This is a genomic window from Oceanobacter kriegii DSM 6294, from assembly GCF_000422845.1.
In the GTDB taxonomy this organism is placed as follows: domain Bacteria; phylum Pseudomonadota; class Gammaproteobacteria; order Pseudomonadales; family Oceanobacteraceae; genus Oceanobacter; species Oceanobacter kriegii.
In genome coordinates this window covers 114,009-168,663 of the sequence record NZ_AUGV01000016.1, presented here as the reverse complement: position 1 = coordinate 168,663, position 54,655 = coordinate 114,009, and the positions used below count along the sequence as shown (strand labels likewise).

General features: G+C 54.5%; 48 protein-coding genes and 1 riboswitch (1 of these 49 running past the window's edge). Of the genes, 35 read left to right on the top strand and 13 right to left on the bottom strand.

The genetic code is table 11. The annotated features are described in order from the left end of the window. Window positions 1–197 precede the first annotated feature (197 nt). Window positions 198–1,178, top strand: a complete 981-nt coding sequence (locus G516_RS0109475) for an IS110 family RNA-guided transposase (RefSeq protein WP_028293452.1) — start codon at window positions 198–200, stop codon at window positions 1,176–1,178. Window positions 1,179–1,670: 492 nt separating this feature from the next. Here G516_RS0109475 and G516_RS0109470 read toward each other — a convergent pair whose 3' ends face one another. Together G516_RS0109470 and G516_RS0109465 are read right to left on the bottom strand one after the other, a co-directional pair. Next, a complete protein-coding gene (locus G516_RS0109470) occupies window positions 1,671–3,065 on the bottom strand; it encodes an AmpG family muropeptide MFS transporter (RefSeq protein WP_322785989.1) in 1,395 nt (464 codons plus the stop codon). Continuing rightward, window positions 3,065–3,550, bottom strand: a complete 486-nt coding sequence (locus tag G516_RS0109465) for a YajQ family cyclic di-GMP-binding protein (protein ID WP_028293450.1) — start codon at window positions 3,548–3,550, stop codon at window positions 3,065–3,067. The genes G516_RS0109470 and G516_RS0109465 overlap by 1 nt, the downstream gene beginning before the upstream one ends. A 322-nt stretch (window positions 3,551–3,872) precedes the next feature. Here G516_RS0109465 and G516_RS25165 point away from each other — a divergent pair, with 322 nt between their 5' ends. From G516_RS25165 to yacG, 13 genes are all read left to right on the top strand, one after another. Beyond that, window positions 3,873–4,001: a hypothetical protein gene (locus G516_RS25165; RefSeq protein ID WP_281168017.1), complete on the top strand. Its 129-nt coding sequence runs from the start codon at window positions 3,873–3,875 to the stop codon at window positions 3,999–4,001. A gap of 21 nt (window positions 4,002–4,022) precedes the next feature. Further along, window positions 4,023–5,186 (top strand): RodZ family helix-turn-helix domain-containing protein, encoded by a 1,164-nt coding sequence (locus G516_RS0109450; protein ID WP_028293448.1) that lies wholly within the window; start codon window positions 4,023–4,025, stop codon window positions 5,184–5,186. A 56-nt stretch (window positions 5,187–5,242) separates the two neighbouring features. Continuing rightward, entirely contained in the window at window positions 5,243–6,301 is a 1,059-nt protein-coding gene (locus G516_RS23875) for a ketopantoate reductase family protein (RefSeq protein ID WP_028293447.1), read from the top strand. 170 nt (window positions 6,302–6,471) lie between these two features. Continuing rightward, window positions 6,472–8,568, top strand: coding sequence for a sensor histidine kinase (locus G516_RS23870; RefSeq protein ID WP_169449515.1), 2,097 nt, complete (start codon window positions 6,472–6,474; stop codon window positions 8,566–8,568). A 446-nt stretch (window positions 8,569–9,014) separates the two neighbouring features. Continuing rightward, window positions 9,015–9,262: riboswitch (cobalamin riboswitch) on the top strand. 115 nt (window positions 9,263–9,377) lie between these two features. Then, a complete protein-coding gene (locus G516_RS0109435) occupies window positions 9,378–11,549 on the top strand; it encodes a TonB-dependent receptor plug domain-containing protein (protein ID WP_156879003.1) in 2,172 nt (723 codons plus the stop codon). 15 nt (window positions 11,550–11,564) lie between these two features. Continuing rightward, a complete protein-coding gene (locus G516_RS0109430; protein ID WP_028293444.1) occupies window positions 11,565–12,836 on the top strand; it encodes a hypothetical protein in 1,272 nt (423 codons plus the stop codon). 717 nt (window positions 12,837–13,553) lie between these two features. Continuing rightward, on the top strand, window positions 13,554–14,027 hold the full coding sequence (locus G516_RS25050) for a pilin (protein ID WP_051219180.1): 474 nt from the start codon (window positions 13,554–13,556) through the stop codon (window positions 14,025–14,027). Window positions 14,028–14,109: 82 nt separating this feature from the next. Next, window positions 14,110–14,562 carry a pilin gene (locus G516_RS0109420; protein WP_028293443.1) on the top strand — a complete coding sequence of 151 codons (453 nt, stop codon included), beginning with the start codon at window positions 14,110–14,112 and terminating at the stop codon, window positions 14,560–14,562. A gap of 52 nt (window positions 14,563–14,614) precedes the next feature. Continuing rightward, window positions 14,615–16,312, top strand: a complete 1,698-nt coding sequence (pilB, locus tag G516_RS0109415) for a type IV-A pilus assembly ATPase PilB (protein WP_028293442.1) — start codon at window positions 14,615–14,617, stop codon at window positions 16,310–16,312. A 106-nt stretch (window positions 16,313–16,418) separates the two neighbouring features. Next, on the top strand, window positions 16,419–17,651 hold the full coding sequence (locus tag G516_RS0109405) for a type II secretion system F family protein (RefSeq protein WP_028293441.1): 1,233 nt from the start codon (window positions 16,419–16,421) through the stop codon (window positions 17,649–17,651). After that, complete coding sequence (locus G516_RS21835; protein WP_084644973.1) at window positions 17,651–18,550, top strand: prepilin peptidase; 900 nt, start codon at window positions 17,651–17,653, stop codon at window positions 18,548–18,550. Before G516_RS0109405 ends, G516_RS21835 begins: the two co-directional genes overlap by 1 nt. Window positions 18,551–18,552: 2 nt before the next feature. Further along, a complete protein-coding gene (coaE, locus tag G516_RS0109395; RefSeq protein ID WP_036535550.1) occupies window positions 18,553–19,155 on the top strand; it encodes a dephospho-CoA kinase in 603 nt (200 codons plus the stop codon). Window positions 19,156–19,209: 54 nt separating this feature from the next. Beyond that, on the top strand, window positions 19,210–19,428 hold the full coding sequence (gene yacG / locus G516_RS0109390) for a DNA gyrase inhibitor YacG (RefSeq protein ID WP_051219178.1): 219 nt from the start codon (window positions 19,210–19,212) through the stop codon (window positions 19,426–19,428). Window positions 19,429–19,503: 75 nt separating this feature from the next. Here yacG and G516_RS23865 read toward each other — a convergent pair whose 3' ends face one another. Further along, window positions 19,504–20,058: a copper chaperone PCu(A)C gene (locus tag G516_RS23865; RefSeq protein ID WP_051219176.1), complete on the bottom strand. Its 555-nt coding sequence runs from the start codon at window positions 20,056–20,058 to the stop codon at window positions 19,504–19,506. Window positions 20,059–20,293: 235 nt separating this feature from the next. On the opposite strand from G516_RS23865, the gene prmA reads away from it, so the two are divergent. The 7 genes from prmA (at window position 20,294) to G516_RS0109350 (ending at window position 30,100) form a co-directional block, all read left to right on the top strand. After that, a complete protein-coding gene (prmA, locus tag G516_RS0109380) occupies window positions 20,294–21,187 on the top strand; it encodes a 50S ribosomal protein L11 methyltransferase (RefSeq protein ID WP_036535545.1) in 894 nt (297 codons plus the stop codon). Window positions 21,188–21,267: 80 nt separating this feature from the next. Continuing rightward, window positions 21,268–22,848, top strand: a complete 1,581-nt coding sequence (locus G516_RS24955) for a DUF3426 domain-containing protein (protein WP_028293437.1) — start codon at window positions 21,268–21,270, stop codon at window positions 22,846–22,848. A 278-nt stretch (window positions 22,849–23,126) separates the two neighbouring features. Continuing rightward, window positions 23,127–24,116 (top strand): tRNA dihydrouridine synthase DusB, encoded by a 990-nt coding sequence (dusB, locus tag G516_RS0109370; protein ID WP_028293436.1) that lies wholly within the window; start codon window positions 23,127–23,129, stop codon window positions 24,114–24,116. After that, window positions 24,113–24,427, top strand: coding sequence for a DNA-binding transcriptional regulator Fis (gene fis, locus G516_RS0109365; RefSeq protein WP_036535542.1), 315 nt, complete (start codon window positions 24,113–24,115; stop codon window positions 24,425–24,427). Before dusB ends, fis begins: the two co-directional genes overlap by 4 nt. An 84-nt stretch (window positions 24,428–24,511) precedes the next feature. Further along, entirely contained in the window at window positions 24,512–26,143 is a 1,632-nt protein-coding gene (gene purH, locus G516_RS0109360) for a bifunctional phosphoribosylaminoimidazolecarboxamide formyltransferase/IMP cyclohydrolase (RefSeq protein WP_028293434.1), read from the top strand. Between the two features lie 87 nt (window positions 26,144–26,230). Further along, window positions 26,231–27,532, top strand: coding sequence for a phosphoribosylamine--glycine ligase (gene purD, locus G516_RS0109355; protein ID WP_028293433.1), 1,302 nt, complete (start codon window positions 26,231–26,233; stop codon window positions 27,530–27,532). Between the two features lie 150 nt (window positions 27,533–27,682). Further along, window positions 27,683–30,100 carry a hybrid sensor histidine kinase/response regulator gene (locus tag G516_RS0109350; RefSeq protein WP_028293432.1) on the top strand — a complete coding sequence of 806 codons (2,418 nt, stop codon included), beginning with the start codon at window positions 27,683–27,685 and terminating at the stop codon, window positions 30,098–30,100. 50 nt (window positions 30,101–30,150) lie between these two features. Here the strand turns inward: G516_RS0109350 and G516_RS0109345 are convergent, their stop codons facing one another. Beyond that, window positions 30,151–31,644: an AAA family ATPase gene (locus tag G516_RS0109345; protein WP_028293431.1), complete on the bottom strand. Its 1,494-nt coding sequence runs from the start codon at window positions 31,642–31,644 to the stop codon at window positions 30,151–30,153. Between the two features lie 146 nt (window positions 31,645–31,790). Here G516_RS0109345 and coq7 point away from each other — a divergent pair, with 146 nt between their 5' ends. Together coq7 and G516_RS0109335 are read left to right on the top strand one after the other, a co-directional pair. Beyond that, entirely contained in the window at window positions 31,791–32,438 is a 648-nt protein-coding gene (gene coq7 / locus G516_RS0109340) for a 2-polyprenyl-3-methyl-6-methoxy-1,4-benzoquinone monooxygenase (RefSeq protein WP_028293430.1), read from the top strand. A gap of 172 nt (window positions 32,439–32,610) precedes the next feature. Beyond that, a complete protein-coding gene (locus G516_RS0109335) occupies window positions 32,611–32,853 on the top strand; it encodes a hypothetical protein (protein WP_028293429.1) in 243 nt (80 codons plus the stop codon). 89 nt (window positions 32,854–32,942) lie between these two features. Here the strand turns inward: G516_RS0109335 and ilvN are convergent, their stop codons facing one another. Then, complete coding sequence (gene ilvN / locus G516_RS0109330; protein ID WP_028293428.1) at window positions 32,943–33,434, bottom strand: acetolactate synthase small subunit; 492 nt, start codon at window positions 33,432–33,434, stop codon at window positions 32,943–32,945. 2 nt (window positions 33,435–33,436) lie between these two features. Beyond that, on the bottom strand, window positions 33,437–35,161 hold the full coding sequence (locus G516_RS0109325; protein ID WP_028293427.1) for an acetolactate synthase 3 large subunit: 1,725 nt from the start codon (window positions 35,159–35,161) through the stop codon (window positions 33,437–33,439). A 466-nt stretch (window positions 35,162–35,627) separates the two neighbouring features. On the opposite strand from G516_RS0109325, the gene G516_RS0109320 reads away from it, so the two are divergent. Continuing rightward, entirely contained in the window at window positions 35,628–36,062 is a 435-nt protein-coding gene (locus G516_RS0109320; protein ID WP_028293426.1) for a DUF4124 domain-containing protein, read from the top strand. Here the strand turns inward: G516_RS0109320 and pgeF are convergent. Both pgeF and rluD read right to left on the bottom strand, forming a co-directional pair. Next, the gene (pgeF, locus tag G516_RS0109315; protein ID WP_028293425.1) at window positions 36,043–36,831 is read right to left on the bottom strand and encodes a peptidoglycan editing factor PgeF; all 789 of its coding nucleotides are present in this window, start codon (window positions 36,829–36,831) and stop codon (window positions 36,043–36,045) included. The genes G516_RS0109320 and pgeF overlap by 20 nt on opposite strands. Before the next feature lie 37 nt (window positions 36,832–36,868). After that, a complete protein-coding gene (rluD, locus tag G516_RS0109310; protein ID WP_028293424.1) occupies window positions 36,869–37,825 on the bottom strand; it encodes a 23S rRNA pseudouridine(1911/1915/1917) synthase RluD in 957 nt (318 codons plus the stop codon). Window positions 37,826–37,960: 135 nt separating this feature from the next. Here rluD and G516_RS21815 point away from each other — a divergent pair, with 135 nt between their 5' ends. Continuing rightward, the gene (locus G516_RS21815; RefSeq protein ID WP_036535539.1) at window positions 37,961–38,800 is read left to right on the top strand and encodes an outer membrane protein assembly factor BamD; all 840 of its coding nucleotides are present in this window, start codon (window positions 37,961–37,963) and stop codon (window positions 38,798–38,800) included. A gap of 112 nt (window positions 38,801–38,912) precedes the next feature. Here G516_RS21815 and G516_RS0109300 read toward each other — a convergent pair whose 3' ends face one another. After that, window positions 38,913–40,544, bottom strand: a complete 1,632-nt coding sequence (locus G516_RS0109300; protein ID WP_028293423.1) for an NAD+ synthase — start codon at window positions 40,542–40,544, stop codon at window positions 38,913–38,915. Window positions 40,545–40,641: 97 nt separating this feature from the next. On the opposite strand from G516_RS0109300, the gene G516_RS0109290 reads away from it, so the two are divergent. From G516_RS0109290 to G516_RS25160, 10 genes are all read left to right on the top strand, one after another. Further along, window positions 40,642–42,183, top strand: coding sequence for a sensor histidine kinase (locus G516_RS0109290; RefSeq protein WP_028293422.1), 1,542 nt, complete (start codon window positions 40,642–40,644; stop codon window positions 42,181–42,183). Then, on the top strand, window positions 42,180–43,553 hold the full coding sequence (locus G516_RS0109285; RefSeq protein ID WP_028293421.1) for a sigma-54-dependent transcriptional regulator: 1,374 nt from the start codon (window positions 42,180–42,182) through the stop codon (window positions 43,551–43,553). The genes G516_RS0109290 and G516_RS0109285 overlap by 4 nt, the downstream gene beginning before the upstream one ends. A 294-nt stretch (window positions 43,554–43,847) precedes the next feature. Next, window positions 43,848–44,438: a GspH/FimT family pseudopilin gene (locus G516_RS0109280; RefSeq protein WP_169449516.1), complete on the top strand. Its 591-nt coding sequence runs from the start codon at window positions 43,848–43,850 to the stop codon at window positions 44,436–44,438. A gap of 116 nt (window positions 44,439–44,554) precedes the next feature. Further along, window positions 44,555–45,121 (top strand): pilus assembly PilX family protein, encoded by a 567-nt coding sequence (locus G516_RS0109275; protein WP_156879002.1) that lies wholly within the window; start codon window positions 44,555–44,557, stop codon window positions 45,119–45,121. 9 nt (window positions 45,122–45,130) lie between these two features. After that, on the top strand, window positions 45,131–45,469 hold the full coding sequence (locus G516_RS0109270) for a hypothetical protein (protein ID WP_028293418.1): 339 nt from the start codon (window positions 45,131–45,133) through the stop codon (window positions 45,467–45,469). An 11-nt stretch (window positions 45,470–45,480) separates the two neighbouring features. Next, window positions 45,481–49,059: a PilC/PilY family type IV pilus protein gene (locus G516_RS0109265; RefSeq protein ID WP_028293417.1), complete on the top strand. Its 3,579-nt coding sequence runs from the start codon at window positions 45,481–45,483 to the stop codon at window positions 49,057–49,059. Beyond that, window positions 49,060–49,551 (top strand): GspH/FimT family pseudopilin, encoded by a 492-nt coding sequence (locus tag G516_RS23855; RefSeq protein WP_051219173.1) that lies wholly within the window; start codon window positions 49,060–49,062, stop codon window positions 49,549–49,551. Window positions 49,552–49,556: 5 nt separating this feature from the next. Further along, window positions 49,557–50,174 (top strand): type IV pilus modification protein PilV, encoded by a 618-nt coding sequence (gene pilV, locus G516_RS23850; protein WP_028293416.1) that lies wholly within the window; start codon window positions 49,557–49,559, stop codon window positions 50,172–50,174. 13 nt (window positions 50,175–50,187) lie between these two features. After that, window positions 50,188–51,105 carry a PilW family protein gene (locus G516_RS0109250; protein ID WP_028293415.1) on the top strand — a complete coding sequence of 306 codons (918 nt, stop codon included), beginning with the start codon at window positions 50,188–50,190 and terminating at the stop codon, window positions 51,103–51,105. A 2-nt stretch (window positions 51,106–51,107) separates the two neighbouring features. Next, complete coding sequence (locus G516_RS25160) at window positions 51,108–51,572, top strand: type IV pilin protein (protein WP_051219171.1); 465 nt, start codon at window positions 51,108–51,110, stop codon at window positions 51,570–51,572. 88 nt (window positions 51,573–51,660) lie between these two features. On the opposite strand, the gene ispH is transcribed toward G516_RS25160, so the two are convergent. The 4 genes in view from ispH to ileS are tightly spaced (at most 29 nt apart) and all read right to left on the bottom strand, a layout consistent with a single transcriptional unit that may run on beyond the window. Continuing rightward, window positions 51,661–52,605, bottom strand: a complete 945-nt coding sequence (gene ispH / locus G516_RS0109240) for a 4-hydroxy-3-methylbut-2-enyl diphosphate reductase (protein WP_028293414.1) — start codon at window positions 52,603–52,605, stop codon at window positions 51,661–51,663. A 1-nt stretch (window position 52,606) separates the two neighbouring features. After that, window positions 52,607–53,062 (bottom strand): FKBP-type peptidyl-prolyl cis-trans isomerase, encoded by a 456-nt coding sequence (gene fkpB, locus G516_RS0109235; protein WP_028293413.1) that lies wholly within the window; start codon window positions 53,060–53,062, stop codon window positions 52,607–52,609. 29 nt (window positions 53,063–53,091) lie between these two features. Continuing rightward, complete coding sequence (lspA, locus tag G516_RS21795) at window positions 53,092–53,637, bottom strand: signal peptidase II (protein ID WP_036535532.1); 546 nt, start codon at window positions 53,635–53,637, stop codon at window positions 53,092–53,094. After that, window positions 53,637–54,655, bottom strand: partial view of an isoleucine--tRNA ligase gene (gene ileS, locus G516_RS0109225; RefSeq protein WP_028293412.1) — the end only. The gene runs 1,888 nt beyond the window's last position; 1,019 of the gene's 2,907 nt are visible here — the last part of the coding sequence; the start codon falls outside the window, past its right edge — the gene reads right to left on this strand; it ends in the stop codon at window positions 53,637–53,639. The genes lspA and ileS overlap by 1 nt, the downstream gene beginning before the upstream one ends.

Genomic DNA, 54,655 nt, shown 5'->3' with positions numbered 1-54,655 from the left:
GCTTATCCGACCTTGTATCTCTCCAGGGATCTTTGGTTAGCTACTAAAGGTTCCACAGAACCCGGTGAAGTTGAATCGGACCTTGGCACTTTGATGCCGCTTTGTAGATTGACTCCCGGGTTCTGATTTCTCTACACATTGAATGGTATCCAAGCGCCTGCTCGACAGTGACGCTGAATGGACAAGGGTAATGAGAGATGCACTACGTCGGTATTGATGTCAGCAAAGCCAAATTGGATTGCACCTGGTTGCGAGATCCCGCGACAGGAAAAATCAAAAGCAAGAAGCACGACAACACCAGCTCAGGTCATAAAGCACTGGTTCAGTGGCTGAGCAAGAATGTCAGCACTGATCCCAACGAAATTTTAGTTGTGATGGAAGCCACCGGCATCTATCACGAAGTCGTGGCCTACGCACTTTTTGAAGCAGGTGTTCGGGTCTGCGTGGCAAATCCCGCCCGCACCAAAGAGTTTGCCAACAGCCTTGGCAACACCCATAAAACCGACGCAAAAGACAGCGTCGTACTAGCGAAGTACGGCTATCTTATTAAGCCTGATCCGTGGCAGCCAGAACCTCCAGAGGCCAGAGAACTCAAGGCTTTGAACGGTCATATTGAAGCTCTGGAGAAAGATATTCAGCGCTCACAAAACCGTCTTGAAAAAGCCGAGTTCAATCGCGCTTCAGAGCGAGTCATCAAGTCACTTCATATCCTGATCGAACAGTTACAGACTGAGAAGAAACGCCTGGAGAGTGATATCGATGACCACATCGATCGCCACCCACAGCTGAAAAAAGACCGGGCTTTGATGGAGAGCATCCCGGGAGTAGGAAAGGTTGTGTCGCGGACCATGCTCAGTGTGATACATGGCCGATCGTTCCAGCAGGCAGGTCAGTTAGCGGCTTATATTGGCTTAATCCCCCGAATCCAGGAGTCTGGAACGTGGAGAGGAAAAAGCCGCTTGAGCAAACAGGGTTCGCCGAAAATACGAGCCAAGTTGTACATGCCAGCGGTGACATCGATCCAGCATAATCCGGACATTAGGGCGCAATACGAACGCTTGCTGAAGAACGGAAAAAGCAAAATGCAGGCAATAGGCGCCGCGATGCGAAAGCTGGTCCAGATTTGTTTTGGTGTTGTGAAACATCAAAGCGAATACCGTCCTCAGGTGGCCATTTAGCCTCTTGAGGACGGTTAGGAGAGATGGTATCTACACCGGATAACTCCGTAGGAGCTGGCTTGCCTGCGATTTGTTGGGCGCGCCACACCCTACATGGCGGTGGGAGGTAGCTTGCTGGCGATGAGTAGTACGAGATGTGGGCCTGATAACGTAGGTCTGATAAAGACGCGAAGCGGCTGCCATCTGACGCGTTTTTGCGATGCCCTTGTCGGATGGCGCAAGCTTATGGATAAATCCGCAGGAGCGGGCTTACCTGCACTTTGTTGGGCGTGCCACACCCTACATGGCCGTGGGAGGTAGCTTGCTTCCGATGAGTAGCATGAGATGTGAGCCGATAACGTAGGTCTGATAAAGACGCGAAGCGGCTGCCATCTGACGCGTTTTTGCGATGCCCTTGTCGGATGGCGCAAGCTTATCCGACCTACACAGGATAAATCCGCAGGAGCGGGCTTACCTGCAATTATCGACAGCAAGCCCGCATATTCCAGCGCCCTACAATCGCCCCATTCGGTGGTAACGCATCAGCACCATCACCAATAAAATAGCGGGTAGGCCCAACACGGCGGCGATGACGAAAAACTCGGTGTAGCCCCAGCCGTCCACAACCCAGCCAGAGAACCCGCTGATAAATTTCCCGGGCAAGGTCATCAACGAGCTGAACAAGGCGTATTGCGTGGCAGTGTAGCTCTTGTTGGCCAAACTCGACAGGTAGGCAATAAACGCGGTACTGGCAATACCACCGCTGAGGTTGTCGGCACTGATCACCAGCACCAGCCAGCTCAGCGGTGGCCTGCTGCCGTCCCAGGTAAGCGCCAGCAGAGCAAACAGTAAGTTAGTACCCGCTACCAATATCGCTCCCAGCAGCAGCGGCCGATACAGTCCCCACTTCACCACCAGCACGCCACAAATGGCGGAGCCCGCCAGAGTCATGATGAGGCCGAACATTTTGGCAATGCGAGCGATGTCCGATTTACTGTAACCCAGGTCCAGATAGAAGGGGTTGGCCATCACGCCCATGGTGATATCGCTGAGGCGGAACACGGCGATAAAACCCAAAATCAACAACGCCAACATGCCGTTGCGTTGGAAGAATTCCAGCAACGGGCAGATAACCGCACCCAGCAGCCAACGCTGCCACGGCGGCCGCTGCGCCAGGTGCATTGGCCGCCCCATAAGCTTATCGATGAGTTCGGCATCTACCCGACCACGCTGCTCGGCGTCGAGGTGTTTGGGTTCATCACTCCAGAGTGTGGCGATAACCCCTACGACCATCAGAAATGCCATGCAGGTGTAGGCGAAGGTCCAGCTGTACCAGTCGGCCAGATAGAGCGCTCCGGCGCTCGAGAACAGCACCGCGACCCGATAACCAAAGATGTAGCTTGCTGACATCGCCCCCTGATAATCGTCTTCGACGATTTCAATACGGTAGGCGTCCAGCGCCACGTCCTGAGTAGAAGACGCAAAGGCAACAATCAGGGCCGCAACGGCAATGCCCCAGAGGTCTTGCTGTGGATCGAGCAAGCCCATCCACAAAAGCCCGGCAAAAATGCCCAGCTGCCCGACTAATATCCAGCTTCGCCTTGGCCCCAGCCAACGGCTTAATACAGGCAGGTTCAGGCGGTCGATTACCGGTGCCCAGAACACTTTGATGGAATAGGTAATGCCAATCCAGGCAAAGAAGCCAATGGTGGTGCGCTCGACTTCTGCGTCCCGTAGCCACGCTGTCAGAGTGGTGAATACCAGCAAGTACGGCAGTCCGGCGCCAAAGCCCAACAGGGCGATGACCATCACGGGTTTGCGGGTGTAAATTTGCCAGGCGTCGCGCAGCCAGTCGCCAAGGGAGTTGGAGGCAGCGCCTTGCTGGCCTGCCTCATTGGGTTGATTCATCAGTCTTTGAAGTTTTTGAAGGCCAACGGCATGGTGATGGATTCGTCATTGCGGAACAGGGACATGACGTTTTGCAGGTCGTCGCGGGACTTGCCCTGAACTCGTACCGTCTCGCCCTGAATAGACGCTTGTACTTTCAGCTTGCTGTCTTTCACCAGCTTGACCATCTTCTTGCCCAGTTCCTTATCAATGCCCTGACGCATGGTAGCCTGAACCTTTACCTGCTTGCCTGCGCCTTTCGGGTCGCTGTATTCCAGACAGGACACTTTGATACTGCGCTTGATCATCGCGCCTTCAAGCATCGGCTTCATTTGTTCGATCTGGAATTCTTCGTTGGCAGTCAGAGTCACGATGAACTCTTTCAGTTCAAAACTGGCGTCGACACCGCGAAAATCGAAGCGAGTGCTGAGCTCGCGGTTGGCTTGGTCAACGGCGTTTTGGGCTTCGTGTTTATCGACTTCGGATACAACGTCAAAAGATGGCATATTTGGCTCCAGATTCGGTATTAGCTCTGTATATAGAGGTCGCCGCAAGCGAACATAAAACGGATGATGTTCAGGCAATAAAACCGGCGGCGTTCTTAAAGATGAAGCCGGACTGTATACCTGTGTACGGCCAGAAAATCAAAAATCGGCTCTGCCGGATGAGTGTTGAGCGCGCCATCACAGTTTTGATGTATTACGCGTTCCGCTAATGCATCCTACGGTTTTGGCTCTGTCTGTGCTGCCAATGCCCAATAAGAGATGTAGGTCTGATAAAGACGCGAAGCGGCTGCCATCTGACACGTCTTCACCACAGCATTGTCGGATGGCGCAAGCTTATCCGACCTACACGGGGCTGGGGCTGCCTGTGGGAGGTAGCTTGCTGACGATGGTCATTATTGCCCGTTATTTGCCAGAAATGATTTATCACAAAATGTCACTGGCATTTGTGTAAGCACTGTCTACTCTGTTTGTTATGAACAGCAAACTTCCGTTACATGGCCCGGGTGTTTACTTACTGACATTCCGAGGCGCTCGCAAGCAAGCCATTTTCCGCTCGGTATTTGAGTTGGAGGCTGCGCCGCGCCTGCTGGCCAACTTGCCTGACTGCAAGCTCATTGCCTGGCTGCTGGATGCCAATAGCATTCGCTGCGTGCTGCGTTGCGCGCAGGATTGGCCTGCGGTGGTGGAAGTTTTGCAGCAACAGTTATCGGAAGCCCACGAAGCGATTTGGGGTCAGAAGCAGCAACTGTTGTCTGAGCAGGTTGATGTACTTGCGATTGATGAATCAGCGTTTTTAATGGACACCGTGTTGCAGCTTCACCGCCTGCCGGTGTTTGAAGGCAAGGTACCCAGCGCTGAGCTGTACCCGTGGAGCAGCGATCGTTGCTACCGAATGCACGAGCCACCGGCATGGCTGGATTGTGAAGCGGTGCTGAACCGCCTGAGCCACAGTCGTCACCGCCGTGAGCAGCATTACATCAATGTGATGGAGCAACCCGCAAAAGCGCACTTAAACCTGAACGACGGCAACCAGCCGATGCATCTTGCGCTGGCTCGTGATCGTTGGATGGAACGCCACGTCGGTAGCCAAGCCACGATTCAAACAGCCTCAACGTCTGATTTGATTCCAACAGAAAAAGCCTGGGCGATAGCCGTCAATATTGTGGCCAGCCGTTTTGGTGTAACGGTCGAAGATATGACCGACAGCAAAAACCGTCGCGTTTACCAGCGCTTGATGCCGTTGGCCGCCTGGCTGCTGAACAAACACCACTATTCATTAAAAACCATTGAAAGCTGTTGCCGTGAAGACGTCGATATCCTTCAGCACTGGGTAGGTCGCGCCAAGGCAGATCATCCAACATCCTTGTGTAAGCAACTGCTGGCCAGTTTTGCCGATGCACTGGAAAACCCGGAGAGTATTTTGCCGGCAGCCCATGTGACTACTTCCGCGGCTCCAGCAATGACGGGGTCAATGGCCACACCGGAAGCTTCCGAACCTTCTAACATCAACACCGATACAAACGCCGAAGCAAACACAGAAACACCGAACACAGTCTCAGAAACCGATCCGACCAGTAACGCTGGCACAGACAGCGAAGCCGATAAACTGCTGAAACTGGTTCAGCCCACCGGCTGAATGCCCCTCCCCATCCGTGCTGTTAATTCCTTCAAGCAGCTCTATAATCAGCCATCATGACAACTTCCATTGCGATTCTCGGTTTGGGTGCCATCGGCACGGTAATGGCTGCACATTGGCGCGGCCTCGAGGTTTATTGCGTTCCCAAACAGGCTGCGAATAGCCATTCTGACGAAGCCCGACAGCCCTGCAACGTTCAGCGACGCTTGCAGCTGTCTGAAGCAACCCGCTCCGCTTTCAGCGATTCTGCGTTTGGCCCTGGCACAAGCTCCCATGCTTCAGAACTAAACCAAGAACCACACTCATCCCCACAATCAGAGCTTGAACTCGAGTTACCCTGCTGGGATGGAAAGCAGCCCATCGACTGGCTGGTTGTAACCACGAAGGCAGCGCATACGCTGACGGCGTTACAGACGCTGCATCAACACTCTGAAGCCCTGAACAAGGTTCAGCGAATTCTGCTGCTGCAAAACGGCATGGGCCAACAGCAGGCGGTACAGCAGTGGTTGCAACAGCAAAACCTGACAATGGAGTTGTGGCTGGGTACGTCAACGGACGGTGCTTTTTTGATGCCTGATAAGGACAATCCAGTCCGAAGCTACTGCTATGCCGGGCTTGGCGAAGTACTGGTTGGCCGAGCCCTGCAAACGCCAGGACAAGAGCTTCTAGCGGTAAATACACCCCTGCCTCCTCACCTTAAATTCGTGCCTGATATCCAGCAGCGGCTGATCAACAAGCTCGCGGTGAACATTGTGATCAACCCGTTGACCGCGCTTTATCAATGCCTTAACGGCGAGTTGGTTAGCAATACGGCCTACCACCAGCACTTTCTCGCTCTGGCGAATGAAGTGCTGGAAGCCAGTAAGCTGCTTGAATGGCAGCTGCCGGACGACTTCGTTCAACGGGTCACGCTTGTTGCGCAAAAAACCGCGGCTAACCGCTCGTCCACCCTGCAAGACATTATCGCCGGCCGCCCCACCGAGCTGGCGTATATTTTGGGCTATCTGCTGATTCAGGTGTCGCAGCTACCAGAGGAACAGCAACCATCCATTCCGGAAACCCGTAAGCTGGCTGAGCAACTGCAAGGCAAGGGACTGACGGTATGGCCTCAATGAATCGTCGCCGCTCTGACTCAACCTCAACGCCCGATACACGCACAGCCCCTTCTGCTTCGCTAGGCCCAAATGACGGGCAAGACGAGCCGATATCGAATAAAACCGGACAGAGCAAAACCGAAAAGAGCGAGACCATCACGCTGTCGCACAGCCTGCCCGCTGCAGACGATTTGCGTTCCGAGATTTTGCCGCGCCGCAAAACCATGATCGCTATTATCGTTGCCGTGGTGATTGTGCTGGCGATGTCGGCGGTGGCGTTCCTGATGACGGCAGACCGGGTCAGCCGCAACCATCTGGAACCCGAGCTCAACCGCCTGCTGCTGAATGCGATGGAAAAAGAGCTGGTCATCTCTCCTCCCGACCTGATGGCCGTGCGGCAGTTAATGGAAGACTTCATCAAGCACCCGCGGATTGCATCTATTCAACTGCACGACAACACCGACCAACTGCTGATCCAGATACCGGCTGTTCAAGGGCCAAACATCGACACTGAACGCCTGCAAATACACCGCCACGCGTTCACCACCATAGGCCACGACTACGAAATTGTTATCGCCAACGCTCGAGCCCTGCCGCTGTATTTTCTGACGGAAACCATCAGCACCCTGCTGATTATTGGCTCGATCAGCTCGCTGCTGATGTTTTTGCTGTATGTGCTGATTCGGCGCTGGCAGCAATACCCGTATCACGACCTGAAAAAACAGCTCGACCGGATTCAGCTGCTGGAGCAAGACGCTTCGTTCCAGTTTCGGGCCGAAGACCCGGACCTGCAGCCACTGGTCGAAAGTCTGAACGAATTTTACTGGCACCTGCACCGACGTAATTTTGACCTTGCCCGCGCTCACCAGCAGGCCGAAAGCGCTCGCCAGCGGGCCACCCTGCTGGCACAGGAAAGCGCTCGCATGAACGACGACCTGGAGAAAGAAATCCGCGTGCGCTCCACCATGGAACGACAGCTGGGCCACACCAAAAGTTTGCTGGATGCCATTCTGAACGCCATTCCCTTTGCACTGTTTTCGGTCGACCAGCACGGCAATCTGTTGCAGTACAACCGCCGTGGCAAAGAATTGCTGAAAACCGCACTGCTGAAATCCGAGCGTCCTGCCGGTGAAGCCGGTCATCCTGGTGTGCAACTGGGTCAGCCACTGAACGGCTTTATTCCCGAACTGGATGACATTATTCGGACGGTGCTGGGCACGATTGCCAGACGAGCCCACATACAGCAAGTTCATGCTCAGCATGAAGATAGCCCTGATGGCTCTTACAACGGCGCTGAAGGCTCATCCAACCCCGCTAATGGCTCTTCGGAGAACAGCTCAGACCACCCAACCGACCGTAAGCCGCTAACCCAGCAGCACCTGACGCTGAACAGCATCGAGCAAGAGTTAAAAACCGAAGTCACCGCCTACGCCCTCGACAACAGTGACGAGGCCGTTGCGGTAATTCGTCTGGAAGACATTCGCCAGCGCCTGAAAATGGAAGAAATGATGGTGCAGTCGGAAAAGATGCTCACCGTCGGCGGACTGGCCGCCGGCATGGCTCATGAAATCAACAACCCCTTGGGTGCTATTTTGCAAAACCTGCAAAATATTCGACGCCGCCTGCTGGGCCAACTGCCCGCCAACAAACGCACGGCGGAATCCCTTGGGCTGGATTTACTGGCGCTGGAGCAGTACCTGCGGCAACGCGATGTGATCCAGATGATGGACCATATAAAAGACGCCGGAGAACGGGCCGCTGCGATTATTGAAAGCATGCTCAATTTCTCCCGCCAGAACGACGCCATGCTGGAAAGCCAAAGCGTCAGCGACCTGATCGACAACGCCATCAACATCGCACGATCCGATCTCAACTTCCGCCACGTTGAACTACAACACAGCCCAATGGACCACCTGCCTGCGGTAAACGCCATTCCCGGCGAAATCGAGCAAGTGTTGGTGAACCTGATCAAAAACGCCTTGCAAGCGCTGTCGCAATACCACACCGACGACGAACCCGACTGGAAACCTGTGATTCGCCTGCACGCCTGGCGCAACGGCGATTTGGTCAGCATCAGCGTTGAAGACAACGGCAGCGGTGTTCCAGCCGACAAAGTTGCCCACGTGTTTGAACCGTTTTTCACCACCAAGGAAGTTGGAGAAGGCACCGGCCTTGGACTATCGGTGTCGTATTTTATCGTCACCAACCATCACAAAGGCCAAATGCTCTACCGCCACGCCGATCCCCACGGCGCACGGTTTATCGTCAAACTACCAATCAGCAAATAAGCTCAGGCCATATTCTGTCAGGCAGATGTAGGTCAGATAAAGACGCGCAGCGGCTGCCATCTGACACGGCCATGTTGAAATTCCCCCCACACATACGTGGGAGGTAGCTTGCTGCCGATGGATTATTCGCGAGCAAGCTCGCTCCCACATTTACCAAATGCCAACGAGCTGTAGCAGCTGGCTTGCCTGCGATTATCCTTCAAGTTCTCGTGGGCGTTCTATATGGCGGTGGGAGGTAGCTTGCTGCCGATGGGCTATTCGCGAGCAAGCTCGCTCCCACATTCGCCATATGTCAACGAGCTGTAGGAGTAGGCTTGCCTGCGATTATCCGGCTTCGCCGGACAGATGGGATATATCCCACCCTACTACATCATCAAACACCGACGCACTGCGGCCATTTCTACCACTCCACCGCCATTTCTTGACCAATTTTCCCCTTCCCTATACTCTTCCGCGCTTGATCAGGTGCCCTTGTACAAAACACAACCAGTTTTTCAGGGTTAAACGGGAAGTTCGGTTCCCTTGGCGACTGCCAGGCATTCCGACGCTGCCCCCGCAACGGTGATCGACCCAAGCAACAACCGCGATGCCAGCCGCATTTGCAGCCACTGCTCTAACCAGCGGGAAGGCGTTGTTGCCGAGCCCTTAGGCTCTGGTCGTCAGCCCGGATACCGGCCTGATTGGAATACTGACGTTGCGGAGGGCGACGGGAAAGTAGTCAAGCCTGCCGGAGCCCGTCTGCGCTCTGGTGCTTCGTCGTTCCTTTCCCACAATCCCGTCCGCAGTAACTCCCTTGCAAGGACATCGGATTGAATTCACCCACGGCCCCAATTTCCCGACGCTCCAGTCTGGTATTTATCATCAAGAATATGCTGGTTTCCGCCTTGTGGGTCATTGGCCTGATGCTGGCGGTACTGCCGCATTCTTCCCGTGGTGAAACTCTGTCGAACAACACCTCAGAGACACAGTCCGGTATCAGCGATAAACAAACCCTTAATGAACAAACCACAGATGAACAAACCACAGATGACCAGATAGTGGTCTACGGCCGCTCCATCACTGAAAGCCAGCAGCTGCGTAGTTTTGATGCCAGCCAACTGGCCGATGGTTACCGCAATCTGGGGGAGTTTCTGGCGTCTTTGAACGGCGTTCAGGTGCAGGCATTGGGCGGCATGGGCGACCCGGTGCTGGTGTCGATCCTGGGGGCAAGCACCAACCAGACCCGCGTGCTGGTAAACGGCGTTCTGCAAAACAGCGGTCAATTTGGCCACTACGATTTGGCGGATATACCGCTAAGCAATATTGAACGCATCGACGTCATCACCAGCGCCAGTGACAGCAGCGACGGCTCTGTGACCAACGATCAAGCCATTGGCGGCACGATTAACATCGTTACCCGCAACGCCGACCAGTCCAGCCAACAGCTGCAACTGGGCGCAGGCAGTTACGGCACCTTGTCGGCCAACCTGAACGTCTCGGCGAATGTACTGGGCACGCCTATCGCGGTGAGCGTCGACCACCAGCAAAGCGATAACAACTATTCCTACGCAGTCCCAAATCCACAAAACTCCAGCCAGCTTTACGTTAAGCAAGACCTCAACAACGCGGCGTTCCGCAAGGACCGCATTGACGTGTCCGCCAGCCTCAACAGCACTCAAATACAAGCCTGGTGGCAAGACCGCGAAAAACAGCTGCCGCAATATGCGCGCAACTCCACACGCAACCGCGCCTTGTTAACCAGCAAACAACATGGCCTGCGTTTGTCTGGCCACTGGGGCAGCGACTGGTACCAAAGCTGGTCGCTGAGCCATTCCCTTGAACGTCAGGCCTACAAAGACCCGTTGGCGATCTTCTCTTACACCACCAACGACGACCACTACCGTTACCAGAACACCGAAGCCTCGCTGAGCAGTCAGTTTGGCGAAGCGGCAACAGGCTGGGAACACTGGTTATTCACTTTACAAGCCCAGGGCAAAGAACAGACCTACGCCAGCCGTTACAGCAGCCCACTCAGCAACAGCGACAACTGCAACGGTTTGGGCAGCCAATGCGATCAGTTTTCCTGGCTGCAAGAATGGCAAGCCGGCGGACAGGTAGAATGGCAGAACAACAATCTGACGCTATCGCTGGCATCGACTCATCACCAACAAACCTCGATGGCCAGAACCCTGCAAGGCACCTCCAGCAGCGACGGCGAATCCACCATCAAATGGCCGTCTACCACCGCATCCATCAAGCAGGCGTTTGTATCGGAACACAGCTTCGGCAGCGTGCATTTGAACTGGAAGCGCGCCCTGCGTATCCCCAGCCTGTATGAGCGCTTCGGCGACCAGGGCATGACCCGTAGCAACGCCGATCTGACCCCGGAGCTGGGCCGCACCCTGACCGCAGGCTTTGATATTGAAGCCGATGTGTTCGCGCAACCGTCGTTGGCTGTCACCGTATTTCGACGCCAATTGGAGAACACCATCGTCGTGGTATATGACCCATCAACCGGGTCTGGTCGTTACGAAAACAGCGCCGATGCCATCATGAAAGGCCTGGAATGGCAGTTGAAAAGCCGTTTTGGTGGCACTCAATCCGCCCTTGGAAGCTGGCAGTTATCGCTGGCTGGCAGCCACTATTCCAGCACCAGTAGCAGCGACACCAAGTCGTACGACAACAAACAACTGCCTTCCATTTACCACCAGCGCTTGCTCAGCAAGCTGCAGTGGCAAAGCGTGAATCAGGCGACCCACATCAGCCTCGAAAACGAACTGGCTGGCGATATTTATCTGGACCGCAGCAATACCGTCAGCGGCGAAGACCGCAACCTCTGGAACCTGAATATCCGCCGTGATACCGGCACGCTGGGCAACTGGGTTAGCCAGTCCAGCGTTGGCCTGCGGGTAAAAAATCTCTTTAACCACGAATTTACCGACTTCAGCAGCAGACCCGCCCCCGCCCGGGAGTGGAATCTGTACCTGACCTGTCATTACTAAACCAAGGAATCCCTCATGTCTTTTGATGCTCTGCTTTCCAAAAAACTGATGCTGGCCAGCGCCGTCGCCAGCTCCATGCTGCTGACTGCCTGTGGTAGTGATGATGATGACAACAAGCGCACTGCGATTACTGGCGAAGCCTTTGCCGCTTTTACGACGGCCTCAGACTACAGCGGCTCTGAACTGGTGTATGGCAACGTTACCGATCTGCGCACATCGACCAACACCGTCCTGAGTACCACTGAAACCAACTTTGGTATCGCTGGCGAAGGTAATCGCTCCAGCTTGTACTACCTCGATCGAACCAATGGTCTGGTAAGTAACTTCGATATCAGTAGCACACCTGGCGGTAGCGACTACGACTGGCAATATTCCGTCAACGAAACCGAGTCAGACAGCACCTCTAATCCATACACAGTGGTACACGAATCCGATGACGCAGCCTGGGTCGTTCGTTACGGCAGCAGCTCCGTTCTGAAGATCAACCCGAATGCCACAACCGCTGAAGAATTCCAGCTGGCAGAAGTTGATCTGTCTGCCTACACCGTAGAAGGCGCAACCTACCCACGCATGTCCGATGCGGTGATCTACAACAACACCCTGTTTGTGGTAATGCAGCGCCTGGACGCCTACTGGGCACCAATGACGGCCTACATCGCCGCCATCGACCTGACCAGCATGGAAGAAATCGATACCGACACCAGCACCGATGGCCTGAACGGCATTGAGTTGAACATCACCAACCCAATGACGCTGGAAATTGAAAACGGCATTCTGTTCGTTTCAGGTCACGGCCCATATGGCAGCAACACGGGTACCGGCGTCGACATGGTAGACGCTACTACCTACGCCGTAACCAATCTGATCAGCGATACAGACAGCAACCTGTCTGAATACAACGCAGAAAGCGAAGCTGGAGTCATTCAATATCACATTGGCGACGTAGAACCGGTGAACGACAACCTGGTGTACTTCACTGTTGCGTTAGAGCAGGGATACGGCACCACTCTCAACAACTACCTGTACCAGATCGACCCAACGTCTGACGACGCAGCCACTCTGGTTGATATCACCGCTGGCCTGAACAGCGACACCACACTGGGCAGCAACGACGAACTGACCCTAACCGACCTGGAAAGCGACAGCGAAGACCGTCTGTGGGTTGGCGTCGCCAACAGCGATAACCCGGGCTTGCTGGTACTGGACACCGACACCAACAGCCAAAACAACGAATACGTAGAGCTGAACCTGCTGCCACGTAAAGTTGTAATCCTCAACGCTGAATAAGCGCTCTGGGCTCTGGCCGAGCCCCTAGCCCTTCCGCGCCATCGTCCGATGGCGCATTCTGATTCTTCCGCTTTTGCACTCCGGCGACGCCGCATGGATGGGGCATGCCCCTTCCCTACATTCCGTTTAAACGCGCAATTCCCCATAGAGGCTGACTTGGCTGTGGGAGGTAGCTTGCTGCCGATACAGCTGTAACCTGCAAAAACCCCATATGGCTTAGCATCCGGGAGTGCGGGCGGCTCGCCCGCAACGAAAAATGACACTCGCTATCTGAGTTTATTCAACCTACACAGAGTGATTCTGTTACCTACGAATACCCGACGTTGCCAGGCAGACCGGAAAAAACTCCAAATCACTTACGATGACACTTTTGGACACCACCACCATCCCTGCCCATAACGGGTGACAAAATTTGTCACTTTGACTCAGTTGCCGTCTAACCCAATCGTTTTGCTCAAGTAATAAACGAATGAATAACGGCGTCAAAATGCCAACGCCGTCACAAATATCGGGCTTTTTCACGATATCAAAAAATTGGCACGACTCTGGCTTATACCAAGCAGAGCAGGCGAATTTGGATTCACCCCCTCAATAGAATCCAAATTCTCATGCCGCTTTAACGGCTTTGTCACCAAGACAAACCACCCTACTGCGCCGACACAAATTAAACGGTAGCCAGCTAACTGGCCGCCAACTTTTAGAGAGTGGAGACTTCCCATGAAATCAGCTCAAAAAGGTTTTACCCTTATTGAATTGATGATCGTAATCGCGATCATCGGTATTCTGGCTTCCGTAGCTATCCCTCAGTACCAGAACTACACCCTGCGTACTGATGCTACCAATACTCTGGCTGCTGCTCGCCCGCTGCAGCTGGCTGTTAGCGAATACGCAGCCCGTTACTCTGCACTGCCTGCCGCTTGTACCAACCTGAACGAATACACCGGCGTATCCTGCACTGCAGCAGACCACGCAACTGGTAACGTAGCGACCATCGCAGTCGCTGACACCACCGCCAACCTGACAATCACCATGACCTCTGGCGCTCCATCTGCAATTGCCAGTACTTCTTACGCACTGGTTCCAGCACTGGCATCCAATGGCGTTATTACCTGGACCTCCTCTAACGACAGTGCCGACATGACTTCAGGCTCAACCGCCATCGACACTACCTACCTGCCTAAAGTACAGTAATTAGAGTGCTTGGCTGAAGCCCGCTAGTTAGCGGGCTTTTTTATTTGTAGTAAGGTATTGCAGTAACTACAGGTAACGAAAGATGAATAACAATATAAAAGGCTTTACCCTCATTGAGCTGATGATTGTCATCGCCATCATCGGTATTTTGGCGAGCGTCGCCATCCCTCAATACAACGAATATATCCTCAGAACGGAAACAACCAATTCCTTGTCTGTTGCAAGACCGCTGCAAAACCATGTCACTGAATACGCCGCCCGTTATTCTGAGCTACCTGCCACCTCATCAGATTTGACAGGCTACTCTGGCGTATCCTCCACTCCCGAGGATTATGCAGCCGATAATGTTGCCAGTATCGCAATTGAAGCCAATGGACAATTACTGATCACATTTGCATCTACAAGCGATGGCGTTCCCGATCCAATCGCTGATAAAACCTATTATTTGGTACCTACCATCGATTCTTCAGGCAGGGTTTCCTGGGCAGCAACTGCTGGTACGCTTGAATTGAGTCACGTTCCAAGGATGCGTTAACGCCGCTTACCGCGTAATATCAAACGATTTTTAGCTCCGGGTTACTTTTGCAATGGCCGTATTAACAGGTATTCCCAAACGTCTTGTCGCTACAGGTATTGACGAACAGATACTGCAATCACTGATTCAGGATGCCAACGAACAACGGATTCCGTTCGTAAAACTTGCCGCGGAATCAGGCAAAGTACCTTCTGCACAAATCGCTTTTGCAGCGTCAGAAGAATTTGGCTTGCCACTGCTGGATCTGAGTGCTTTTGATACCGAAGCCATTCCGGAAGAATTAAACAACATAGAATTAATTGAAAAGCACCGTCTGGTGCCTTTGATGGCTCGCGGTTCCCGCTTGTACGTTGCCCAAGCCGATCCTACCCAGATTCAGCCGCTGGACGATTTTAAATTCAGCACCGGCTTGAACGTCGAGCCCGTCATTGTTGAACACAATAAACTCGAGGCCCTGGTAGAAAAGCTGATTAATGCCCAAGACTCTGGCATGGATGATCTGGGCTCAGAGTTGGACGATGTCGACCTGGAAGACCCGGATGCCGCCGACAAGGAAGCAGAAACAGCGACCAATGCCAACAGCGGCGACGACGCGCCAATCGTGCGTTTTGTGAATAAAATGCTGCTGGATGCCATCAAAATGGGGTCATCGGATATCCATTTTGAGCCGTATGAAAAGCGCTACCGTGTGCGTTACCGTACCGATGGTGTTCTACACGAAGTCGCCAACCCGCCGGCCTCTCTTACCGGTAAAATTGCTGCTCGTTTGAAAGTCATGTCGCAGATGGATATTTCCGAGCGCCGCATCCCTCAGGATGGCCGTATCAAGATGCGGATATCCAAATCCAAGGCCATCGATTTCCGGGTTAACACCCTGCCCACCCTGTTTGGTGAAAAGATCGTACTGCGTATTCTCGATCCGTCTTCAGCACAACTGGGCATTGATATGCTGGGCTACGAGCCTGCCCAGAAAGACCTGTATATGCATGCGCTGTCGAAGCCGCAAGGCATGATCCTGGTAACAGGGCCCACGGGGTCCGGTAAAACCGTGTCCCTGTATACCGGTTTGAATATTCTCAACGAGGAAGGCACCAATATTTCCACCGCCGAAGACCCGGCGGAAATCAACCTGGAAGGCATTAACCAGGTGAACGTTAACGCCAAGGTCGGCCTCGACTTTGCTGCGGCCCTCCGTTCTTTCCTGCGTCAGGACCCGGATGTGATCATGGTGGGTGAGATTCGGGACCTGGAAACCGCCTCCATTGCCATCAAGGCCGCACAAACCGGCCACCTGGTGTTATCCACCCTGCACACCAACAGCGCCCCGGAAACCATTACCCGTTTGGCCAATATGGGCGTACCCGCGTTCAACATTGCCACCTCGGTCTCCTTGATTATTGCCCAGCGACTAGCCCGTCGTTTATGCAAAAGCTGCAAACAACCCGCGGATATCCCGGAAGAAGCCCTGTTGGACCTTGGTTTTACCAAGGACATGTTGGAAACCGCAGAAATTTATCAGCCCGTTGGCTGCGATCAATGTAAGGGCGGTTATAAAGGCCGAGTGGGTATTTACGAGGTGGTCAAAATCACCGATGCCCTCTCACGTATTATCATGCAAGGTGGCAACTCCATTGAAATTGCCGATGTGGCCCGTAACGAAGGCTTTAACGATTTGCGCACTTCGGCGCTCATGAAAGTCGCCCAAGGGGTTACCAGCATAGAAGAAGCGAATCGAGTCACAACGGATTAATCAGAACAGGGTATGATTACCCTCTTCAAAATTTGAAATATCTGACGAATCAACCTCCGCGTGGGCAGCCAGCTCCCCCGGATAAGCGGTAGAGGCAGTTTTCACCATGGCCAAGCAAGCCAAAAGCATTGAATTTACCTGGACCGGCGTAAACAAACGCGGCCAGAAGATGAATGGCACCATGTCTGGCAACAACATGGCCATGGTTAAAGCCCAACTGCGCAAGCAAGGCATTCAGCCTGACAAGGTAAAGCGTGCACCGCAACCTCTGTTTGGTCTTGGTGGTGGTTCCGCCAAAAATAAAAAAATCAAATCGGCCGACATCAGTTTTTTTACCCGCCAGATGGCCACCATGATCAAGGCTGGCGTGCCATTGGTGCAGTCGTTTGAAATTGTTGCCGACGGGGTCGATAACCCGGCCATGAAAGACCTGATTTTTAAACTGCGTGACACCGTCGCCGCAGGTAATGACTTTGCTTCAGCACTGAAAGAGCATCCGGAACACTTTGATGAACTGACCTGTAACCTGGTGGAGTCCGGTGAGCAGTCCGGTGCACTGGAAACCATGCTCGACAAGGTGGCGATTTATAAAGAGAAGTCTGAAGCACTCAGATCCAAAATCAAAAAAGCCATGGGCTACCCAATCACGGTACTTGTGGTTGCAGCTGTCGTAACCGCGATTTTGCTGATCAAGGTGGTTCCCACCTTCGAAGGTATGTTCCAAAGCTTTGGTAAAGAGCTTCCTGCACCGACTCAAATGGTAGTTGATCTATCTGAATTTATGCAGGCTTATTGGTACATAATCTTCGGCATCATTGTAATTGCCGTTATGTCTTTCAAGTATGCCCTGAAGACTTCTCAAAAATTCCGAGACCAAGTCGATCGACTATCCCTGAAACTTCCCGTTATGGGCAATATTCAGAATAAAGCGGCTGTCGCTCGCTTTTCACGAGTTCTTTCCACCACATTTGCCGCTGGTGTGCCCTTGGTAGAAGCTCTTGACTCTGTCGCCGGTGCAGTCGGCAATAAGGTGTACAGGGACGCGGTCCTGGAAATCAAGAACGAGGTATCGACTGGCCAGCAAATGCACTTTGCCATGCGCGCCACCGGCGTATTTCCCAATATGGTGATTCAAATGACCAGTATCGGCGAAGAATCCGGTGCTCTGGATACCATGCTCGATAAAGCTGCCAGTTATTACGAAACCGAAGTAGACGGCGCTGTTGACGGCCTCACTGCCATGATGGAGCCCCTGATCATGGCATTTTTGGGTGTCGTCGTTGGCGGTATGATCATCGCTATGTATTTGCCCATCTTCCAGATGGGAGACGCAATGTAATGCTGGATTTTCTGGCCCCCATTTCAACCCTGACCCAGTGGCTCGGTTCCCACTGGGCCTTGCAGCTGGCTTCCGTTGCTGTTTTGTCTTTACTGGTTGGCAGCTTTTTGAACGTGGTGATTTTGCGTCTGCCAATCATGATGTTTCGCAGCTGGAAGCAGGAATGCGCAGACATAGACAGCCTGCCGAAACACCCTGCGCTAGACGACCTGAGTACCCCCTACAATTTGGTCAAGCCGGATTCTCATTGCCCCAAGTGTCAGGCACCGGTAAAAGCCTGGCAGAATATCCCTCTGCTCAGCTTTCTGATGCTAAAAGGCCAATGCGCTGGCTGCGGCACCCGCATTGGATGGCGCTATCCGGCGGTTGAGCTGGTCACAGCTCTTATGAGTGCCGTGTTGGTGTTTATGTTTCCGTGGGGCTTGCAGCTGGCCGCCATGCTGCTGTTTACCTGGCTGCTGGTGTCGATGTCAGTCATTGATATAGACCATCAGATTTTGCCCGACTCAATGACATTGGGGCTAATGTGGCTAGGGCTGGTTGCCAATAGCTTTGGCTTGTTTACCGATTTGAATTCTGCCGTATGGGGTGCCGTTGCAGGCTATCTGAGCCTGTGGTCGGTGTTCTGGATTTTCAAGCTGGTCACCGGCAAAGAAGGCATGGGCTTTGGCGATTTCAAATTGCTGGCGGCCCTCGGCGCCTGGCTGGGTTTTCAAAAGCTGTTGCTGATTATTTTGTTGTCGTCTGCGGTTGGTGCTGTGGTCGGCATCGCCGGCATCCTGATTCTGGGACGCGATAAAAACCTGCCGATCCCATTTGGCCCTTACCTGGCTGCGGCAGGCTGGATTGCAGCCCTGTGGGGTGACCAGATCATGGCCGCCTATTTGGGTCAGTTCTGACCATGGCAAATTGGGTACTTGGGCTTACTGGCGGTATTGGCTCCGGAAAAACCGCAGCATCGGATTACCTGGCCAGTCTGGGTGTCGTGATTGTTGATGCCGACATCGTCGCCCGTGAAGTGGTTGAACCTGGATCACCGGCATTGACAGCCATTGTCGACTACTTTGGCCCGGAGAGCCTGCTGGAGAATGGCAGCCTGAACCGCCCCTGGCTACGTCAGCAGGTGTTCGATAATGTGGAACAACGCAAAGCGCTGGAAAGCATTACCCATCCCGCCATTCGCCAACGTATTATTGACCAGTTGGAAGCGGCCAAAAGTCCTTATGTGGTGCTGGCGTCTCCCCTGCTATTTGAAACCAACCAACACGCGTTAACCACTCGCACCCTGGTGATTGATGTTCCCGAAGACGTTCAATTGCAACGGGCTGCAAGCCGAGATCAAAACAGCGAAGATCAAATACGTAAAATCATCGCTTCTCAATTGCCCCGCGAGCAACGCTGCGCCAACGCGCATGACGTGATTGAAAACACCGGCACAGTGGCACAATTGCACCAGCGGCTTTTGCCACTCCACCAGTACTACCTTCAACAAGCGGCTGACTGAAACGCCAATCAGCGGTAGGCTTTGTCAGATCAACCGTTAAAGTATCTATTCATCATGACCGATTTATCCAAACCTGCTAACGATGCCGTCACTCTGGTCGATTGCCCAACCTGCCAGAAAAAAGTTGAGTGGAAGTCTGAAAATAAAGACCGCCCCTTTTGCTCGGAACGCTGCAAATTGATCGACCTGGGTGAGTGGGCCAGCGAAGGCCATAAAATCCCCGGTTCATCGATGGAAAACGATGTAATGTCCGGCGATCTTGATAACTTTTAAGACCCCTCTGAAAAACTCAGTGCCCGCTCTGGATGACAGGGCGACACTGAGCCAAGAAGCTGATTTACAGGCCTTTTACATCGCCATCGGCTGATGATGACCTTCTTTGCCCGGCATCACCATGTTGCGCAGATCGACCAGTTTTGCCTGATATGAAAGGCAACCGGATTTGCTGAAACACAGCTCCAGCGGCAACTCGCCACCCACCGTTGCTGGTAACGGCTGCTGCACGTCGAAGATCATCAGGTGCAATCCACCGGGCTGCAGGGTCACCGAACCATTGGCCGGTACCTTGATGCTGTCAACCTGACGCATTTTCATCACTCCGTTTTCATGTTTGTGGGTATGCAGTTCAATGCGCCCTGCCCAGCGGGCGCTGGCCGACGTCAGTGTTTCATCTGAATCGGTGTGATTCTTCAGCACCATAAAAGCCGCGGTCATGGTCTTGCCTGGAATAGGCTGCCGTACCATCGGGCTTTCTGCCGAGATCGCCCGGCCTCCGTGAGACACCACGTCGCCAGCAGGCGCTGTGTTCTGTGCCATCACGCTGGCACTGCCTATGCAGCACAGCCCCAGTGCCAGCGCCTGTAATATGGCCGCCATGGAACCCACCGGTTTCAATCTCATCATCCTGTTTCTCCTTGGTTTCGCCGCTTATTCACCAGCTTCAACCAGCAATACACACGGTTCGTTTTGGCTATTATTAACGGTAATGGCGAAAAAGTGTTCCATTGCGGTCAAGGTCATAGCGGAAATGGGTGCGGCTGGTTGTCGCACTCTCTGTCGGCCACCACAAACTGGACGCTTTCGGGCTTTTTCGGCAAACTCGCCGCCCATCAATCCCTCCAACGTATCAGGCATATCAATGAGTCAATGGGTTCAACTGCGGATCAAGGCACAAGCACACCAGGTCGAAGCGGCCGAAAATGCACTACTGGCACTGGGTGCTGTCTCCGTCACCTTGCAGGATGATGCCGATCAACCCATTCTGGAACCAGAACTGGGCACCACCCCGATTTGGGATAACACCCTGATCATTGGTCTGTTTACCGCCGATACAGACACCGAACAAACCCTTGAGCAATTTCCGCTGATGTTTGCGGTCGAAGGTGGCCAGGGACAGCCGGAACTGAAATGGGAGCAGGTTGAAGACAAGGATTGGGTTCGCGCCTGGATGGACAGCTATAAGCCCATGCAGTTTGGCGAGCGCCTGTGGATTTGCCCAAGCTGGTGCAAGCCACCACAACCCGACGCCACCAATTTGATGCTCGACCCGGGTCTGGCATTTGGCACCGGTACCCACCCAACCACCGCCTTGTGCTTGCAGTACCTGGATCAGGCCGTCGAAGGTGATGAACTGGTTATGGACTACGGCTGTGGCAGCGGCATTCTGGGCATGGCTGCCCTGCTATTGGGTTCCAGCAAAATGATTGGTGTGGATATCGACCCCCAGGCGTTGATCGCCACCCACGACAATGCCGACCGCAACGGTCTCGGCCATGAGCTGTTTGATGTTTACCTGCCCCAGGACACACCTGTGGTAAAAGCCGATTTGACGGTGGCCAATATTCTCGCGGGCCCACTGCAACAATTGGCCCCAACCCTCGCAGAACTGACACGTTCCGGCGGTAAACTGGCGCTTTCCGGTTTGCTGGCACATCAGGCCGACGAAGTAATTGCTACCTATAGCGAATGGTTTGTGATGAATGCCCCCAAGCAAATGGAAGATTGGGTTATGCTATCCGGTATCAGAAAGTAGCGGCTTTGACCCTTCGGGGTTGAACGCTCGCTGCTCACTATCCAAATATTTATTGAATCGGTTGTTTCAGGGGAATTTGCATGGCCACGCACGTTACGCGCTGTCCACATTGCCAAACCAGTTTTCGCGTTCGTGACGAGCACCTTAGCCGCGCTGGCGGCAAGGTTCGTTGCGGCTCTTGTTTGCAGGTGTTCAATTGCACCGAGCATTTGGTCAGCGCAGACAGCCTGACACGCAAAACCACAGCTGAAACCTCCGATGACACCAGTTTTGATATTGCAGGCCAACAAGAGGTGGACGCCAACCAGCTGTTCGACAGCATGTTTGGTGCAGCCGCCGATGATGAGCCAGACAGCAAAGCCGGCCTCAGCGACGAACTCGACCCGGGCGAGTTCATTGCTGACGAGCCAGTTACCCGCGAAGCCTTGCGCAAAAAGGAACAGAAACAGCGCGGTAGCGCTGCGGCCAGCAAACCGTCCATCGACGATGACGATTTTCTGATCCACGACGACATGGATCTGGAAGACGACGAAATTGCTGACGACCCCTACTCCGACAACAACCTGAGAACACCGGATCAATTAAAACGCCCGAAGCCATCTTCCGTGATTGATCTGGAAGATAACCTGATTGATCGCGTGGCAGACGACAGCTCACTGTCGTCCACAATCGTCGATGGCAACGCCTACAGTCTTGATGATATTGAAGACGATCAGGATGAAGACGACGAAGCCTGGGCCAAAGCACTGCTGGATGACGATACACCGGCCCATATTGAAAGAGAGCTTGGGCTGGGGTCAGCGTCAGAGTCGTCTGGTTCAAGCAGTCCGTCGAAATCAGACGGCAGTGCCGCCAGTAACATCAACGCAAGCGACATCAACGCCGGTAACACCAGCAGTCATACAGGCCAGGGGAAGACCGCAGCAAGCTCGACTCTCAACGCTAGGTCTCGCGATACCCAAACCGCAGATGCCGTAACATCCGACTCGCTGGTTGATGAATCGAAAACCCTGCCATTGCATGCCAGATCCAGCCGCATTGATTCCTCTCGTATCAATTTTGAATTGGCTGAAGATCAGCCTGGTGATGAAAAAGAACCCGCCTCTTCGGCTCGTCATCAGGCGTTAACCGGCAACTTGCAGCCAACGCCACTGGCGTTAAAAACCCGCCAACGGGCCGACAAGAACAACACGCTGTTTACTCTGGCAACGGTGGTTTTGTTGGTGCTGTTTGCCGGTCAGGTGTTGTTTTTCAACTTCCAGAACTGGGCCAAAGACCCACAGTGGCGACCGGTGTATCAGGTTGTCTGTCAGGTGTCCGGTTGCGTTCTACCGAGTGTTCAGGACGTCAATGCCATGACCACCCGCAACCTTGTTGTACGCTCTCACCCGGAATTGGCCAATGCTCTGGTGGTGGATGTGTTGCTGGTGAACAACAAAGGGTTCTCGCAACCGTTCCCGGATCTGTCATTGCAGTTTACCGACCTTAACGAAAACACCGTCGCCAGCCGGGTATTCCACCCGGATGAATACCTGTCGGGTGAAGCCGCCGGGCAACAGTTAATGCCCAGCAAGACGCCGATTCACGTTGCTCTGGAAATCATCGATCCCGGTCAGGAAGCGGTCAGCTACGCTGTGAACCTGCTTGCGAATCAGGAATAAAACTACCTCAAGAGCAAACTGCTCCGGCCATTTGGGACCGGAGCAAAAGCCCAACAAGCGCAAAACCACCCCCACAATTTTCTACAGATTCGTATTGACAAAACCGCTGTTTTTCGCAGCGTCAGCGCAATTCCAGCCAACCACAATCCAGCCCCGCTGAAGACCCTTATTGCTGTAAAAAAATTGCCATATAAACCGCTGGTTGGTCTTTATTCAGCCAATCCATACGAGTATTATACCGCGACTTTTTCCGCACACTTTTTGATCAATCTGAATCCATGCCAATAATCGGACCTTACACGCTCAGTAGCCCTGCAGTTCTGGCTCCTATGGCGGGGGTCACTGACCTTCCGTTTCGACGCCTGTGCCGCAAGCTGGGTGCCGGTCTGGTGGTTGGTGAGATGATCGCTGCCAATGCGGACCTGCGAAATACCCGCAAGTCCATGCAGCGCCTGGATCACACAGGCGAACCGGAACCGGTCGCCATTCAGATTGCAGGCAGTGAACCCGAAGCGCTGGCCGAATGCGCGCGCTTTACGGTGGAACAAGGCGCTCACATTGTTGATATCAACATGGGTTGCCCTGCCAAAAAAGTATGCAACAAGGCAGCTGGCTCGGCGTTGATGAAAGACGAAGGGCTGGTGAAAGAAATTCTGCACGCAGTGGTTGAAGCAGTGAATGTACCGGTCACGCTGAAAATGCGTACCGGCTGGGACGTTGAACACAAGAACGCCCCGATCATTGCCGCGCTGGCGCAAGACGCTGGCATTCAATCACTGGCGGTTCATGGCCGAACCCGCGCTTGTGCGTATCGTAATACGGTTGAATACGACACCATCCACACCGTGAAACAGTCGGTATCCATACCGGTGTTTGCCAACGGCGACATTACCACGCCCCAGAAGGCGGTCGAAGTAATGGAATTCACGGGAGCCGACGGTGTACTGATTGGACGGGCAGCCCAGGGCAACCCCTGGATTTTCCGTCAGATCAATGAATTTCTGGCAACAGGCAAGGAACCGGCACAACCGTTACTGGCGGATATTGAAGCCACCCTGTTGCACCACCTGACTGCCTTGTATGACTTCTATGGCGACTACGCTGGATTGCGCATCGCCCGCAAGCACGTTGGCTGGTATCTGGCCACACAGCCGGGAGCAACCGAGTTCCGGCGCCAGTTTAACCAGTTGGAATCGACCGACGAACAAGGAGCATCCGTTCGTCAGTTTTTCCTGAAACTCAGGAATTCGAAGGAAATTGCAGCATGAACACCCAAGCTTACATCAAGAAGGTTGATACAGTGACCGAACCCGCAGAACAGCACATCCCATTGGTAACTCCGGCTGAATCCAGCCAAACCCTGCGTGACAGCGTAGAAAAAGCCCTGCAAAACTACTTTGATCAACTCGACGGCCAGGACGTGGCTGGTATTTACGACATGGTGTTGTCCGAAGTTGAAGTGCCGTTGCTGGAAACCGTAATGAAGTACACCCGCGACAACCAGACCAAAGCGTCCATCGTACTGGGCCTGAACCGTGGCACCCTTCGCAAGAAGCTGAAACAGTACGGCATGCTGTAAGGCAGCAAGCACCCTTTTTAACTCTTTAGCGGCTATTTTGGCCGCTTTTGTTTTTTCTGAATCCGATTCTCAAAAAGGCCCAATATGAGCATCAGCGCTTCTTCCGCTCCCGATCAATCCGTCAAGGCTCCGGTTCGCCGCGCCCTGATCAGTGTTTCCGACAAAACCGGCATCGTTGAATTCGCCCAACAGCTGAACGAGCTGGGCGTAGAGATCCTGTCCACTGGCGGTACCTACAAACTGCTGTGCGACAACAAGATTCCAGCGGTGGAAGTATCTGATTACACCCAGTTCCCGGAAATGATGGATGGTCGCGTCAAGACCCTGCATCCAAAGGTTCACGGTGGCATTCTGGGCCGTCGTGGTCAGGACGACGACGTCATGGCCGAGCACGGCATCAACCCGATCGACATGGTGGTAGTGAACCTGTACCCGTTCGCTGAAACCGTTGCCCGTCCGGATTGCGACCTGCCACTGGCGATTGAAAACATCGACATCGGTGGTCCGACCATGGTGCGCTCGGCGGCCAAGAACCACGCTCATGTTGCCATCGTGGTAAACGCTTCCGACTACGGCTCCCTGATTGAAGAACTGAAAGCCGACAACGGTCTGAGCTACAAGACCCGTTTTGGTCTGATGCTGAAAGCCTTCGAGCACACCGCGGCTTACGACGGCATGATCGCCAACTACCTGGGCACCATCGATCAAACCGCAGACGAACTGAGCACCGACGGCCGTGCGGACTTCCCGCAAACCTTCAACAGCCAGTTCATCAAGGCGCAGGACATGCGTTACGGTGAAAACCCACACCAGAAAGCCGCTTTCTATGTAGAAGCCAGCCCGGCCGAAGCCTCTATTGCCACTGCCAAGCAGCTGCAAGGCAAAGAGCTGTCCTACAACAACGTCGCCGACACCGACGCCGCTCTGGAATGTGTGAAATCCTTCACCAAGCCAGCCTGTGTGATCGTCAAGCACGCCAACCCATGTGGCGTTGCGGTTGTTCCTGAAGAAGACGGTGGCATCCGCAAAGCCTACGACCTGGCCTTCGAAACCGACACCGAATCCGCCTTTGGTGGCATCATCGCCTTCAACCGCGAACTGGATGCAGAAACCGCCAAAGCCATCGTTGATCGTCAGTTTGTTGAAGTGATCATCGCGCCGAAAGTATCCGCTGAAGCCGCTGCGATTGTTGAAGCCAAGAAAAACGTCCGTCTGCTGGAATGTGGCCAGTGGTCAGCCGAACGCGCTGCCGACCTCGACTACAAACGTGTTAACGGCGGCCTGCTGGTTCAGTCCCGTGACAACGGCATGATCACCGTCGATGACCTGAAAGTGGTGACCAAGCGTGCACCTACCGAAGCCGAACTGCACGACCTGATCTTCAGCTGGAAAGTGGCCAAGTTCGTTAAATCCAACGCCATCGTTTACGGTAAAAACCGTCAAACCGTCGGTGTGGGCGCAGGCCAGATGAGCCGCGTGAACTCTGCCCGTATCGCTGGCATCAAGGCGGAACACGCCGGTCTGCAGGTTGAAGGTGCGGTGATGGCATCCGACGCTTTCTTCCCGTTCCGCGACGGCATCGACAACGCAGCCAAAGCCGGTATCAAGGCAATCATCCAGCCTGGCGGCTCCATGCGTGACGAAGAAGTCATCGCTGCTGCCGACGAAGCGGGCATTGCGATGGTATTCACCGGTATGCGTCACTTCCGTCACTAAGCACGACTGGAGTCTGGAGTCTGGAGTCTGGTGCCATGCGCCCGACACCCGACTCCCGACCCTCGACAATTTTCGAGAGAGAAACAAATGAATGTATTGGTAATCGGCAGTGGCGGTCGCGAACATGCGCTGGCCTGGAAAGCCCTGCAATCCCCACTGGTAGAGAAGGTTTTTGTTGCTCCGGGCAACGCCGGTACTGCCCGTGAAGACAACATGGAAAACGTTGCCATCGACGTGATGGATTTCGACGGTCTGCAGAAGTTTGCCGAAGAAAACAGCGTTGGCCTGACCATCGTTGGCCCAGAAGCGCCGCTGGTAGGTGGTGTGGTTAACCAGTTTCAGGCCGCTGGTCTGAAAATCTTTGGTCCATCCGAAGGCGCTGCTCAGCTGGAAGGCTCCAAGGCCTTCACCAAGGACTTCCTGGCACGCCAGCAAATCCCGACCGCTGAGTACCAGAACTTCACCGAGGTTGAGCCAGCACTAGCTTACCTGCGTGAGAAAGGCGCGCCTATCGTGGTGAAAGCCGACGGTCTGGCCGCTGGTAAAGGCGTGATCGTTGCCGAAACACTGGAACAAGCCGAAGAAGCCGTGAAAGACATGCTGTCTGGTAACGCCTTCGGTGATGCTGGCTGTCGCGTAGTGATCGAAGAATTCCTGACCGGTGAAGAAGCCTCTTTCATCGTCATGGTTGACGGTAAAAACGTGCTGACCATGGCCACCAGCCAGGATCACAAGCGCGTTGGCGACGGCGACACCGGCCCGAACACTGGCGGCATGGGCGCTTACTCCCCGGCTCCGGTTGTGACTCAGGAAATCCATGACCGCATCATGGAAGAAGTCATCTACCCAACCGTTAACGGCATGGCTGCTGAAGGCAACGACTACACGGGCTTCCTGTACGCTGGCTTGATGATCGACGCTTCCGGTGCGCCAAAAGTGATCGAATACAACTGTCGTTTCGGTGACCCTGAAACCCAGCCAATCATGATGCGCATGAAATCCGACATGGTTGCTCACTGCCTGGCTGCGCTGGAAGGCAAACTGGACAGCCAAGTGGCTGACTGGGATTCCCGTGCCTCCATGGGCGTGGTACTGGCTGCTGGCGGCTACCCGGCCGACTACCGCAAGGGTGATGTGATCTCCCTGCCAGCTAACGACGGTGACAACCGCAAGGTGTTCCACGCAGGCACCAAGCTGGCCGACAGCACTGACAACAACAGTGACGTACTGACCGCTGGCGGTCGTGTACTGTGTGCCACCGCACTGGGCAACAGCGTTAGCGAAGCTCAGCAAGCGGCCTACGAACTGACTGCCAAAGTCAGCTGGGACGGCATGTTCTACCGCAAGGACATCGGCTACCGCGCCATCGCGCGTGAGCAAAAGTCCTGATCCTGTCCGGATCTGACCGCGCCGGGATAGCTGTCTGACAGACTGTCCCACCGGAGCAACCAGACTTCTGGTATGCTCCGGGGTTCAAACCACCCGGTCAAGATTCACCACTGCTGACCGTTGGACGATGAACAGGGAGAATGTGTAGTCATGGCTGTGTTGATGGGTATGTTGAAGAATGCCTTGAAGCGCCACAGGCAATGGTCGCTGTGCCTGCTACTGAACATCCTGTTCGTCCCCGCCGCACTGGCCATTGGCCCAGTGATGCTGTCCGATGGCAATTACCGCCACAAACTGGGCGAATACATTGCGGTTCTGAAAGTTGCAGCGGACGACGCGCCGGTGAATATTCAGTCCCGGGATGTGCAACTGCGGTTTGAACCCAACCACAGTGACGACCTCCGACTGGGCGACAAAAGCAGTGAATATTGGCTACGCCTGTCGATTCACAACCCGTTCCGGGAAGCTCACTCCGGCGTAGTGACGCTGGAAAATGCCCGCTTGCTCGAAGCGGTGCTATTCGGCAATGTCAGCAACGACCGCCGCTCAAACGATCAGCCGTCCCATTACCAGCACTCACGCAACGGTCACAGCAACGATTCACTGACACTGCTATCCGACCCCAATATCTACGACCGCCAACACGCATTGCTGATTAACGTAGCCGGCCTGACCACCAATACTTACCTGCTGAAAGTCACGCCTTCGGGCTTCCAGAGCAGCAGCATTACCCTCTCGAATTCAGAAGAATTTCGCGCTGAAGAAAAATGGCGTTTTACCCGTAATGGCCTGATCATCGGCTGGCTGCTGGCAACGTCGGCGTATTTTTTGTACCTGTTCTTCAGCCGGGCGTCACGCTTTGCCGGTTTTTCAGCCTTGCACTCGGTCATGGCTGCCGCCTTTGTCGCCAATGAATCCGGAATGCTGGCGCAAATGCTGAGCATGTCGCCGATCACCAAGGAAATGACCTCCGGTTTGCTGGTCGGAATATCCATTGCTTCATTATTCGCCGCCGCCCGTACTCTGGATTGGTCTGGTGAGCGCGCCAACCTGATGCGTCAGGTATTGAGCTGGAGCGCCGCTCTGGTACTGCTGGTCAATCTGGTGTTCTCAATCTTTTGCATGGGAACATCCAACTTCTACCACCTGATTTTCACCCTTGGTTGCCTCTACAGTCTGACCGCGCTGCTGACCTTTGGCAGCACCCGGGAACAACGTCCTCGCTATTGGTTCCTGGCCGGTACCTGCCTGGCATCGTTTGGCATCACCGCCCTGCTACTGACCCAGCTGAACGTTATCGACATGATCAGTTGGAGCTACCTGCTCAGTGTTCTACTGCCCATGATCATTGCCTGCACCCTGGTGCTGGTGAGTTTTGAACTGGACAGCGGCCGCAACCGCCCACTGGAATCCATCAACCGTGGCATCACGGTATCGCCGGCCATGCTGTCGCAAATTGGCCACGAGCTGCGCACCCCGATCAACGGCGTCTTGGGCATGAACGAGCTACTGGCCGATACCCCACTAAGCGAAAGCCAGCGCGACTTCACCGAAACCATTGCTCACGCTGGCCGCGAGATGCTTCACGTTGCCAACGAGATTTCGGTACTGGCGAAGATTCAGGACGATCACCTGGAGCTGGATACCCGCTCCTTCGACCTGGTTAACCTGCTGAACAAATGCCTGTCGCACTTCCAGCTGGAAGCCAACCGCAAGCAAATCGAGCTGGTTGTCGACCACTCCGAAGACCTTCCCGTTCGAGTACTGGGCGACCGCAATCGCCTGCAAACCCTGCTGCATAATCTCTACGCCCACTTGCTGTCCCACGCCGAGCGCGGCGAAGTGCGCACCCATGTCAGCCCTCAAAGCGGCAAATCCGGTGTGATGGAAAGTGTCTCGATCCAGATTCACCTGCACGGCTCGTTCACCAATCGGGATGACCTGCGGGTGATGGTTGATCAACTGGCCCATAACGACAAACCCGCTGAAGGCCAAAGCTGGAATCTGAGCGTCACCCAGCGCCTGTTACGCTACATGAAAGCCAGCATTGAGCTGGAAAGCATTGGCCATCAGGATGCCGCCATGACCCTGTATGTTCCGATGGCAGCCGAAAAGCCCGAGAACATGCCCGCCACTGGCAGTGAAGACAGTCTGATTGGCATGAGCGTCTTGATCGTCGACGACAATGCCTCATTGCGTAAAGTGATCGACAAGCAGATACGACGCTGGGGCATCCGGGTGGATAGCACCCACAGTGGTAAGGAAGCACTGGCGATGATGCGTAATATGGCCGAGTCCGGCCAGCCTTATGATGCTGCCATCGTCGATCAGGACATGCCCGGTATGAACGGACTGGAGCTGATGCAGCGGCTGAATGATGACGACAACATCTCGCCCAAACCGAGTGTGCTGATGCTTACCGGCCTCAGCATCAGTTCGGTACGGGAGAGCGCCCATGCAGTGGGGATTTATCACCTGCTCGGCAAGCCCGCCAGCGGCGAGCGCCTGAAGCGGGCGTTGCTTGAATTGAAATACCGGCCCGACCGGCCATCAAGCCTGTCGGACTAGTTTTCTTTCTAACTGGGCCCAAGAGCTTTTGAACAGTTCTCTACAGCCTATTAATCCGCCAGCACCGCGCGGCCATCGGCCCAGCGGCGCAAGGCATCCAACTGCTCCGCCATGGTGACCGACAGAGGCACGGTGTTACGAATGGCCGCCAGTAAGGACTCGGTATCCAGTGTTAATGCGCCGTCCGTCCCTTCTGAGCCCTTTTGCACACTGCGCTCATACCAGGCTGATACCACCGCTTGCTCGATTTCCGCACCCGAGAACCCTTCACTGGCAATCGCCAACAACGGCATATCGAAGGCATCCGGGTCCTGGCCACGGCGCTTGAGGTGAATGGCAAAAATTTCGCCTCGAACATCCGCCGATGGCAAGTCCACAAAGAAGAGTTCGTCCAAACGGCCCTTACGCATCAGCTCGGGCGGCAGCACATGAATGTTGTTGGCCGTAGCCACCACAAACACCCGCGACTGATGCTCTGCCAGCCAGGTCAGCAAAGCACCCAACACCCGTTGGCTAACGCCACTGTCGTTGCTGTCACCGGACATTGCTTTCTCGATTTCATCAATCCACACCACACACGGCGACATCAGCTCGGCCAGCTGCAATGACTGACGCAAATTACGCTCGGTTTCCCCAAAGAACTTGTTGTACAACGCGCCCATATCCAGCCTTAGCAAGGGCACGCCCCAGCTACCCGCCACCGCCTTGGCCGCCAACGACTTGCCGCCACCCTGAATACCAAACAGCATCATGCCCTTCGGGCGCAGATCGTTATCCGCCGTCAAAAAGCCTTGCTGGCGGCTGTGCAACCATTGCTTCATGGCTGACAAGCCGGCCACGTCCGAGAAGCGGGCGGTGTCGTACTCAAACGACATCACTCCGGCCATGTCCATCAGCTCCAGTTTGGCCTTGCTGATTTCCGGCACATCGTCGCGAGTAATGGCACCGTCGTCGACAATCGCCCCACGAATCAACCGCCTGGCATCCGAAAAGGTCAGCCCCTTGAGGTTGGCCACCAGCTTGTTGAGGGTTTGTTCGTCGGTTTTCACCCGTTTTCCAGAATGAGCCGAATAATGACGGGCTTCTTCCTGCACCAGCGACATCAACTGTTCTTCGTTTGGCATTTGCAGCTGAAAACGCGCCGCCAGGCGCTGTAGCTCGGCGGGTAACTTCAACTGATGGCTGATCAGCACCAGGGTTTTACCACTGCTTTCGGCCTGCAAGGCAATGTCTTTCAGCAACCGGGTAATCTGGGGTTCATCAATGAAAGGATGGAGATCGCAGAACACCCAAATGCCATCCTGACTGTGCTGCTTGATGCTCAGCAGCGCTCGCACCGGGTCTTCACTTTGTTCGACACCATTTTCCTCGCCAAAGCCCAGTCGCCGCAGGCCATCCGTCAGTGTCCACTGCTGAATCGCCTTGCCGCGCTTGATCGCCAGCCGGGTCAGCAAGTCCAGCGCCCGAGGCTCTTCCCAGGTTTCAATCACCAGCAGCGGGGTTTTGCGCTCCAGCATCAACGAAAGATCATGTACGTCTTGCATGTGTTCCCTTCTTTTCGATCCACAACAGCCAGCATCCTAGCATCTGAGTCTGACGGGAATCATGCAAGTCGGCTCAGAAAGCCGTAAACTGTGCCAACTGGTTTTAAGGGCATGTGTTTTGATGGCCCGCGTGTGAGGTAGTGTTTATGAAGCAACGTCGTCGTTATTCCCTGTTTGACCGTCTGATCACCAGTGGTGACCAGGCTCTGCGTACTTTGGTGCCCGGTGCAGCAACCGCCAGCCGTGCCACTCCGGCACGTGAGCGTGACGCCGCTGAAATGACCGATGCCGAAAAGAAACACGCCGCCGGACTGATGCGTATTAACCACACGGGCGAAGTGTGTGCCCAGGCCTTGTACCAGGGGCAAGCCCTGACCGCCAAACTGCCCGATGTGCGCGATGCGATGGAAGAAGCCGCCGAAGAAGAGATCGACCACCTGGTGTGGTGCGAAGACCGCATCAAGGAGCTGGGCGGCCGTACCAGCCTGCTGAATCCGATGTTTTACGGTTTGTCGCTGGGTATTGGCGCTGCAGCTGGCAAAATCAGCGACCGGGTCAGCCTCGGTTTTGTGGCCGCTACCGAAGAGCAAGTGTGCAACCACCTGACTCGTCATCTGAGCGAGCTGCCAGTCCAAGACGACAAGAGCAAGGCCGTGCTGCTGCAAATGCTGGAAGACGAATCCAAACACGCCAGCGCCGCACTGGATGCCGGAGGTCACAAGTTCCCATTCCCGGTGAAGCTGGCCATGACCGGTATTTCCAAGGTGATGACCAAGTCGGTTTATCGCGTTTAACTCGAACTTCTCTTCTTGCGCCAGCACCGCATCTGCCCTGATGCAGTGCAAGGTGTCAGGCTTGTCAGAGCCTTTGGCTATAGAGCGCACAACGTTTAGATAAAATACGACTTTCTCCGGCAGCACCGACAAGACTGGCTTATTTTTATAACAGTTGTTGTCGGAGGCTGTTATGAGATTACCCAACCCTGTTCAATGGTTGCGCCAGGTATTTAACCTGCCGGATACCCCAGACCTGCAATGGATTCGCACTGAAACCCATAAACGCCGGTTGGAACAGGTGAAAACTGGCTGGATCATCGCTGGCCTGCTGATGTTGGGGATGGACAACAACGCCGCCGTCTTTATGTTCGGATTCTTCTGTATTTTCCTGACCTTTGCTTTTCTGGAGCGCGATACCCAGGAAGAGTCCTGACATTCCGGAACCTCGCCCATAAAAAAACCGCGATCCGGTCTCCCGAAACGCGGTTTTTGTTCTGACCGTCAGTGCCCGAAGGCCGTCAATCAGATGCTCAGTACTTTCTCGCCACGAGAAATACCGGAGACACCGGTACGTACGGTTTCCAGTACCTGAGCGGTACCAATCGCCTCAATAAAGGCTTCCAGCTTGTCGGTAGCACCGGTCAGCTGGATGGTGTAAACGCTTGGCGATACATCAACGATCTGGCCACGGAAAATATCCGCAGTACGCTTGATCTCGGCACGCTGGGCACCCACCGCTTTCACCTTGATCAGCATCAGTTCACGTTCGATGTGCTGACCTTCGGACAGGTCTACCAGCTTGACCACTTCAATCAGCTTGTTCAGCTGCTTGGTGATTTGCTCGATCTTGCGATCGTCACCGTGAGTGGTCATGGTCAGACGAGACAGGGTCTCATCCTCGGTTGGTGCCACCGTCAGGGTTTCGATGTTGTAACCACGCTGGGCAAACAGGCCCACTACGCGGGACAAGGCGCCTGGTTCGTTTTCCAACAGGATAGAAATGATATGACGCATGATCAGGTACGCTCCGTCTTGCTCAGCCACATGTCGCGCATGGAGCCCATTGGCACCTGCATTGGGTATACGTGTTCTTCAGGGTCAACAGCAACGTCCAGGAATACCAGACGATCCTTGTATTTCACCAGCGCATCCTCGAGTGCCTGTGGCAGCTCGTCGCGGCTCTTAACCTGAATACCCACATGGCCATAAGCTTCAGCCAGCGCCACAAAGTCCGGCAGCGACTCCATATAGGAGTTGGAGTGACGACCTTCGTAGTTCATGTCCTGCCACTGACGCACCATGCCCAGTGAGCCGTTGTTCAGACACAGAATCTTCACCGGAATGCCGTACTGCAAGCAGGTGGACATTTCCTGAATGTTCATCTGGATCGAGCCTTCACCGGTCACACACACAACGTCGTGGTCCGGGAAGTTCATTTTCACACCCATGGCGGCCGGGAAGCCGAAGCCCATGGTGCCCAGACCACCGGAGTTGATCCAACGGTTCGGTTTGTCGAACTTGTAGTACTGAGCCGCGAACATCTGGTGCTGACCTACGTCAGACGTTACGAACGCGTCGCCATTGGTGGCTTTCCACATGGCTTCGATCACTTCCTGAGGTTTCATCAGGCCGTTATCGTTTTTCTCGTAACGCATGGCGTGGCGTGGACGCCATTCGTTGATCTGCTTCCACCAGGAAGCAATGGCATCGGCATCCGGGGTTTCACCGGCTTCATCCAGCAACGCCATCATTTCTTCCAGCACGTTGCCCACCGGACCAACGATCGGCACGTCGACCATGATGGTCTTGGAGATGGAAGACGGATCAATATCGATATGAACGATCTTGGCGTCCGGGCAGAACTTGTTGGTGGCGTTGGTAACGCGGTCGTCGAAACGAGCGCCCACCGCCAGAATTACATCGGCGTTGTGCATCGCCATGTTGGCTTCGTAGGTGCCGTGCATGCCCAACATGCCCAGTGAGCGATCACCGGTACCCGGGTAGCAGCCCAGGCCCATCAGGGTTTGGGTGCATGGGAAATCCAGACGATCCACCAGCGCGCGCAGCTTGTCGGAACTGCCATCGATGATTACACCACCACCGGCGTAAATGACCGGACGCTTGGCCTTCAGCAACAACTCGACGGCCTTTTTGATCTGACCGGAGTGACCACGCTGAGGCGGCGTGTAAGAGCGCAGCTTGACCTTTTTCGGATACGAGTACTCGTAGCGCTCGTTCGGCATGGTCATGTCTTTTGGAATATCAATCACAACCGGGCCCGGACGGCCGGTGCTGGCAATGTAGAACGCCTTGGCCACCAGCTCAGGAATCTCTTCCGGACGACGCACGCTGAAGCTGTGCTTAACGATTGGACGGGATACGCCCAGCATATCGGTTTCCTGGAAGGCATCGTCGCCCACCAGATGGCTCATCACCTGACCGGAGATGACAACCATAGGAATAGAATCGGTAAAGGCAGTCGCAATACCGGTAACGGTATTGGTTGCGCCCGGACCTGAAGTCACCATGACCACACCTGGTTTGCCGGTCGCACGGGCATAACCATCGGCCATATGGGCGGCGGCCTGCTCGTGACGGACCAGTACGTGTTTCACGGCACTTTGCTTGTATACGGCATCGTAGACGTGTAGCAGCGAGCCACCCGGATAGCCGTAGATGTATTCAACGCCTGCTTCGTGCAACGCACGAACCAGCATGTCTCCGCCGGAAAGTAATTCCACCGTACTTATCCTCTTGCACAGGCTCTTCTCAGAGCATGAGTGAAAACCATTACTTGCAGGACCACACCAGTAAAACTGGCGATACCAGCGTAATCCCCTGTTTGAGGATGAATAACTTGTAGTTGCTCATCAGAATCCCGACGTCGTTCGGACGTTCGGGGAGTATCGGAACTGGATCGGAGGATAACCGTTCTCCAGGAAACTTTGTCAACATGGACTCATGGTGTCGAATCCGACAATTGGCAAAGGCCCGGCAATTCTAGCATTGCGGCCGTGTTTGTCCAGAGAACATGGGGCCTTCAGCGCTTAATCAACGGTCTGTTGAGCAGGGACACTCTGAACAACTCTGCACTGCCCTGTCATCCAGAGCAGGCACCGAGTTATGCCGCGTGTCCCTTATCGCCTTGACTTGTTATCGGAATGGAATAGTGTCTTGCAGACACCGATCTGCTTTACGGGTTTATCCATGCCTTCTGTTTTCGTAGTACTGACTGGCAGCCTGACATTACTTGCCGCCCTGAACGCCTCTGCTGAGGTCTATCGCTGGGTCGATGACGCCGGCCAGGTGCATTTCAGCAGTCAGATTCCCCACGACCGAACGCCGCAGAAATACAAGCTCAATATGAATTACGAAGGTGATCGGATTGAGCGTGACTCACTTGAGGAAATCGCCAATCCGGAGCTGAAAGCCCAGCGCCTTGAACAACAAGCCGCACAGCAAAAGCAACAGCAGCGGGATGCCACCTGCCAGCAAGGAAAAGATTACCAACAGCTACTGGCCGCCGGCCCCAACCAGAACTTCCGCATGCCGGGCGAGCAACAACCTCGTGCCATGACGGCCGCGGAATACGCCGCCGAACAACGCAAGGCCGAACGTATGATTAGCGAGAACTGTCGTTAAACCAGATAACACTGGCCTGACGGCCAGTTTGAGAGTTACGGCGGTAAGAATAGAAACGGTCTGGTTCAGATACAGTACAACCATCGTAGGCGTACACTTGCTCAACACCTTGTTGTGCCAGCACCCAACGAGCCAGACCATAGATATTGGCGTACAAACGGTCCCCCTGCCCCGGGGTAAACAGATCGTCCGGCGCGGCGGCGAACGCCGCCCGTACGTCCGGGCCAACTTCAAATTGCTGCGGCCCAATCGCAGGCCCTAGATAAGCGACCACGCAAGCCGGATCGGCAAACCGTGACAGGGTATTTTCCAGCACGCCATTCGCCAAACCACGCCAGCCCGCATGGGCCGCCGCGACTTTTGCATGGTCATTATTCGAAGCGCCAGCATCGCTCTGACAGGCAAACAGCACCGGCAAACAATCCGCCGTCATCACTGCACAGGCCATACCCGGTTCCGCGGTGTAACAGGCATCAGCGTCCAACACCGCCGGAGCGGATGCCAACAGGCAATCAGTGCCGTGGGTTTGGTTCAACCATTGGATCGACTGAACGCCAGTGAGTTGATTCAACAACTGCAACCGATTGGCTACAACGCTTGCCGGATGATCCCCCACGTGCAAGCCCAGATTGGCGTCGCCGTAATCGGTATCGCCGAAATTGTCGGCCTCGGTCGCTATTGACCCTGTTAACCCTTTCTGACGGCGAGTCGTAAAGGCAATGGAGACTCCTTTCGGAGTCGGCCAGGATGGTTGCAGCAGTTCAATCATAAAACCGTCCGGTATCTGGAGGTGCTGTTTTGGGGCACTACTTTATTGCAGCATCTGCATCCAGTGTAGCCAGCAATTCCTTGAAGTCTTCCGGCAAATCCACTTCCCATTCCATCCATTCCTGTTCAACCGGGTGCAACAGTGCCAGTGCTTTGGCATGCAGCGCCTGACGCGGGAAGGATTGCAGCATGTTGCGCAGTTGCGGACCAATGCCCTTGGTCAGACGACTGCGAGCGGCGTAGGTCGCATCACCCACCAGCGGATGACCAATGTGCGTCATGTGCACACGAATCTGGTGAGTACGGCCGGTTTCCAGCTTGCAACGAATGTGGGTGTGAGTCGGGTACTTTTTCACAACCCGGTAGTGAGTAACCGCGTCTTTGCCCATTGGGTTGACGGCCATTTTGGTACGCTGGGTGCCGTGACGACCGATCGGCTCGTCCACCTTGCCACCACCGGTCATGTAGCCCTGTACCACCGCTTCGTACTCACGCCCCATAGTGCGGTCCTGCAATTGAGCCACCAGACCCGCTTGCGCTTGCAGGCTCTTGGCAACCACCATCAAGCCGGTGGTGTCTTTATCCAGACGATGAACAATACCGGCACGCGGAATCTTGATCAGGTCCGGACAATGATGCAGCAAACCATTCAGCAACGTGCCGGTGTGGTTCCCCGCAGCCGGGTGCACCACCAGATTGGATGGCTTGTTCAGTACCAGAATGTGGTCGTCTTCGTAGACGATATCCAGATCCATCGCCTCTGGCAGCCATTCGCCTTCGGCTTCCAGCTCGGCTTGCAGTATCAGTGTTTCACCGCCGGTCAGTTTATCACGGCCACGCATCGGCTGACCGTTCACTGTCAGCTGTCCGTCCTTGATCCACTGTTGCAGGCGGGAGCGCGAAAAATCGGGAAACAGCTGAGCTGCCACCTGGTCGAGGCGTTTGTTCCCTAACTCAAAGGGAACCTCTATTTGTTGGGAAATCTCGTTGGACATAAAGACTCTGGCTAACATTCGAAGGCAACTGTGGTCACACAGCGGATCTGGCGGGTTGTTGGGGTCACAGAAAGGTCTGTGCTTTAATACCGCGCTTTATTGTTAGCATTATATCCAGAATCAGGAATTCACTCCATGACACGTCGCTGGCTCATCCTTCCTATTGCCCTGCTGTTGGCTGCCTGTTCCGGCCCCCAAAGCAAGATGAGTGAACAATCGGAGCAAGAACTCTACACCGAAGCCCGCGATGCCCTTGATCGTGACTCCAACAACATTGCCATCGAAAAGCTGAAAAACCTGGAAAGCCGTTACCCGTTTGGCCAGTACGCCGAGCAGGCTCAGCTGGAATTGATTTACGCCTATTTCAACAGCGGCAACTACGAAGAAGCGCTGACATCGGCCGAGCGTTTTATTCGTTTGCACCCGCTGCATCCACAAGTGGACTACGCCTATTACCTGCGTGCGCTGGTGACTTACGAAATGGGCTTTTCGGTGATCGAGCGTCGACTGTCAGACGACGTGGCCAAGCGTGATCCACTGCCACTGCGTAACTCGTTCCGTTACTTCTCGGAACTGATGATGCGTTTCCCAGACAGCCAGTACGTTGCCGATGCCCGCGCTCGCATGGTGTTCCTACGTGAACGTCTGGCCAGCCATGAGCTGGGTGTTGCGCGCTACTACATGAAACGTCACGCCTTTGTGGCCGCGGCCAACCGTGCCAACCAGATCGTTACCCAATACCCTCGTACCAAAGCCGTCGCTGATGCGCTGGCATTGATGGTCGAGGCGTATCACGAACTGAAACTGCAGGACGAAGAAGCCACAAGTCTGGCGCTGCTGAAAAAGAACTTCCCCAACCACCAGCAGTTGAAAGATGGCGAGTTTGAATCCAGCCGTCTGGCCGACACCGACCGCGGCACCCTGCTGGAAGTACTGAGCTTTGGCCTGTACGAAGAGTCTGACGATCAGGACTGATCAGCTCGTGCCTGATTGGCCAGACACGCAAACCAGCAGACACTAAAAAAGCGCCCAAGGGCGCTTTTTTAGTGGTCGTCAATTTTACAGACAGCCGAGATGTGAAAACGGGTCAGACGCCCGCTTTCCAGCCATTGGTGATTGGGTAGCGACGATCACGACCAAAACCGCGACGGGTCACCCGTACGCCAACCGGTGCCTGACGACGCTTGTATTCATTCACATCCACCAAACGCACGACCCGCATCACGTCTTCACGCTCAAAGCCTTCGGCAATGATGGTGTCAGCGCTTTTATCAAACTCGATGTAGGCTTCCAGAATGGCATCCAGCACCGGGTAAGCAGGCAGGCTGTCTTCGTCGACCTGATCCGGCGCCAGCTCCGCTGATGGCGGACGGGTAATCACACGCTCCGGAATCACTTCGCCATCGGCCAGGGTATTGCGGTAGCGCGCCAGATCGAACACCCGGGTTTTATACACGTCTTTCAGAGCACCATAGCCGCCAGCCATATCGCCATACAGCGTGGCATAACCCACGGCCATTTCGCTCTTGTTGCCGGTGGTCAGCACCATGTAGCCGGTTTTGTTGGACATCGCCATCAGCAACACACCGCGACAGCGGGATTGCAGGTTTTCTTCGGTGGTATCCACCGCCAAACCTTCAAAGCCCGGTGCCAGCGCGGCCATAAAGGCGTTGTACATGGGTTCAATGGAAATCGACTCATACTGCACACCCATACGTTCAGCTTGCAGTGCGGCATCCTGTTTACTCATGTCCGAGGTGTACTGGAACGGCATCATCACCGCTCGCACTCGCTCAGGCCCCAGCGCGTCTACCGCGATGGCCAGCGTCAGCGCCGAATCGATACCGCCTGACAGGCCCAGTACCACACCTTTAAAGCGGTTCTTGTTCACATAGTCCCGAACACCTGTTACCAGCGCGCCGTAAAGGCTGGCCAATTCGTCTTCATGGGCCACCAGCGCTGCATCGGAAGCGGCTGTCAGCGTTTCGCCGTCCCAGCGCACCATACCAATCTGGCTCTGGTATTCCGGCAACTGCTGGACCACTTCACCCCGTTGGTTCATGGCAAACGAAGCACCGTCGAACACCAGTTCGTCCTGGCCGCCCACCTGGTTAACGTACAGCAACGGGATCTTGTGCTGAACACAGTGGCCAGACACCAGTTGGGTGCGTTCGTCCTGTTTGCCAATGTGGTACGGCGATGCGTTGAGGTTCAGAATCACTTCCGCACCGGCTTCGACACAATGCTGAACCGGCGCTGGATGCCAGACATCCTCGCAGACCGTCAGGCCTACTTTATGGCCAAACAATTCAACAACGAGGGAATCCCGGCCAGTAGCAAAGTAGCGTTTTTCGTCAAACACCTGATAGTTTGGCAGGCACTGCTTGGCGTAACGACCAACACATTCGCCATCCAGCCAAACCCCGGCACAATTGTACAACTGGCCAGCTTCTTTCCAGGGAAAGCCTGTCACAATGGCAATGTTCTGGCTGTGTTTGGCCAGCTGCCCCAGCGCCGTACTAACGCGCAATTGCAGACTTGGACGCAACAGCAAATCTTCTGGCGGGTAGCCGGTCAGAGCCAGTTCGGAAAAGACAATGACGTTAGCGCCAGCAGACCGGGCTTTTTCGGTCTCGGCGATCATCAATTCGCAATTTCCCTCAATATCGCCAACGTGGAAATTGCATTGCGCCATCGCAATCTGGAGTGACTCTGACATGCTCTCGGGTTACCTTCTCGTATTTTTCGGCGATATTGTCTGGAAATTCTTGCTGGCAGGCAAACCTTTGCAGATAAAATTTTCAGGATGAAATGACATGAACAACACCATGAGTGACCTGATCGTCAACGGCAACCGGTTGCTCAAGCTCTACAGCTATTTCTCCCTTGGCATCGCCCTCATCATCATGGCGCTGCACGTGGTGGCACCGGAAGCCAGCCTGATTGGCCGGGATGCCATGAGTGCCAGTCTGGTGGCGACCATTCTGTACGTTGTTATTGCTGCCAGTTTTGTGGCCGTCGCCTCGCTTGGGCCTGATGTGCAAATGGCCACCAGCTACTTTTTTCTGGAAACCGCCATTCTGTCCGTGTTGATGTTCGCCTCCGGCGGTCTTGATACCGGCTTTGCCAGCCTCATCCTGGTCAGCGTGGTGGTCGCCAACCTGATTGCACCGGGGCTGCTCGGCTATGCAGTGGCGGCCTGGACCACCCTGGCCATCCTGATCATTCAACACTTTTGGCCGGACCGTTACGACGCCTCGGAGCTGGTGAACTCCGGCGTTTACGGCTTTATCTGCTTCGTATTGGCCGCCCTGACCCAAGCGCTGTCTTATAAACTGAACAGTGCACTGGAACTGGCGACATCGCAAAACATGCACCTAAAACGTCTGCGAGACATCAGCTGGCAAGCGCTGGCAGAAATGCCCAACGGCATCATCGCCTGTGACGCCTCGGACCAGATCATTTTCTACAACCAGCGCGCCCAACAATGGCTAGGGCTGGTGCGAGGCCGAATGAATCCATTGCCCGAGCCACTGCGGCAACTGGAGCGAGAGGATCGTTCGGTGGTCGAAGTTAACGGCATAACCTTGCGCGCCCGTCGAGCTGTTCTGCCGCAATCCGAACCCGGCGATTACCTGGTGTTTCTGGAAGATCAAAGCCGCATTGCCACTCAGGCCCAGCAACTGAAGCTGGCCTCTTTGGGGCGGCTCACCGCCAGTATTGCCCATGAAATCCGCAACCCGCTTTCCGCCTTGCGACAAGCCAGTCAACTGCTAGCCGAAACGGATTATCTGAAAGAAGACGAGCTGTACCTGAGCCAGGTGATCGAGCAGCACTGCCTGCGCATCAACCGCACGGTGGAAGACATTCTGCAACTGAGCCGTAAACGCACGCCCACCATTGAGCAGATTCGTCTGAAGCCCTGGCTGGAGCACTTTCGCGAGCAATTCAGCGGCCTCAGCCGCGACCACGCCTTCCAGCTATTGATTCATTGCGAAACCGAAACCCTGGTGTCGTTCGACCCGGATCACTTACAGCAGATTCTGCACAATCTCTGTAGCAACGGCCTGCGCTATGCCCTCAAACGCCATCCCAATGGCGCGCGACTGGTACTGGCAGTGCAACGGGATAGCCTCGAGCGGGTACAGCTGGACGTAATGGACAATGGCCCGGGGATCGACCCGGAAGAATCCAAACACTTGTTTGAGCCCTTCTACACAACCGAACATAATGGCACCGGATTAGGCCTGTATTTGTGTCGTGAGTTGTGTGAAGCCAATCAGGCCAGCATCCAATATCAGCGCACAGCCACCGGCTCCTGCTTTCGCCTGACACTGAAAACGGAAATTGTTGCATGAAAAAGTACTCGGTCCTGGTTATTGACGACGAGCCAGACATTCGTCAGCTGATCTGCATGACGCTCAGCCGTATGGACATGGAGTGCTATCAGGCCGGGAACGTCAGTGAAGCCCTGCGCCTGCTGCCAGAGCGGGCTTATCATTTCTGTTTGACCGACATGAAGCTGCCTGACGGCAACGGCATGGAGATCATCCAGCTTTGCCATGCCCGCTACCCGGACATGCCGGTTGCCATGATCACCGCTTACGGCTCGATGGACATGGCGGTAAACGCCCTCAAAGCCGGTGCCTTCGACGTGGTTGCCAAACCGCTGGACATCAGCCGTCTGCGCGAACTGTCGCAACAGGCACTGAAGCTGACCAAGGTACCGCTGCATCTGGAATCCCTGCCTTCCAGCGACGCCCTGCTGGGACGCTCCGCCTCGATGATGGAGCTGAAGGAAAAGATCCAGAAAGTCGCCCGTACCCAGGCACCGGTGTTTATTTTTGGTGAGTCCGGTACCGGTAAGGAGCTGGTCGCTCGCCTGATTCACCATCAAAGCTCCCGCGCCGAAGAACCCTTTATTGCCGTCAACTGTGGCGCCATCCCCAAAGACCTGATGGAAAGCGAATTTTTTGGCCACAAGAAAGGTGCGTTCACCGGCGCAGGTTCTGACAAGGATGGTTTCTTCAAGGCCGCCGAAGGTGGCACCCTGTTCCTCGACGAAGTGGCGGAACTGCCGCTGGATATGCAAGCCAAGTTGCTGCGGGCCATTCAGGAAAAGGCCATCCGGGCGGTTGGCTCCGAGCATGAAGAAAACATCAACATTCGCATTCTCAGTGCCAGCCACAAAAACCTGGAGGAGATGGTAGAAGCAGAGACTTTCCGTCAGGATTTGTTCTTCCGCCTTAACGTGATTCAAATTGATGTTCCGCGCCTAAGCCAACGTCCGGACGACATTCCTACGCTGGTTAAACACTTTGTCCGCAAGTACAGCGAGGAATGGGGCATGCCCGCCACGTCCGTCAGCGACAGCGCCATGAAAGCCCTGCTGGGCTATGGCTACCCGGGCAACGTGCGTGAGCTGGAGAACATTCTTCAGCGCGCGGTCACCATGGCGGAATCCGACCAGATTGAACTGGCCGACCTGGACCTCAAGCAAGCCATCAACCAACCCGGTGACGACCAAACCGATTCCGGCGCACTGTATCCGCCGGAAGACGAACGCATCGAAACCAACAATCTCGAAGGCTACCTCGAGAACATTGAGCGCCGTGCCATTACCCAGGCACTGGATGCCACTCGCTGGAATAAAACCGCCGCCGCCGAAAAGCTCGGCATCAGTTTCCGGGCACTCAGATACCGCTGCAAGAAACTGGATATCGAGTAACTCGCTCGCTTTTCACCAGCCTTACCCTGTTTAACACGCCAGTTCTTTCTCTCGCCACCCGCAAGCAAACGCCGCAATACGGCGTTTGCGGCCTCAAAACTCACTCTGGAGTATGAGTTTTTATTTTCAAAACTCATACTCGCGGGTCATGTGCACAATGCAAAAGATCGGTAATCTAGGGACCAAGCAAGGGCCCTGAACCTCCTTACATTTGGGAGCGCGCCCATGCAAAAGCCGCAACGGATGTGCGGCGACAGACAGATACTCACTTTCGATACGTCAAGGAGGACGTTTATGCGAAGGAATGCAACGTTGTGCCCACGGAATATGGGGCTCTATACATCAGCGGGCTTTACCCTGATGGAGTTAATGGTCGTCATGGCCGTGCTTGGCATATTGTCGTTTTGGGCGGTGCCGGGCATGAACGGCATGATTCAGAACGCCGAAGCCAGAGCCGAAATACGCGCACTGACCAGTGCCATTAACGATGCCCGCCATCAATCCATCCACACTCGCATTCCACATACCCTGTGCCCACTGGACACAAGTAATCGCTGCAAAACCCAATGGCGCAATCCGCTGACCTTGTTTCTGGATTTCAACCGCAACCGCCGTCTGGACTCGGGGGAATCCGTGCTCCGAACGATTCCGGCCGCCAAAGCCAACGTTTTCAGAAATTACCCACGCACCGCTTTCTCCTTTGACCCAAGGGGCTTTGCCGGAGGATTCAATGGCAGCTTTCAATACTGCTACACCGACACCCGTGGCCGCCAACATGGCAAGGTACTGATCGTGTCCCGTCAGGGCCGTGTAAGAGAGGGTCGTGACACCGACGATTCCGGCTTACCAGAGCTACCAAACAACCAGGATGTGACCTGTTTCTAAAAAATAACACTCGGCCGGCCGCTTATCCCCGCTCAGGAACCACTGGTCTTAATCCGGTGGTTCCTTGCCTGCACAAGGGTATTCTGGCTAACAGGTACCAATTCCCGGATTCCATTATGAGACGTTTCCTACGCAACCCGAATCGCTCAAGCGCCAGGCCCAACCGGCAACGCGGCTCGGCTCTAATCGTCAGCCTCGGTGCACTGACCGCCATCACCGTTGCCGCTACTGTGGCAATGCAGCAAAGCACCCTGCAGGTGCGCATGGTGACCAATATGAAGGTCAAGCAGGAAACCTATGTTGCCGCAGACAGCTATCTGGAAACCGCGTTCAATTCCCTGCAGCGTAGCGAAACCCGACCAGTGTCAGCGCTGATGCAATCCGGCGACGATTCAGCACACATCAATGCCTTTGATCAGTACCCGAACTGGGACCGCCCATCCATCGGCAAGCTCAAATCCGTCGGTGGCGTCACCGTGACCATTGCGTATGCCAACGATCAGGTATCCGATGCCACCCAGGGCAATACTAAAAGTGCCTGCTTGCGATGCAACAAAGGCAATTCAGCGTCCACGTCATCTCTGAACCCGTTCTACATGACCAGTACCGCCGTTGATAATTCAGGCAATATCGCATCATCAGTACAGTTGGGTGTACTGATCGAAGGCGCGGCCCAGAACTGAGGAATAACCATGAAACAACTGCTAGTGACTGCCGCCATGTTGATTGGCTTTTCACCACTTCAGGCCGAAACGCTCAACCGCCACATTGCCTACTACATCCCGGGTACCGATCTGGTGACATTTTCTCGCTCAGCCCTGACTGCGCGTCTGTGCGACGACTGTGCGACTGAACGGTTTTCGGTCGATGCGGACACCCTGTTTCAGGAACGTCAGTCAAATATCGACCTGAGCCGGGCCACCGAACTGTACCTGCGGCGCAACCAGGAACTGATTTTCATCGGTGTTGACCGTGAAGATAACAGCATCGATTACATCAACTTTGGCGGCTACGCCAGCGACGAATACTAAGGAGAACCGGGATGCGTATTTACTGGCTACTACTGACCGCGCTCGGTCTTTTTCATAATGCCCTCGTGATGGCCGACGATACTGAGATTTATGTCTCGAACAATGACAACACGACGCCAAACGTTATCTTCCTGATGGATACCTCCGGCAGTATGGGGTACCAAACCTATAACAACGGTGAATCAACCACCCGCCTGGCCGTTGTTCAGCAAGTTGCCGCCGATGTTATTACCAATACCAGCGGTATCAACATTGCGATTGGCCGGTTCAATGAGAATTCCGAGGGTGGACGCCTGAGCAGCCCATTACTGCCCATCGAAAATACCGGTGTTCGGGCAATGGTTCGTGAAATTCTGTATGACTATACGGCCAACGGTGGCACACCACTTACCGAAGCACTGTATGAAATGTCCTCCTATTACCGCGGTGCTGCGCGGGATTACGGTAGCACCACCACCGACTATTCGAACCTTTGTATGGTATGGAGTCAGGAAGACGACGATGACGATGATTCCGACGGCGGCACCACTGAGGAGACTGTATCCGTTCTGGACCCGGAGAGCTGGTGGTACTCTCTGATCAGAAATGGCTGGTCTGCATACATTCCCTACTACTATCTGACAGACGACCAGAATTCCTGGAAAGACTATGACGACCTGCGAATCGTCTATTGGGAAGGCCGCTGGGTGCGCAATGGCTGGCGTTGGAGCTATGAATATCAGCAGGTAACCGACGACAACGCGTATTACATTTTGCAGCAAAACAACATCGGTAGAGCAGATTATGGTCAAGGCTCAGTGCCCTGGTTCGTCGATTACCTCGATACTGGCTACTGGACCTCTTTGTTTGACTTCGGTAGCGACAGCTATCGTAGCTGGGACGATCTTCCAAGAAACCTGAGACGCACTCTGCGCTACCAGGGCGTTAACCAGTCTGAATATCAATCACTGACCACCACAACCATTCTGGTGCCTACCGAGGGCAACGGCAGTGGTGGCGACAGCGATGATAGCGACAGTGATAGCACAGAAGGTTTGGTCTGTGAGGAATACCTGAACCTGGATGATGTATTCAACGGTAACACTTATGTTTCACCGATCACCGACGAGTGCCAATCCAACCACATTGTTGTTTTCACGGACGGTGAGCCCAATGGAGACAACGGTGCCAATACGGAAATCCGCAATTTACTGGCCCAATTGCCCAGCGCTGACTTCCCCAATGACAGCGACTTCAGTGCCAATTGCTCGGGCCATGGCGGCTGCGCTGAAGAGTTGGCCTACTCGCTCTACCACGGCGATGCCTCAGAAAGTTTTGACGGGGACCAACCAATTTATGTGCATACCATTGGCGGCTTTATCGGTGGTAGTTACGAAGAACGCTTGAGTGACATGGCGACCTACGGTGGCGGCGTTGCAGGTTCTGGTTCAGACGCAGACAGTTTGCGCCAGGCCCTGACCAGCGTATTCAATAACATCACCGAAAGCTCCGGTACCTTTGCGGCACCGGCAGTAACCGTAAACGCTTTCAACAACCTCGAGCACCTGGATCAGCTGTACTACTCCGTATTCAGTCCATCAGCAACCGGCGGCTGGACAGGTAATATCAAGCGCTATCGTCTGGATGTGTCTACCGAAATTCGTGATGTGAATAACGACCTGGCGGTTGATGAAACCACTGGTTACTTCGCAGACAACGCGCGTAGTTACTGGACTCTCGATGAAGATGCACCGGATGGTGAAAACGTGACACTCGGCGGTGCCGCACGTCGTCTGACTGACCCGGATGAGCGCTTGATTGTGACCAACCTGTTGAGTAACAACCTGACAGACTCCGGTAACCGTATTACTCCGGAAAACACAGCGCTCGCCACCCTCGGGGCCTTTAACGCCCTTAGCGTGACCCAGCAAACGGAAGCCCTGTATTGGCTGTCCGGCTATGACACAGATTCAGCCAATAATGCTGCGGCCCGCACAGAGATTGAAGATCCTCTGCACAGCCGTCCGCTGTTGCTGACTTACGGCTCCATGACCACCAATGCGGGCGATACGCTGCCGGATACCACCATGTTTGTCGGTACCAACTCTGGCTATTTGCATGCCTTTGATACCAATGAAGATGATCCGAAAGAGCGCTTCGCGTTTCTGCCCAAAGACCTGATGTCCAGTGCACTGGCGTATTACCAGAAAGACACCAGTAAAACCTACGGTCTGGATGGACGTATTTCGTACTACCACATTGACGAAAACAACAATGACTTCATTGATTCAAGCGAGGTTGCATTGCTGTATGTCGGAATGCGTCGAGGTGGCCGCAATTACTATGCACTGGATGTTTCCGATCGCGACGAACCCAAACTCGCCTGGCAGATTTCCGGTGGCGACGACAACTTTGAAGAGCTGGGTCAGAGCTGGTCAGAAATGACTCCTATCACGATCCTCTGGAATGGTCAGGAGAAAGACGTACTGGTATTTGGCGGTGGCTACGATGAAGCTGAAGACGAATACAACCAGCGGACAGACCACTCCATGGGCAATGCCATCTATATGGTTGACCCCATCACTGGCGAATTACTCTGGAAAGCATCCAAAACCGGCGCCGACCTGAATCTTGGTGAGATGACCAGTGGCTTCGCCAATGACATTGTGCCGGTGGACTATGATGGTGACCGTGATATCGACATCCTCTATGCCGCCGATCTCGGTGGTCGAATCTGGCGCTTTGACCTGGCTCAAACCGATGACGATTCCTCATCGCCTTCCACTTTCGCGAAAGGCGGTGTCGTTGCTAATCTGGGCTCTGACAACACGGAAATCAGCAATGTCCGCTTCTTCAGCTCGCTGGATGTGTCCTACATTGATGAAGGCACCTTCGAGACTGAATCCAATGGCCAAACCATTGAGTTTACCCAGGGACGTTATCAGCTGGTGATCGGCTCCGGTTATCGGGCCCACCCGTTGAACACCACCACGGTCGATAACATCTACTTTATCAACGACTTTGACACCACCACGGTGCCTGACAGCTATCCAAATTTGCAGAAAAGCGATTTGGCGGACCTGACCAACACAGGCTCCAGCACGCTGGCACAACAACGGGCTGGCGCCTACTACAAGCTGACCGAAAGTGGCGAAAAAGTGTTGTCAGATGCCATCACCATGGACGGCTACAGCTACGTCACCAGCTACAAGCCGGAAGCTACATCCGCGCGTTCTGGTTGTGAACCGGACATTGGCGAGAGCACCGTCTACCGCTTCCGCCTGGTTTATAACGCAGGGGTTCTGGAGCCCGAAATCGACATCATTGCCTCGGGCATGCCAGGCATTGTGGATACGCCGGTTGTGATTCGTCAGGAAGTGACTTGCGATAGCGTCACAGGGGCATGTTACGATGCCGATTACGCTGAGAACTCCACAGAATCTGATTCAGATAACGGTGGTAACGGCGATGAAGAGGAAGAGTCTGACAACAACCAGAACGGCTCAACCTATACGGATATTTCAGAGATCATCACCTTCGGCCTTGAAACCGTAGAAGCACCGGATAGCGGTGAAAAGGTCACCAGGACATTTTGGCGAGAACTGCAATAAATGGATGCTGTAACTGCAACAAGACAACCCGCGCGCCAGCGCGGGTTTACCCTGATTGAACTCATGGTCACCATTGCTGTGCTGGGTATCCTGGCGGCAGTAGGCGCTCCCGCCATGAGCAATTACTACAACAATCGCCAGGCCGAAGCCATCGGGCGACAGTTAATGTCGGACTTGCAGTTCGCCCGCAACCACGCCATCTCCAACTCCGTCACCGTATTTATCGCCGGCAATACCACCTGGGACAACGGTTGGCGAGTCTATGAATCAGGCCAAACCGTCAACCTGAGACAATATCGGCTATCGGATGAAGCCAACGTCAGTGTCAATTTCGACTCGCAGTCGGGCACTCCCAACACTTTCGGGTTTGATTCATTAGGCAGAGCAACAGCCACTGGCTCACTGACCACCTCGCAGGACAATAGCTCCGGCACCCGTGATTACACCTACACCATCAGTATGGTCGGACAAATCGTCCGCTCAGAGAGTTAATTACCATGACAGCTCCATCCGGAAATCCGCAAGGTGGTTTCAGCCTGATTGAAATCATGGTCACCGTTGCCATCACCACCATTGGTCTGGTGGGACTGATGGCCCTGATGCTGGAGTCGGATCGTTCAGTACAAGACTCCTCAGGTCGGGCCATTGCCGTGCAAATGGTCAGCGACATCACCAATCGCATCAGAGCCAACACCGACGGTCTAGCCAACTACCACACCAACGGCGGCAACGTCGATTGCTCAGCTGCTCCTACCCGAAGATGCGCCAATTACCACACCGGCAGCAGCAGCGTCGACGCACAGCAATGCACCGCAACCGAAATGGCGACCTTCGATCTGTGGGACGTAGCCTGTCCGTCAGGCGCCAATGATATCGACGCCGACTTTACTCGTTCAGGCAGTGCCGACTACCTGGCCAACCCATTGCTGCGTGTCGATGTCGATCAGGATATCGGCTCAGCGGGTACCAATCTGGATAATGTTCAAATCACCCTGAGCTGGGATGCCAGAACTGGCGGTACCAACAATCAGGGGCAGTCGGTCTACAACAACGATGAAGACATCGTCGAGCGCCGACTCACCATTGTCTCCGAATTCAACATCATCAGTGATTAATACAAGGCGCCTTATGTACAGTACCGGCCTGCAAAAACAACGAGGTATGACACTGGTTGAATTGATGATCGCCGGGGTAATCTCGATCATCGTTGGCCTCGTCGTGATGCAATTGATGATTGGCTCCAACCGGGCCAGCAACCGTCTGGACGGCCTATCACAGGCGCAGGAAAACGCCCGTTTCAGCATGTCCTGGCTAACAGACCAGATCCGTCACGCCGGTTACGTCGGCGATATTTTCTTTGAAACCGCGCCGGGTATTGCCGAACGCTGTACCGAGAACTTTGTACCACCGGCATCCAATGCAGACTGTGTATACGAAGATCTGGCCGGCACACGCAGCGGTGACCGTATTGCTATCCGTCGTTTCTACGTCGATAACGGCGGCACTGACTGGTCCCAGCAGAGCTGTTCAGGTGCGGCAATCCCCGCAGGCATCGACGAGGAGTACCTTGTAGACGTATTTTGGGTGGAAGCAGATGCGGACGCAGACGGCAACCTCAACATTGGCGATGACTACGACGACTGGCTCCGGTGTGCGACCTACCGTGAATCGACCGGCACCATCATTGGCACCGTTCAAACGATTGCCTCTGGTATTGAGTCAATGCAAGTACTCTATACCGCCCCCGGTGCCGGCAATAGTGCTACCCAATACGTAGGCGCCGATACTCTGGCCCCGGCAAGCGTTACAACGGCGCAATCTGGTGAAACCGCTCCGACCAACAGTGATATTGAATACTTGCCCGATGTGACTGCCGTACGCATTGCTATTCTGGCCCGGGCTTTCAGTGATGCTGCCCAGGTAACAGGTGACAGAAGCTACGTTTTGTTGGATGCTGACCCTCTGGTGTTCGATGACCGTGTGCCACGGCAAATTCTGGAAACCACCATTTTCTTACCTAACCGTCCGCTATCAGGGAGTTTGTAATCATGGCTATCTCACGTTTTTGCGCGCAGCGCTCTGTTCGTAAAAACCAGGGTTTCACCTTGATTGAGCTGATGGTGGTGGTCGCCATCATTGGCATTCTGGCGTTTATTGCCATTCCCCAGTATCAGAACTATATCATCCGTAGCATCCGCTCGGACGCTCAGCAGGAAATGATGAGTATTCTGCAGGCTCAGGAGCGCTATTACAGCGATCAATTGAGTTACACAACGGACCTTTCCGATCTGGGTTACAGCGCAGCCACCACAACCATTGTTGACGGTGGCACTACCCGATACACCATCGCTGCCAGTACCTGCAGCAGTGGCACCATCAGCCAATGTGTGCAACTGACGGCCACCCCGGCCAACGTACAAGCCGGTGATGGCAATCTGGTGGCCGATTCCATCGGCAATCGGACCCGCGTTGTCGACAGCACGACCTATGACTGGAACGGTAACGAGCTTTAAGCCGCCTCTTTCTCCGTTAGTCAGGCCCCCGGCAGATACAAAAAAGCCCCGAAGAATTCGGGGCTTTTTTTGTGGGACTCAGAAAGAATCAGACTTCTTTCATCCGCAGCTCTTTGGGCAACGAGAACACCACGTTCTCCTGTACGCCATCGATTTCTTCGGCCGTTTTGCCACCAAAGCTCTGTAAGCGGCTAATCACTTCCTGCACCAGTACCTCTGGTGCAGAAGCCCCGGCGGTGATACCAACAGCAGTCACACCTTCAAACCAGCTTTCTTCCAGCTCTGAAGCATTGTCCACCAAAAACGCTTTTGCTCCCATACGTTCGCCCAATTCGCGCAAACGATTGGAGTTGGAGCTGTTCGGGGAACCAACCACCAGCAGTAAATCGCATTCAGCTGCCAGCTGTTTCACGGCGTCCTGACGGTTCTGGGTGGCATAACAAATATCGTCCTTGCGCGGCCCCTGAATCATCGGGAATTTAACTCGCAGGGCATCGATTACCTTGGCGGTATCGTCCATCGACAGGGTAGTCTGAGTAACATAAGACAAACGAGAAGAATCACGCACCTGCAAGGCTTGCACATCTTCCTCATTTTCAACCAGATACATATCACCGCCCTTGCTGTGATCGTACTGGCCCATGGTGCCTTCCACCTCAGGATGACCTTTATGGCCAATCAGGATGCACTCACTGCCATCCGCGCTGTAGCGAGCCACTTCCAGATGCACCTTGGTCACCAGAGGACAGGTTGCGTCGAACACTTTCAAACCGCGGTTGGCGGCGTTTTTACGCACCGCCTGGGACACGCCATGGGCAGAGAAAATCACGATCGAATCGTCAGGGACTTCGTGCAGCTCATCCACAAAGATGGCGCCGCGATCACGCAGACCGTCGACCACAAATTTGTTGTGGACCACTTCGTGGCGCACATAAATTGGCGGCTCGAACAGGTCCAGGGCGCGGTTAACGATATCAATGGCTCTGTCGACCCCGGCACAGAAGCCCCGGGGGTTGGCGAGTTTAATCTGCATTTCAGCTCTCGGTTTCGGTATCGCTGGCGACTTCCAGAATCTGCACATCAAACACCAGTGGCTTGCCTGCCAGCGGGTGATTGAAGTCGACTTCTACCCAGTCACCTTCAACACTGGCAATGACGCCAGGTAATTCGTTATTGGAGGCATCGGCGAAGGACACCACCAGGCCCGGCGCAATCGGCATGTCCGCTGCAAAATCGGACCGTTTCATGCGCTGGACGTTGTTCGGGTTGTGCTGACCAAAGGCCTTTTCCGGCGCCACAGTGAAGGTCTTGCGGTCGCCAGTCACCAGACCGTACAACAACTCTTCAAAGCCTTCCGGCAAATTGCCATCTCCAACCACCATGGTGGCTGGCTGACCGTCAAAGGTGGAATCCACCACCTGATCGTCATCCAGCTTCAGGGAAAAGTGGAAAGAAACTTTGCTACCGCTTGCGATTACGCCCAAGGACATAAGTCACCTCTTGTTTTGATTCTGTGTGGTTAGCTGGCGCCATTACCGGATTTGCTGCCGGACTTACTGCCGGAACTGTCATCGGACTGACCGGCCGCAAAGCTGTCTCGCACCACATCCACGGCCATCATGATGGCACCTATGGTAATAGCGGAGTCGGCGATGTTGAAGGCCGGGAAGTAAGCGTTGTCCCAATGCACCGAAATAAAATCGATCACATGACCAAACGCCACCCGATCAAACAGGTTACCCAGTGCGCCGCCCAGAATCATAGCAAGGGCAATACCAAGCCATGCCGGACGCTTGGGCAACCGGCTCATCCACACAAACAACACCACACTCACCGCTGCAGAAATCAGGGTGAAGAACCAGCGTTGCCAACCTGGCTGGTCTGCCAACATGCTGAACGCAGCCCCGCGGTTATACAGCAGGGTGAAGTCCAGCACGGGCAGCAGAAATACCGGATCGCCGTAGTTCAGCATGGCTTCGGCGATTTGTTTGGTCGCAATATCCACCACGAATACCGCGACCGTAATCCAGATCCAACCCAGCGAGGTTGTTTTGAAATTGAACATCAGGCGTACAGGCGAACTTCGCCCTCTCCTTCTACGTTGTCTACACAGCGCTGACACAGAGTCGGATGCTGGGCATTGGTTCCCACAGTCTCGCTATGGTGCCAGCAACGTTCACACTTCTCTTCTTCAGAAGCAACAACGGCCACCCGCAGACCATCCAGCTCAGTGGCGTTACCGGCATCGGCGTCAAAGGCTTCCACGGTAGCCGCCGACGTCAGCAGCACGAAACGCAGCTCGTTGCCCAGTTTGTCCAGCTTGGCTTTCAGCTCGTCGTTGGCGTACAGCACCACGTTGGCACTCAGGCTGGCGCCAATGGCTTTTTCACCACGGGCTTTTTCCAGCTGACCATTGACGGCTTCCTTAACAGACATCACGGTCAGCCAGTAATCGTTGCTGAAGCCGGTCTCGGCCAGCACCGGGAAGTCGCAGTACCATTCCGCCAGGAACACAGACTCACTGCGGTCACCCGGCAGGTTGTCCCAGATTTCCTCAGCGGTGAAGCTCAGTACCGGGGCAATCCAGCGCGACATGGCTTCCAACACGTGGAACAAGGCAGTCTGGGCACTACGACGTGGCAAGCCGTCGGACTTACAGGTGTACTGACGGTCCTTGATCACGTCCAGGTAGAAACCACCCAGCTCGGAGACACAGAAGTTCATCAGCGTCTTGGTCAGGCCCTTGAAGTCGTAATCGTTGTAGTAGGCGATCACTTTTTCCTGCAGCTGGCGGGTGCAGTCCACCATCCAGGCATCCAGTGGCAACAATTCTTCACCTTTCACCAGATCGCTGGATGGGTTAAAGCCCGCAATGTTGGCCAACAGGAAGCGACACGTGTTACGCACACGACGGTAAGCATCAGCGTTACGCTTCAGAATCTCGTCGGATACAGTCATCTCACCGCTGTAGTCGGTATCGGCTACCCACCAACGCAGGATGTCACCACCCAGGCTGTTGAGAACTTTCTGAGGCTCAACGGTGTTGCCCAGTGACTTGGACATCTTGCGGCCTTCACCATCCA

Excerpts from the sequence above, each read along its gene's own strand:
- G516_RS0109475 (WP_028293452.1), top strand. The coding sequence starts at position 198 with ATGCACTACGTCGGTATTGATGTCAGCAAAGCCAAATTGGATTGCACC.
- G516_RS0109470 (WP_322785989.1), bottom strand. The coding sequence starts at position 3,065 with ATGAATCAACCCAATGAGGCAGGCCAGCAAGGCGCTGCCTCCAACTCC.
- G516_RS0109465 (WP_028293450.1), bottom strand. The coding sequence starts at position 3,550 with ATGCCATCTTTTGACGTTGTATCCGAAGTCGATAAACACGAAGCCCAA.
- G516_RS25165 (WP_281168017.1), top strand. The coding sequence starts at position 3,873 with ATGGCGCAAGCTTATCCGACCTACACGGGGCTGGGGCTGCCTGTGGGA.
- G516_RS0109450 (WP_028293448.1), top strand. The coding sequence starts at position 4,023 with ATGAACAGCAAACTTCCGTTACATGGCCCGGGTGTTTACTTACTGACA.
- G516_RS23875 (WP_028293447.1), top strand. The coding sequence starts at position 5,243 with ATGACAACTTCCATTGCGATTCTCGGTTTGGGTGCCATCGGCACGGTA.
- G516_RS0109430 (WP_028293444.1), top strand. The coding sequence starts at position 11,565 with ATGTCTTTTGATGCTCTGCTTTCCAAAAAACTGATGCTGGCCAGCGCC.
- G516_RS25050 (WP_051219180.1), top strand. The coding sequence starts at position 13,554 with ATGAAATCAGCTCAAAAAGGTTTTACCCTTATTGAATTGATGATCGTA.
- G516_RS0109420 (WP_028293443.1), top strand. The coding sequence starts at position 14,110 with ATGAATAACAATATAAAAGGCTTTACCCTCATTGAGCTGATGATTGTC.
- pilB (WP_028293442.1), top strand. The coding sequence starts at position 14,615 with ATGGCCGTATTAACAGGTATTCCCAAACGTCTTGTCGCTACAGGTATT.
- G516_RS0109405 (WP_028293441.1), top strand. The coding sequence starts at position 16,419 with ATGGCCAAGCAAGCCAAAAGCATTGAATTTACCTGGACCGGCGTAAAC.
- G516_RS21835 (WP_084644973.1), top strand. The coding sequence starts at position 17,651 with ATGCTGGATTTTCTGGCCCCCATTTCAACCCTGACCCAGTGGCTCGGT.
- coaE (WP_036535550.1), top strand. The coding sequence starts at position 18,553 with ATGGCAAATTGGGTACTTGGGCTTACTGGCGGTATTGGCTCCGGAAAA.
- yacG (WP_051219178.1), top strand. The coding sequence starts at position 19,210 with ATGACCGATTTATCCAAACCTGCTAACGATGCCGTCACTCTGGTCGAT.
- G516_RS23865 (WP_051219176.1), bottom strand. The coding sequence starts at position 20,058 with ATGATGAGATTGAAACCGGTGGGTTCCATGGCGGCCATATTACAGGCG.
- prmA (WP_036535545.1), top strand. The coding sequence starts at position 20,294 with ATGAGTCAATGGGTTCAACTGCGGATCAAGGCACAAGCACACCAGGTC.
- G516_RS24955 (WP_028293437.1), top strand. The coding sequence starts at position 21,268 with ATGGCCACGCACGTTACGCGCTGTCCACATTGCCAAACCAGTTTTCGC.
- dusB (WP_028293436.1), top strand. The coding sequence starts at position 23,127 with ATGCCAATAATCGGACCTTACACGCTCAGTAGCCCTGCAGTTCTGGCT.
- fis (WP_036535542.1), top strand. The coding sequence starts at position 24,113 with ATGAACACCCAAGCTTACATCAAGAAGGTTGATACAGTGACCGAACCC.
- purH (WP_028293434.1), top strand. The coding sequence starts at position 24,512 with ATGAGCATCAGCGCTTCTTCCGCTCCCGATCAATCCGTCAAGGCTCCG.
- purD (WP_028293433.1), top strand. The coding sequence starts at position 26,231 with ATGAATGTATTGGTAATCGGCAGTGGCGGTCGCGAACATGCGCTGGCC.
- G516_RS0109350 (WP_028293432.1), top strand. The coding sequence starts at position 27,683 with ATGGCTGTGTTGATGGGTATGTTGAAGAATGCCTTGAAGCGCCACAGG.
- G516_RS0109345 (WP_028293431.1), bottom strand. The coding sequence starts at position 31,644 with ATGCAAGACGTACATGATCTTTCGTTGATGCTGGAGCGCAAAACCCCG.
- coq7 (WP_028293430.1), top strand. The coding sequence starts at position 31,791 with ATGAAGCAACGTCGTCGTTATTCCCTGTTTGACCGTCTGATCACCAGT.
- G516_RS0109335 (WP_028293429.1), top strand. The coding sequence starts at position 32,611 with ATGAGATTACCCAACCCTGTTCAATGGTTGCGCCAGGTATTTAACCTG.
- ilvN (WP_028293428.1), bottom strand. The coding sequence starts at position 33,434 with ATGCGTCATATCATTTCTATCCTGTTGGAAAACGAACCAGGCGCCTTG.
- G516_RS0109320 (WP_028293426.1), top strand. The coding sequence starts at position 35,628 with ATGCCTTCTGTTTTCGTAGTACTGACTGGCAGCCTGACATTACTTGCC.
- pgeF (WP_028293425.1), bottom strand. The coding sequence starts at position 36,831 with ATGATTGAACTGCTGCAACCATCCTGGCCGACTCCGAAAGGAGTCTCC.
- rluD (WP_028293424.1), bottom strand. The coding sequence starts at position 37,825 with ATGTCCAACGAGATTTCCCAACAAATAGAGGTTCCCTTTGAGTTAGGG.
- G516_RS21815 (WP_036535539.1), top strand. The coding sequence starts at position 37,961 with ATGACACGTCGCTGGCTCATCCTTCCTATTGCCCTGCTGTTGGCTGCC.
- G516_RS0109300 (WP_028293423.1), bottom strand. The coding sequence starts at position 40,544 with ATGTCAGAGTCACTCCAGATTGCGATGGCGCAATGCAATTTCCACGTT.
- G516_RS0109290 (WP_028293422.1), top strand. The coding sequence starts at position 40,642 with ATGAACAACACCATGAGTGACCTGATCGTCAACGGCAACCGGTTGCTC.
- G516_RS0109285 (WP_028293421.1), top strand. The coding sequence starts at position 42,180 with ATGAAAAAGTACTCGGTCCTGGTTATTGACGACGAGCCAGACATTCGT.
- G516_RS0109280 (WP_169449516.1), top strand. The coding sequence starts at position 43,848 with ATGCGAAGGAATGCAACGTTGTGCCCACGGAATATGGGGCTCTATACA.
- G516_RS0109275 (WP_156879002.1), top strand. The coding sequence starts at position 44,555 with ATGAGACGTTTCCTACGCAACCCGAATCGCTCAAGCGCCAGGCCCAAC.
- G516_RS0109270 (WP_028293418.1), top strand. The coding sequence starts at position 45,131 with ATGAAACAACTGCTAGTGACTGCCGCCATGTTGATTGGCTTTTCACCA.
- G516_RS0109265 (WP_028293417.1), top strand. The coding sequence starts at position 45,481 with ATGCGTATTTACTGGCTACTACTGACCGCGCTCGGTCTTTTTCATAAT.
- G516_RS23855 (WP_051219173.1), top strand. The coding sequence starts at position 49,060 with ATGGATGCTGTAACTGCAACAAGACAACCCGCGCGCCAGCGCGGGTTT.
- pilV (WP_028293416.1), top strand. The coding sequence starts at position 49,557 with ATGACAGCTCCATCCGGAAATCCGCAAGGTGGTTTCAGCCTGATTGAA.
- G516_RS0109250 (WP_028293415.1), top strand. The coding sequence starts at position 50,188 with ATGTACAGTACCGGCCTGCAAAAACAACGAGGTATGACACTGGTTGAA.
- G516_RS25160 (WP_051219171.1), top strand. The coding sequence starts at position 51,108 with ATGGCTATCTCACGTTTTTGCGCGCAGCGCTCTGTTCGTAAAAACCAG.
- ispH (WP_028293414.1), bottom strand. The coding sequence starts at position 52,605 with ATGCAGATTAAACTCGCCAACCCCCGGGGCTTCTGTGCCGGGGTCGAC.
- fkpB (WP_028293413.1), bottom strand. The coding sequence starts at position 53,062 with ATGTCCTTGGGCGTAATCGCAAGCGGTAGCAAAGTTTCTTTCCACTTT.
- lspA (WP_036535532.1), bottom strand. The coding sequence starts at position 53,637 with ATGTTCAATTTCAAAACAACCTCGCTGGGTTGGATCTGGATTACGGTC.